Raw genomic sequence first — 42,048 nt, forward strand, 5'->3', positions numbered from 1 at the left:
AGCATTCTGGCTATATGGGATAGTTGAACCGGAAACAGGCTGGCACTTTACCCAAGAGTACGAAAAGCTTAACAGTAGAAACTTTCAAGCCTTTATTGATGCAATCTCTGAACAACTCGGTGATACCATTGCGGTGATTCAACTAGATGGCGCATCCGCCCATAGAGCTAAAGCCTTGGAATGGCCTGAGAATTTAATTCCAGTGTTTCAACCGCCTCACAGTCCCGAACTCAATCCGATTGAGAGGCTATGGGAATTCCTCAAGAGCCTCTGGAAAGGGGAGAACTTTGCCTCGCTCCAGGAGTTACGCGAGCGTGTGACTAAAGAACTAGAAATGCTCACCCCAGAACAAGTCCAATCTTTAACATCTTACAACTTTATCCTCGATACGTTATTAGCTACTAAGTTTGAGCCGACTGAGTTTCATCTTGTGCAGGCTTAAATTTAATTGGTATAACTTATAAGTATTATAATGAAAAAGCTGATAAAAGACGTAGCCGAAAGTTTTCAAAATTTCTAAATCCATAGCCTTGTGCCGTGGCTCTTCGACGACACTAAAATTGCAGCCGGGGGACCTATAAATAAGTGATTTTCTCAAAACAAGGAAGGTCTCGTACTACGATTGGACGATTTTGATTGATTTCGGTGGTATAACTTTGACATACAGGACAGTATGTTCCTAAGTTGGTCAATTTAATCTTTATGCAAATCCCATCTTCTAGCATTGTAAATTCTCTAACGGTCACTTCAGGTAAGCCCAGTATTAAATTGAGATGATTTTCCATAAACCGAAGCTCAAAAATTTTTAGGGTGAAATGGGGAGTTCCACAAAACAGCTAAATTTTATCAGTTTAGGGCTTCACTTTAAGTCAGGTAACTAAATTTAATGATTTTTTCAAGATTTGGCCGAGTTATAAGACTTTTTTTTTAGCATGAGGAGCTATAAGGCTTCATTTATATAGGTTTTAGCTTCTAATTTTATGCGCCGACTCATAGTTGATTAGATAAATTTATCAACACAAGTCCTGAAGAGCCGACCCCAGTTATCTCAAATCCGCTTATCAGCTAGGGAAAAAACCCCTTTTAATTGGCGCAAGTGATGACAATACGCCCAACCGGGCGATCGCCCATCAAACAAAGACAGTTCAGCAGGGAGTTTAATAGTTCCAGTTCACCCAGTATAAGCATTTCATCCCCTTATGACTCGCAACCCGCTAAGTAGCGCTAAAAGTAAATTTCTCCACTATCTAGCTTATCCTGAAGTTTATTTTTAACGTTGTTGGTTGAACCCAACCCCTGCAATAAATCATCTAAGTTTTTATATAAAAATTTAGGGCGGCGCTGGCTAATCTTTTCAATTGTATTTTTCCTCATACCACTACCCTTAAATGCTTGTATCAGGTCATCCAAACTGGCCGTATTAATATTAATTCCAGACTTTTTGATAAGGGTTTCTGGGATTTTGGGGGTAGATTCTACCTCGGTCGGGGTCACATCTACCGAGTTGATTTCTTTTGCAGTTTCTGGATCGGTTGCTATAACCTGGGGATGGGAAGGCACTAATACCACCGATTCTATGTGAGTTAAATTGTTAGTAATACCGGGTTCTAGCGGTTTTAAAACTTTCGATTTATCTCCTGAATTTTGTGATTGCATTTCTGGTTCCTTCGGTAAGGGATAAAACACAATCTCAGTATTTTTAATTTTCAGTTCAAGAAGATTGGGGCAGCCCGGAGCAAATAAGTAAGCTAAATCAGGGGGAGATTTTTTTCCATAAAACCGAACGTCAGCTAACCAGGCCTTAAATGTTGTAAAGTGGCTGGTTAAAAGCTCATAGTTTTTAGCTTCACCAAAGGCTTTGGCAATTACATCGCCATTATGCCTTAATTCGGCGTAACCATCAAAATTGTGACCCTCTAAATTCGTTGTAGTTTGTGCTATGATAAGCTTATAGCCTTGTTTACCAGAGAACCGCTTCCATTGTTGATGCCCCTGGTAATTGAAGGGACCACTAATCGGACTTGGTGCGTTCCCTAATTGTTGACTCCATTTTTGAATACAGAGTTCTTCTAGTTTAATTCGTGACTGAAATTCAAATTGGTTAAAGGATTTATCGTGATGTTTGAAATATTTTTGATGAATTTGTAAAACTTCACTTCCATATCGCTGACAAAATTCCCTCAAACTATTAAAATCTGTTCCAGCTTTTAAGTCAATACTCTGAACCTCTTTTTTAAATTCCGGAAAATCTTTATAGCCTTGATAGGCACTATAAAGCCGGTTATCAATTTTAGCGCGAATTTCCTCACACTCTTGGTTTCTAAATCTAACTAATCGGATTTCTCCAGGATAAACTCGACTTTTTAAAGCTGGATTCTCCTTGATGAATTTTTGGACATCATCGGATAAACCCGAAATATACAAGCCTAATGGTAACTTTCCTTGATAGTCATCTTCAATTTGGTTAATTAAATGCCGAAAGGTATTAACGGCATCTTTGGACCTCTCACTCTGATAAAGTGAATCTAGCTCATCAATCAAGAAAAATAAGTAAAATCCTTGATTTTTAAAGTGTTGGACTATTTCTAGAAACGTTTCAAGGAGGTCACAACCTGATTCAATTAATAATTTATCAAGTTTTGTTTTAACAGCGCCACTTTTTTTGGAAGTTACAATGAGATTAACCAAGTTTAGTTCTTCAGGAAATAATTCTTCCAAGGAACGGGCCGCTGATTGCTTAAAACGAGGTTCCAGAGTTTCAATTAATGCAATCTTAAAGACTTCACTAATCAAATGCAAATAAAATTGACGGCTAAATCCCTGTGAGCTAAAACTGGTTAATAAGTTGTTTAAATTAGTATAAATTGGGATAATGATTCTACCTGTATCGGAATGATTGGCCTCCAGTCTTTGCTGAATATAATTCAAAATAGCGGTTTTTCCACTTCCCGCGTCTGCTGCAATCATTCTAAAGATAAAGTTTTGGTGCTGAAAACAAAAGTTCAAGTCATCTTCAATTAGCTCAGTAATCGTGCTAATGGGATAACCCGATAGACTCTCAGCTTGGTTACATAGAGGCCCTTCTGAACCGGGCCGCTTTACTTCACGGTCAATCCAGATTTCCTCAACAAGCTTTAAACCCTTTTTAACTTGAAGAAGGAAATCGGTGATAGCTTGTTTTTGTCCTGCATTTTCTGGCATAATTGCTCATCCAAAACTACTCAATCCACTGAAGATTTTTATCTTCTCGTCCTTGAACTGCTGAAATTAAGTTTTCTTCCTGTAGACGCTTGTAGTATCGCTGAACCAAGTCTTCTGAGAGGTTATACTCCTGAGAAAATTTCTGGAGAATCTCTTTTTCCCGCATCACATAAGTTCCGGCCAAAGACTGACGTTTCAATTCTTCAAAAAAGAATTTCTTGAATTGTTCCAGAAATTCTTCAAAACCTAAATCTGTCTCGTGACTGATTTTTCCCATTCTACCGAAAGAAGCCGCAAGTTTTAGGCAAGCCATGAGAGCATTCACAACTCGGCTTCCTTTGACCGTCGTGAACTCATAGTCTGTAGTTTGAAGATTTGTAACTAATGCCTCTTTTCCCGAGAGGGAAACGGTCACACGCCGCAATTTGGGTGAGTCTAAAAATTTTTGTTCAAGTAACGACTCGCAGATAGTCCCGGCTTCAGTACGATAAGACTTAGGGAGATATCTTTTCACCGTACCCTGGGTGACAGACTTCTGTTCTTCTTCGGTATAAGCAAAAGCATACAGAAGATAGAGCAACTCTCCCGTGGATAAGTTTGCCATGAAACTAGACTCCGATGTGTATTTTAGGCTGAGACAAGCCACAACAATTGGGATTATAACAGATCAGCCAGCTTATGAGTTCCTAATCTAGCAATCCTACATGATTTGTAACAAAGCCAGCGAGCAAGATGCGATCGCACTCTGATTTAAAACTAAAACCCCGGTTGTTTAAACAACCGGGGTTTTCCATAACTCACTTATGTCGTACTCGCCCTTAAACCAGAGCGGGTTGAGGGACTGAAATTGCTTCGCCGGATAAACTGAAGGCTCGGGATTCGGTAATCTTAACTTGGACTAACTGTCCCTTTAACTGATTGATATCCCCAGTGAAGAAGGTGAGGCGGTTGCCTCTTGTTCTTCCCATCACTTGCGTGGGGTCTTTGGCATTCTGTTCCTCGACTAGGACCTCTTCAATTCTTCCTAGATACCGCTCCGATCGCTCGGCGGCTTTGATAGATACTAAGTGATTCAACCGTTGCAGGCGATCGCTTTTCACCTCTTCACTCAACTGATTCTCCCACACTGCCGCTGGTGTCCCGGGACGGGGGGAATAAGCCGCAGTATTGAGCATATCAAAGCTAATTTCTTCTAACAGTTTCAGGGTGTTTTCAAACTGTGCCTCGGTTTCCCCAGGGAAGCCGACGATCGCATCGGCACTGATAGAAGCATCGGGCATATAGTGGCGAATCATATCGATAATTCGGCGATATTTTTCATGGGTATAACCCCGCGCCATTGCCTTTAAGACTTCATTATCCCCCGATTGAAACGGGATATGAAAATGTTCGCAAACCTTCGGCAATTCCTGACAAGCTCGAATTAATCTCTCGGTGAAATAGCGGGGGTGAGAAGTGGCAAAGCGAATCCGTTCAATTCCCGGGACATCATGGACGAAATAGAGCAAATCCGTGAGGGTATGTAAATTCCGTCCCTCCGGTGTAGTTCCCGGTAAATCTCTGCCGTAGGCGTCGATATTTTGACCGAGTAAGGTGACTTCTTTGTATCCCTGGCGTCCGAGTTCTTCCATTTCGGTGCGGATCGCTTCTGGGGTGCGGGATTGTTCGATACCACGCACCGAGGGTACAATGCAATAGGTGCAGCGTTCGTTACAGCCGTAAATTACGTTCACCCAGGCGGTAACTTGGCTTTCCCGGCGCGGTTTGGTGATATCCTCCATGATATGCACCGCCTCGGTCGCTACCACTTGGTTCCCGGCGAACACCTGTTCGAGCAAATCCTCTAGGCGGTTGGCGTGTTGGGGACCCATGACCATATCTAATTCGGGGACCCGTCGCAGTAGCGCTTCTCCTTCCTGTTGTGCCACGCAACCGGCAACGATGAGGGTGAGGTTGGGTTGTTGGAGTTTGCGTTTCGCTTGCCTGCCTAGGTAGGAATAAACTTTGTGCTCGGCATTATCCCGAATTGAGCAGGTATTGTAGAGGATGAGGTCGGCTTGGTTGGGGTCTTCGGAAAACTGGAACCCCATATTTTCCAGGATACCTGCCATGCGTTCGGAGTCAGCTTTGTTCATCTGACAGCCGAAGGTGGTAATGTGGTAACGACGAGGAATAGAGGACATAATGTGCTATTTTTCGCAAATGAACGGGCCTTTGGGGTCTATGTCAGTCTGGCCCTCGACCGGCTATGGGCAGCGCGGGGAAAGCCATGACTCGGATGCAAACATAAACTATTATTATAAAGCTTGCTGTCAATTTTACCCACTAGGAATGGAAATCAAAATCCTATGATTCAGGAGCGATCGCAATATAAGGAAACTTGGAACAACCTCGCCGCGAATATGGATGAGGCTAAACTCTATGTAGCCGGACATACGGATGAGGCCGAATTAGACCGTACAGGACTAAATACGGTGAATCGAATTGAGAATTTTATCGGCATCCAACCGGAAGATATTTGTTTAGAAATTGGTTGTGGGGTGGGTCGAGTTGGCAAGTTTTTAAGTCCGAAATGTCAAAAATGGATTGGCACCGATATTTCGGCAAATATGCTCCAATATGCCGCGCAACGTCTGGAAGGATTGGATAATATTGAATTAATTGAATTGAGTGGGGTAGGATTACAAGAAATTGCGGCTCATTCCATTGATTTGGTTTACTGTACGGTGGTGTTTATGCACCTGTATGAGTGGGACCGTTATCAGTATTTAAAAGAAGCATTTCGCGTGTTAAAGTCCGGGGGACGCTGCTTTTTTGATAATGTAGATTTGACCTCCAATCATGGATGGGAGGTGTTTATGACGGGGTATTCTTATCCCCTTGACCAACGTCCAGCCTATTTGAGTATGTGTTCGACGGGGGAGGAATTAGAAACTTACGCGAAGCGATCGGGCTTTGTCGAGATTAAAATCCATCGTTGGGGAGATGCGCGCGTCGGGGTTACAGGGATAAAACCGTGAGGGAATCAATAGATAGAGCAGTTTCTGTACCGTATAAGTCCAGAAACTCCGATATCTCAGGATTATTCCCTAATTTCCATCGAAGGGGTGGGGTTAAACCTACGCCTTCGAGAGTCCCCGGTATTAAACCCTGTGACGTTTTTGCACTTTTAAATCAGTCCTTAATATGAATCCCCTTTTTAAACAAATCCAAGCAACTCTGATTAACTTAATTGCTCAAGGAGTGGCACTGATACCAGCCATTTTAATTGCTTTGCTGGTGTTAGGTCTAACTTGGTATGCTGCCAATATGGTGCGTCGCGTGACGATGGCGGCAGGACGGCGAATATTAAAGAATAAATCCCTCCGAATGTTAATGGTTCAAACGGCTTATGTCGCGGCATGGTCCGTGGGAATTATTGTAGCCTGTGTTCTGGCTTTTCCAGGTTTGGCCTTGGGCGATATTATTGGGTTACTGGGGTTAAGTTCCGTTGCGATTGGGTTTGCCTTCCAAGATATTTTTAAAAATTTCCTAGCTGGAATTTTACTGTTATTACAGGAACCCTTTAAACTGGGGGATCAAATTGTTGTGGAAGGATATGAGGGAACGGTGGAGGAAATTGCGATTCGTTCGACGCAAATTCGCACCTATCAAGGGGAACGAGTTGTCATTCCGAATGCGGTGGTTTTTACGAATGTGGTGCAAGTTAAAACCGCGTTTTCTCATCGGCGCACGGATTTAGAAATAGGGGTGGATTATAATACACCCTTACCGCAGGCAGTCGATACGCTTTTAAAGACGGTATCCCAAGTTCCGGGGGTGTTATCGAAACCAGAACCAGAAGTCGATATTGTGGGGTTTGGAGAGAGTTCAATTGATATGATGGTGCGATATTGGACGGAACCGGAACGACCCTCAGTAAGACGGATTCAAACTAAAGTGGCGATCGCCTTAAAAGAGGCTTGCGATCGCGCCAATATCAATATTCCCTATCCTGTCCGCACCCTGTATTATTATGACCAAGAAAAGTTTGGCGATAATAGTCCCGTTTCCGGAAATGGCGATCGCACCTAAGTCCATAAAGGGGGGATTTCTAGTTTCCGCGTAGCATTCGTCCTTGGATGACTTTCCAGGTAGCTGGGGTGACTTCCGAGGCCGCATCATAGCAGCGAACAATCAACCCATTGGCATAAAAATAATCCCCTAATGCCTGATTTTCTTCGGGGGATAATTTCAAGCGATCGCTGGACAAATTGAGGGCGGTTAGCCAACTGTGACGAATGCGATCGCGAAACTCATAATGCACTTGATAGGCCGCATTGGTATCAGGAATCTCCGTTTGCAGAGCTTGTAAAGTGGCGATCGCCTCCTGACAATCTTTAAAAATTCCCACCTCTTCTACCAATCGAGTTAGAATACTAACAAAGGCCAAATCTCGGGCGCGATCCAAAGCGAAATTGCTGGGAGCATCGAGTAAACAATCGAGGTCCAGAACCAGTTGACGAGCGCGATCGCGGGCCAATTTTCGGGCCAGTTCCCGCGTCAATTCTCCAGCGGATTTTTCCACATCTAAGGGGCGATCGCAAATAAACGCCAAATTTTTGGTAAAATCCTCTGCTAACCGGCCTGCACGAGTAATCAGTTCAGATAAATTGAACCCCAAAATTTCGCAGAGATTCAACGCCACATTTTCAGGAGATTCTACTTCCCCCCGCTGCTTCAATTGGCGAGCAAGGCTATCCGTAGAATAGGGACTTTCCGCCGATAAATCCGGTTCTAAGGTGGCATTTAAGGCCCGCACTAGAAACAGCGCTGCCGTCCTTTTCGCCGCCAGGGAAAGCGTCCCCCTATCGTCCTCCGTGGATTCAGAAGCCCATCGCAAGAGCGATCGCAATTTACTGGTTTTCAGGTACTTTTGAGCCGATGATTCCATTAAAATCAGTAATTTATCCGCTGTGGGGTAGCGAATCCCTGACACAAATAAAAAGATTTCTTGCCAATGGCGCAAGGTCATATTTTTCGCGGAAATTTGAGCGGCTAAATAATAGGTATCGATATAAATAGCCGTAAAATATTCTTGCCAAGTTACTTGAGTAAAGGCAAAGCGGTCCGGCCCAATTTGCAGCAGTAAACCGGACCGCAACGCGATTTTTTCCAGCATTTTCTCAACCCGATAGCGGTTCTCCGCAATGGTAGGAGTTAAAGATACTGCTGGATTTTTATTCGAGGGATGATTGGCTTTTTCATTTGGATTCGTGGGAACTATTGTCAAGGAGTTTTTACGCGCTGAGGTTAACGTAGTCGAATTTTTATTGGTATTGTCCGTGGCATTAGAATTAACATTAGTGGGTACAGAAAAGGGAAAATACTCATCTTTATGTAAATCCAACAAATGCACAGGAATCCGACTGCTTAAATCGGCCCCAGAAAACACCGAACGTTCAGCGATCGCACTTCGGAAGGCTAATTGAGCCAGCCACAATTTTGCCAATTCCCGATTCATTTCCAGACTCGGCGACACTTCCGGAGTCGTGGCAATATTTCCCGCAGCTTCTAGTAAAATGTGAGAAGTTCGTAGATAAAGCGTTGCCCGATTTTCCGGTAGAGCGTGAGTCCGGTCATACACCAAGCAGAGCAAGGTAAGTGAGAGGGGGAATTCAGCCAAAGAGCGGGCGTGAGCATTTTCGGGGCGTTCTAAATCCGCCCGGAGTAAGTCACCACTGGGGGTTGTAGCAGACGGAGTGTTATACCATTGTCGGATCAAACTCGCCTGTTGTCCCTCGTCTAACGGCGCGATCGCCACCGGATGAAAACTGCGCCAGTGATGGTTAACAACCCCGGGTCGGGAACAAGCTATATATCTATTTTTGGGATAAGTTTGTATAAACCCTTCCAGACGAGCGATCGCCTCAGCCATCACAAACGAGGGAATGGTATGCAAATCATCCAGTAAAATTAAGCATCGCCCTTGAGCCAGTGCCTCTCGAACCAGTCGATCCGCAGCGGGAAAACTACAGCGCCGAAACTCATCCGCGATCGCCGTTTCAATTTCCCCTTCCCCACCACTCAAGGTTTTAACTGGAATAAACACCGGAATATACCCGCGCCGAACCACCCCCCCGAACCGAGTTCCCCGTAGGGCTTCTAGGCCGATTTTCCTCAGTAAGACAGACTTTCCCGAACCCGGGGAACCCCAGATCATCACCCCATCCCGTTCATTGATCACCGCGATCGCAGATTTAGGAGTAGACTCCACTGGGGAAGCATTCGGGTTCGTCATTCCTGGCTCATCCATCTCCCTCACCTGCATATCCACATAGAGAGATTCTAACGGCACGGGATCGCGAGTTCCTAACAAATCAATCGTCGCATACCGTTGGAGATAGAGGTTGACATAAGTCTCCGAAGCAGCAGCGATCGCCTCCTTCGTTTTTTTATCCGGAGTTCGGGGAAAAATACCCAATAATTTGCTCTTATCTTCCAACAGCGTATCTGTTGCAATTTGAGCAATATTGGTAGCGGCATCTGCAACAATCGTTTTTCGTGGAATCATCATATTAAAAATTTGGGTCTAATCTAGGATTAGCCCTATTATGAGCTTAATGTTTGATAGTCTTATTCTCGCAAAAGTTAGAAAATTCGACAAGAGACCCCAACTCGCTTTTCAGATAGGGTTCTAACCGATAACCAGTGAAACCCACAAATAAACGGTTCCACTGGTTAAACCCCACTTCCGAACGACCCCAAGTCTTAAACCACTGCCACCGCTTTACTGGCAAAAATTTTCTCGATCGCCTCTTCAACCACCTTATCTGGCGTTGAAGCACCGGATGTCACCCCAATCACCAGGGGTCCGGGCGGTAGCCAATTTTCGGCAATTTCTAACTCTTGATGCAAAGGTTTATGTTCGATGCGATTTCCCGGGAGAATCCGACTCGCACTATCAATATGATAAGACGGAATTCCTCGATCAATCGCAATTTGTTGTAACTGCGTCGTATTCGAGGAATTATACCCGCCAATCACCACGATCGCATCCACTTGATCCTCGACCAAATCCAACATGGCATCTTGACGTTCTTGGGTGGCATCGCAGATCGTATTAAAGGCCAAAAAATGCTGATTTAAGTCTGCGGGACCATATTTTTTCATCATCGTCCGTTCAAACAACTTGCCCATTGCTTCCGTCTCACTTTTGAGCATCGTGGTTTGATTCGCAATGCCAACTTGTGCTAAATCTCGGTCCGGGTCAAATCCGGGCGAAACGGCTTTACTGAATTTTGCCATGAACTCAGCTTTATCCCCACCATTGAGAATATAATTAGCAACATATTCCGCTTCGGCCATATTCAATACAATTAAATAAGTTCCGGCAAAAGAACTGGTTGCCAGGGTTTCTTCATGCTTATATTTGCCATGAATAATGGAAGTGTAATTGCCTTTTTTATGTTTTTCTACACTATTCCAAACTTTAGAAACCCAAGGACAAGTAGTGTCTACAATTGTGCAGCCTTTTTCATTGAGTAACTGCATTTCTTGAACCGTGGCACCAAAGGCCGGTAAAATCACCACATCCCCCGGTTGAACCACTTCAAAATCTTTTTTCCCTTCATCAACGGGGATGAATTCAACATTCATCTCTTGGATATGTTGATTAACGCTGGGATTGTGGATGATTTCATTGGTAATCCAGATGCGTTCCGTGGGAAAATGCTGACGAGTTTCGTAGGCGATCGCCACGGCGCGTTCGACCCCCCAGCAAAATCCAAATGCTTGGGCGAGACGGATAGTAACCTCGCCACGAGTCAAAGTGTAATTATTGTCTCGGATTTGCTGAATCAGGGGACTTTGATAAACGGAGTTCATCACCCCAGTTACTTCTTCTTGGTGACCAAATCCCTTGCGATGATAGTTATCAGACTTTTGCAGTGCGCGTTTGAAAGCTTTAGTGTCCATGCCGTGAAATCCTAGCTTCTTTTCTCTTGATTGTAGAAGACTTAGGTTACCGGGAGTGGGGAGATGGGGAGGATGGGGTAGATGGGGGAGATTGGGGAGATGGGGGAGATGGGGGAGATGGGGGAGATGGGGAAGATAGGGGAGATATGGGAGATGAGGTGGAAACGACAGCAAGTCGTTAATACAAAATTCTTAATCCTCCCCATCCTCCCCATCCTCCCCATCCTCCCCATCCTCCCCATCCTCCCCATCCTCCCCATCCTCCCCATCCATCCTCAACTGGGATCAAACACCATCAAGGCGGTTCGCCAGACTAAGTAACCTTGCTCGTTGAGATGTAAACCGTCGGTGGTGAGATCGAGGCGGAGGTTGCCTTGAGAGTCGGAGAAGATGGGGTAGAGGTCCAGGAACTCAACCCCTTCCTCGGAGGCGATCGCGGCGAGTTGGCGATTGATGTCGCGGATCTGTTCGTTGGGGATACTCAGGAGGCGATCGCGACCTTCCCAAGTCGAACCGGCCCCACTGTGGGGTAAAATGGATTGGACGACTATTCGAGCATTGGGATGAACCCAGATGAGATCGCGAACGATCGCCCGTTGATTTTCCACAACCTCTGACGGTGAAATGCCGCGAATCAGGTCATTAATCCCAATCATCACAAAAATCACCTCGGGATCGCTGTTGTCAAATAACGATAATCGTTTCAACAACCCCGAAGAGACTTCTCCAGAAATTCCTTGATTGAGCCAAGTGCGTTGGGGAGGCAGCAGTTCCGGTGGGAACCAGAGACTAATCGAATCTCCAGCGAGAACCCCGAGACGTTCCGGGGGATTAGCGGCGATCGCCTCCGCTTCCCGTTGTAACTGAGCCAACCATTGCTGATAATTCCACTGGTGACGGGGACCTAACTCAGGCTCCATGCCTGGGGTTTGTGAACCCGAGGCATTCTGCGCACTCGAACCATTCCCCTGTAATGCCGACAAATTTTGGAGATCCGAGGACGAACTTTGAGCGCGGACGATCAGTAAAATGACCGTGAGCATCAAAATCCCATTCGTAGCCAGGGATAACAAAGCCCAGGGGGGTATCTTTGACCAGAACATGACCGCGAATTTAGACAGAACCGGGTTTGAACGCAAATTTAAACGCAATGCCGTCGATCGCTACGCAACAATAAATTCCCGACCTACTCTGCACCTTCAAGCGGACCTTGCCCGGAAGCTTATCCCTACTCGTCGCACCTGCGGGCAAAAAAAATGCGGTCAGGAGATACTTCCAGTGTATTAAAAATCCTCCTAAGACCGCAAATATAGCAAATAATCAAAAGTTGAGAGTGCAGACTGCACCCCTAGGCTAGGGACCTCCCCCTGCCATCCCGCGATTATCCTTGAGGAAGCCGCTGTAAGCTTCCATGCCATGTTCGGCAATATCTAAGCCTTTCAATTCTTCGTCTTCCGTGACTCGGATCCCTAGGAAATATTTGAGAACAACCCAGAAAATCGTGCTTAGAAGAACAGTCATCCCCCCAACGGAGGCCACCCCGAGGAATTGGATACCCAGTTGGGCCAGACTCCCCGTATAGAATAAACCGCTATCTACATTAAACAGACCCACGGCTAAAGTTCCCCAGACTCCATTGACGAGGTGAACTGAGGTCGCCCCTACGGGGTCATCAATTTGGATATTGTCAAAGAAAGTGACTGCGAACACCACTAAAATGCCGCCGATGGTCCCGATAATGGCAGCACCAAATACGCTGAAGCCATTACAACCGGCAGTAACTGCCACCAGTCCAGCGAGGATGCCGTTAATAATCATGGAAAGGTCAGGTTTGCCCAGATATATCCAAGCAACCAGGGTTGCAGCAATAGCACCCATAGCAGCGCCAATGTTAGTGACTACAGCAATGTGAGCGATGGTGTGGTCAGCCGCCATCGTTGAACCCGGGTTAAAGCCAAACCAGCAGACCCACAAAATCAAGCATCCCAAGGTAGCGATACTCATGTTATGTCCCGGTAATGCCACGGGACGTCCATCTTGATATTTACCGAGACGTGGCCCTACGAAAGCAGCTCCCATCAGGGCAGCCCAGCCGCCCACGGAGTGCACTGCGGTGCAGCCTGCAAAGTCCAGAAAGCCTAACTGTGCAAGCCAGCCTCCACCCCAGACCCAATGTCCGGTGATGGGGTAGGCAATTCCGACGAGTAAAAGACTGAAGATTAAGAAGTCAACAAACTTAATCCGTTCAGCGACGGCACCGGAAACAATGGTAGCGGCAGTACCGGCAAAAGCAACTTGGAATAAAAACTTCGCCGCTAGAGGGACTCCGGCCCAGTTTAGAGAATCGAAGACCCCAACGTAAGCGTCCCCGGTTGCGGGACTGTTGTCGGGTCCGGCGAGGAAAAAGCCGCTAAAGCCGATGAAAGGATTACCATCCCCGAACATCAAGCCAAATCCGATCGCCCAGAATGCCACCGTCGCTAAGGCGAATACAATCAGGTTTTTGGAGAGGATGTTGACAGCATTTTTTTGACGGCAAAAGCCAGTTTCCAACATTGCGAACCCGGCGTTCATAAAGATGACCAAGATGGAGGCAATCACCACCCACATGGTATCCAAACCGATCCGGAGTTGTTCTGTGTCCGTTAAGGTTTCCGGTAGATCACCGGGGGGAGCTTGGGCCACCGCAGAATAGGCCGATACCAACAAAATGATGCTGGCTAAAGGAATACAGGCTTTCCACGAGGGGGAGAGTCTCCCAATAGCGGAGAATAATTTTTGAAAAATCGAGTTTTCCAGGCGTTGGGGGGCATTCCGAATGGAAGACCGCCGCCTACGATATCTGGGTTTTGATTTCTGGCTGAAGTTTAGTTTAAAGGTCATTGTCGGACTTTGCGGTGAATGGGTCAAGCACATTGAATTGCCGGAGCAAGTGGGTGCTTTAGAAGTGGAAAGCTAGGGCGATCGCCTACGTCGGATTGGTCGTAGGTTGTCCCCCATTTGCACCTTCCAGACTTCAGAGCTGGCGATTTTCTAAAATGACTTAGGCTAGGGAACCTCGGATGAGCGCCGGAACCTGATGCAACCGCCTCTGTTTTCGGAAAAAGCCGACGGATCTCCATGCTCCGAGTCACAATGATTGCACCAATTCTGGGAAATTCATTCTGTATCAGAGTTTACATTTTTTGAGGCGCTTGTTTCCCTTGCCCGAGAGAAAAATCTCTGACTGTTTCCCCCATTGGCTGGTTTTGATGGCCCAAACCTCTCAATGGGCAAGGGTCGGTTTTCCTGGTTCCCTCTGGAAGTTAGGGCATTTGAGTTAAGTATTCTTGATAACCCAGTTCCTCTAACCTCCCTTGCTTTTCCATCACCGAGTTTTTGAGGCTTTGGCGGTACTCTTGCACGAGATCCAGCAATTGCGGCTGATGGGTGGCTAAAATTTGCACCGCTAACAATCCGGCGTTTTTGGCATTCCCGATCGCTACCGTTGCCACGGGAATTCCTCCCGGCATTTGTACAATAGAGTAAAGAGAGTCCAGACCCTGAAGGTGCCGAGTGGATACGGGAACCCCAATCACAGGTAAGGGGGTCAGTGCTGCCACCATTCCCGGGAGATGGGCGGCCCCTCCTGCACCGGCAATAATCACTTTCAGTCCTCGCTGATGCGCCTGGGAAGCATACTGCACCATCCGTTCCGGGGTACGATGAGCGGAGACGATCGCCACTTCTACGGGAACCTGAAATTCCTCACAGACGGCGATCGCCTCTTTCATCGTCGGCAGATCTGAATCGCTGCCCATAATAATGCCGATTTGGGGTTGACTCATGGGATGTTTTGAGATTTTAAATGGGAGATTTTAAATTTTATCGGCAAACTGTTAAATTTTAAGGGTTAAATTTTAGAATTTAACGTTAAAAATCAGGGTAAAGTAGGAGATTTCCGATGAAACGCCTTCTTAAAAAGGCTAATTCTCCGAAATCTCGCCTCAAGTGGCGAGGTTCAATCAACCCAAATTCATCCCTAAAAAATCCTCTTCCAAATCCCTCAGCTAACCTCTCTTAAGCTCTGACCTAGCTCAAAAAAAAGAAAGGAGAAAATCTTGACCTCCTTGAAGTGCGCCTATCTGGCTCGCTAAAATTATTCCGTTTAAATACATCTCTTACACTTAATCTGTTTTAGATTCCCACTCACCTTTTTGTTTGACAACAACCTCGATGACTCCACTATCACGCCTCCGTACTCTTCTGCCCATCTCGGGTTGCACCAACTTGGATATTATCAATGCTCAACTTCCCGGTTATGAAGATTTGCACTGGCTGCGAATTGATCAACAAGGTGCGATCGCAGTGATTCAACCCATGAAAACCGAGAAGCCTCCCATTCCCTCTGTGGAAAATTTACAGGACATGGCCTTACTCGATGTAGAAGGGGACTGGGTTTCTTTGGGCGGGGTCGATCTCCAAATTAATGGCGCGTTAGGACTCGCCTTTCCCGATCTAGAATTGGCTGACTTTGACAAACTCAAAGATATTTGTCAATTTCTCTGGCATGAAGGCGTAGATGTTTTTCTACCCACCCTCGTCACCACTTCAGTAGAAAATATTCAGCGATCGCTCGCTACTTTGTCCTCCTTTATCAACAACCCCGAATATTCCGGTCCCAACAATCAACGCACGGCTAAAATTGGCGGCGTCCACTTAGAAGGACCCTTCCTCAATCCGGACAAACGCGGCGCACATCCTGGGGAATATCTCCTCCCCCTCACCCTGGAAAATGTCAAGCGGGTTTTAGGTGACTATGCCCCACTGGTCAAAATTATCACCCTGGCCCCGGAATTAGATCCTAGTGGTGAAACCCTAGACTATCTGCACTCCCTGGGAATTACCATTAGTTTGGGTCACTCCCTCGCCACCGCCGAACAAGCGACAGCCGCCTTTAATCGGGGTGCCAGGATGGTGACTCATGCGTTTAATGCCATGCCACCGATTCATCACCGACAACCGGGGTTATTAGGGGCGGCGATCGTCCATCCGGAGGTGAAATGTGGGTTAATTGCCGATGGTGAGCACATTTCTCCCATTACCATTGAGTTGCTGCTGCGTGCCAGTCACTATTACAAAGGGATTTTTCTCGTGAGTGATGCGCTTTCTCCCTTGGGACTCCCCGACGGGAAATATCCCTGGGATAGTCGTCAAATCGAAGTGATTAATGGGACCGCCCGCCTCGAAGATGGCACCCTCGCCGGTACCACCTTGCCGCTGCTGACTGGAGTGCAGAATTTAGTCAAATGGGGACTCTGTGAAGTGGGAGATGCGATCGCCTTGGCAACGAAATCCCCACGCTGGGCGATCGGCTTACCCCAGTTAAACATTGGTCAACCCGCTTCTTTACTCCGCTGGCATCTCGATGAATCGGAAAATTTGTTAACCTGGGAGCGACTTGGACCCCTGGACTAACGGCATAGAGCCTCTCCGGGGCCACTTCAAAGCGCCCACTGGATTTAATCTCATGTCCTCAATCATTGCCTTAATCGCCCACGATCGCAAAAAAGATGAAATGGTCGCCTTTGCTCAAAAGCATTCGGCGATCCTGTCCCACTATCATCTGATTGCTACCGGAACCACCGGGGCCCGAATTAATCAAGCGACGGGACTCGAAGTCCAACTCATGCAATCAGGACCAATGGGGGGAGATTCTCAAATTGCCGCCCAAGTCGTCGCCGGGGGGGTGAAAGCGGTGATTTTCCTCATTGATCCCCTGTTTGCTCAACCCCACGAACCGGATATTCAAGCACTCTTGCGAATTTGCAACCTACAGCAAACCCCCCTGGCAACCAATCTTGCCACCGCAGAAGCAATCATGCCCAGTTTGTCCCCAGCTTGATCCCCTGAACCGGCAACGGGAAAAGGTCGGGGACTGGCTACTTTTTCATTGGAAAGAATGTGGTAAGTTAAGAGGCTGGACACAACAGAGCAACAGGCATTCCAATGAACGCAGTAGATGATAAAACCGTAGTCAGGGAGTATTTTAATGCCACCGGGTTCGATCGCTGGCGCAGAATTTACGGCACGGAAGAGGTCAATAAAGTTCAGCTTGATATCCGCAAGGGACATCAGCAAACGGTCGATCGCGTCTTGGCGTGGCTACAAGCCGACGGCAATTTGCAGGGATTATCAATTTGTGATGCAGGTTGCGGCGTCGGTAGTCTGAGTATTCCCCTCGGACAAGCCGGTGCAATGGTCTATGGCAGCGATATTTCTGAAAAAATGGTGGAGGAAGCATACCAACGGGCAAAAACCCTGTTCGGTCCCACCCATACGATTTCTTTTGCAGCCCAGGATTTAGAATCGTTAAGTGGGCGCTATCATACGGTGATTTGTCTGGATGTGCTGATTCACTATCCCCAGGATAAGGCGGCAGAGATGATCGGCCATCTGTGTTCTTTGGCACAGGAACGGTTAATTCTGAGTTTTGCCCCGAAAACTGTCGCCCTGAGTGCTTTGAAGAAGGTGGGGGAATTATTCCCCGGTCCGAGTAAAACCACTCGGGCGTATCAACATCGAGAAGCGGATATTATCGCGATTTTGGCTAAAAATGGCTTTGCGATCGCTCGCCAAGAAATGACTAGCACGCGGTTTTATTATTCTCGCCTCCTGGAAGCAATTCGGCACTAACTGATAAAAAATCCGTCCCAGCCACCAGGTGACAAGCGTCAAGAAAGTAGGCTAGAATTTCGGGAAATTTTACAAAGTCCGGTGGAGTTTATGAAACCGATTAAAACGGTGGCGGCGGGTTTGTTACTGGCTTTTGGATTTTTTTGTCTAATGGTGGCTGTCTCGGGGTTAGTGGAAACTGATCCTGAGAAGCAACCCGAGGGCAGAGAGATAGCCCTCACGGGATTCGGGGTAGGGATTCCAGCAGTGGGGGTGGGTGGATGGTTAGCTTGGGGTCTCTATCGCGAGGGCAAAAATAAAAAGTTGGCCTTGGATAAAGAAGAAAGCGATCGCCTACAGGGCATCTTTTTCCAAATGATCCGAGAACGTAATGGTCAAATTACGGCCCTGCACTTTGCGATGGAAAGTCAGCTCTCTGCTCATCAAGCCAAGCAATATTTAGAAGAGCAAGCTAAAGAGTTTAATGCAGATTTTGAGGTGAGCGATCGCGGAGATGTGATCTATCGATTTAAAGTCTAAAGAGATTCTCTCAATCCGGTAGTTTTTCCGGGTTTAAAGTAGAGAAGAAGGAAGGAGGGGGACAAGCCAAGTTTATCAAAAATACCGACCTATAAAACCGATTAGATTGAACTTATGAAAGGGTTGAAAAAATCAGCATCAGCACTATTTATGCTCCTAGGACTCTCCGTTTTAGGAGTAGCGACGGAAAAGTTAAACAATCCAGATACCCCCGCCCAAGATAGAGAGGAACTGAAAGCTTGTATTCTTTTATTGGGCCTCCCTTTTAGCCTCCAAGGAGGAGCAATGGCTTGGGGATTGTATCGAGATAACAAGGAGGGTTATCATTTACAGGTTAAACAGGAACGCGATCGCATTCAGTCGATTTTTTATCAGGTCATTCAGGCCCATGATGGCAAAATTACGGTGATGCGGTTAGCACTGGAAGCCGGATTATCGGTGAAAAAAGCCCGAAAGTTTTTAGATGAAAAAGCCGTAGAATTTGACGCTGATTTTGAAGTCAGCGATCGCGGGGAAATTTACTACTCGTTTAATTTTGGATAACCCCCCACCTAGTGGGGTAAAAAAACCCACAATTCAGGAGTGAATCGATGGCGCAACTTTTTATGGTGACTGCCTCCATTTTGGCAGGACTCTCCGTCGCTGCCGGGGCTTTTGCCTCTCACGCCTTGAAACCCCAACTCAGTGAGAGGTCGATGGAAATTTTTGAGACGGGCGCAAGGTATCAAATGTATCACGCCTTGGCCCTGTTGTTTGTGGGATGGGTTGTTAGTCAGGCTGAAATCCGTTGGCGGATATGGCTGCGAGTGGCTGGATTTGCCTTCATCACTGGAGTCTTGCTCTTTTCCGGAAGTTTATATACCCTCAGTTTATCCGGAATCAAGGGATTAGGTGCGATTACACCCTTTGGGGGTGCAGCTTTTTTACTCGGTTGGGGCTGTTTAGCGGTGGCAACCTGGAAAATGTAGGGAAGTGCTTGCACCCGTTACGAAAACCGGCAGAAGATCCCCACCTCTGCCGGTTTTGCCGTTTCTACAGGCAACGGTTTGTAATCGATTCTGATTGTGCCTTGACGTTTTGAATTTTCGTGGATTCAATAGGGAAAGAGAGAGGGTTTCGTTGCCCATGATCACCCTAGGGAATGGAACAGTCCCCGGCGTTGAGGCATCGGGTCCCTAAACTCAATTGGTTCCCCTCTATCCCTCTGACTTCCGGAGTTCAGTATGAAAGTCTGGCTGCACGGTTTGTTTTCTGTCATTTTCTGGCTATGGAATCTCACATTTTTAGGAACGGTTTACCTGGGTATCTTACCTTGGATAGCCATCCCCTTAATTCAGGCAACCGTTGAGGGAATCATCCCCCTAGAATTTACCCTGGCAGTCACTGGGGCGATCGCCATTCCCACAGTTTGTACGGGAATTGGGATGAAGTTACGCAAACATCCCTTACAACTAATTCGCCTCTTTTATGGCGTTGAAGCACCCTTATTTACCCTCTGCCTCGTGCGGTTATTCATGCTGCGAGAAATGACCGCCGCAAGTAACCTGATTGTCGGCACTGCCCTGGTGGCAATGGCTGCTTTTGCCCTAGAATTATTTTATGGCTATGCCAAGGGCGATCGCAAGTTAGCTTGGCTACAACTGGCTACTCACAGTTTAATGTTATTAATGGGCCTCTATCTAGGCGCATTATTACTCTTCTATGTTGTTCCCTTCACCGGGTTTTTTACCGCCTACCTAATCAGCTTCAATTGGATACAGTCAATTATTAATATATTCCGGTATAACCACTGGAATGTCATCTGGTGGATACCCTTTTCCTTTTTCTTATGGGGATTCAGTGCCACCTTATTTATTGCAATGCCATCGGCCCTAGCAACCTTTCACATCTACTCCGGCTACAAAATAATCCAGCAATTTGCCGCCCAATACGGACGAAAATGGGCAATGTTTGGATCGGGATTCGTAGTGACAGCCTGGATGGTGCTATTTTTAGCCTTTCAACAACAACCGCAAATTCAAGCCTTTAAAAGCTTAGAAAATCCAGCCTCAACAGATCGAGAACGGCAAGAATTGTTAGCCAAATCTGACTCCATTCGCCAAGGACTACTCAACGCTTATTTACTCTCCTATCGCTATCTCAGTACCCACGAAGATAATAATCATATCCGGGCTATGTATCAAGACATCCTCGGAGTGGAGGAACCTGCTGCGCAAGTTTTGCAAAATTGGTATAATGGGTTAATGTCACCCTTTTTGTACCAAGGGTCGCGAGAAGATAGCGAAAAAGCCGCCACCCTTTATGCGGAATTTTTTGATACCCCTATCCAAAAGGGAGAAGCCAAAACTATTTTACACGCAGTTCAATCAACCTTTAATCAAGAAGAAGCGAAAGCGGGTTTACTGAATATTAATGAACAACGAGTTTTGCTGAAGCAACAGGAGATTACTGTCACGGAACGAGGAGATTGGGCCGATGTAGAATTGTATGAGGTGTATGAAAACCAAACCCCGCAAGATGAAGAAGTTTTCTATTATTTTTCCTTGCCGGAAAGTGCGGTATTAACGGGAGTTTGGTTAAATGAAACCGCCGATCGCAGCGATCGCTACGTCTTCCAAATTTCCCCCCGGGGTGCCGCCCAACAGGTGTATAATGACCAAGTACGCCGCAATATTGATCCAGCCCTCTTGGAACAAGTTGGACCAAGACAATATCGCCTCCGAGTGTTTCCCGTTCCCGCCCGCCTCACTTCCTTTGACAATACGAACCGTCAAGAACAGCCGAAACAGCATCTCTGGTTAACCTATAAAGTCATGCAAAGCGCCCAAGGTTGGGCCATGCCACAACTGGCAGAAAAGCGTAACGTTTTTTGGAACCGCAAAACCCAGCGCCAGTATAACGGAGAAACGGTCAAACGCCTCGGTGATGCTTGGATGCCAGAGTTTCTCCCCGCAACTAATTCCCCCTCGGGAACCACACATCAGGTAACGTTCCCGGGAGATTACCAGATTTCGGCACAACCTCTAACAGAAACGGATTATATCTTACCCCAAGGGAAACGGATTGCTGTCATCGTTGATCGCTCTTATAGTATGCGATCGCACGGCAAAGAAGTCACAGAAACCGTAAATTGGCTAAAACAAACCGGATTTGCCGATAACCGTTTTGATAACAACGATGCGGATATTTATTTAACCGCCTCACCCGGTGCGATTCCCCTGCGTCTGGACAATCTCAATGAGTTAAATCCCGCCAAAATCACCTACTATGGCAGTCTCAACTATCGGGAAATGTTGCAGCAGTTCCAGGAATTACAAGGGGAGACAACTTATGATGCCGTTGCCTTGATTAGCGATCGCGGTAGTTATGAATTAGCCAAAGATAGTTCTGATTTACTCACCCTCTCCAGTCCCTTATGGATGGTCCATTTAGGGGGATTACCCCGGGCGTATGATGACGGAACCTTACAAGCGATTCAAGGCACTGGCGGGGGCGTTTCTACAGACCTAGAGACAGTATTACAGCGCATCGCCACGACGGCCAAATTAGGCCCTTCTACGGTGAGTGTGGTAGATGGATATCGCTGGGTTGTAGAGAAACCGGCGAAAGCGGATCTTGCCACTTTACCGAAAACTCTAGCCACGGCAACGGTTCCAGACAAAGCAGGATTAGAATCGTTAGCAGCAAGGCAACTGATTCTGGGGTTATCTAAACAGATGGATGCAGCAAGTATAGCTGATTTAGATGCGATTCATGCGATCGCTAAACGCTATGAAATTGTCTCCCCTTATTCCTCAGCGATCGTGCTGGTTAACGAGGAACAAAAGCAGCAGTTAAAAGAGGCGGAATCCCGCAGCGATCGCTTTAATCGGGAAATCGAAGATGGCAAAGAAGAGTTGCAACAACCGGACGATATGATGAGTGTGCCGGTCCCCGAACCCCATCAATGGGTAGGGATGATTGGGGCAACTGGATTGCTGATTTTTGCCAAGCGTAAATGGGGTAAAAAATCAGTGGAATAATTGCCTAGATACCGTTAGAATCAAGCTGGGAAGTTGACAGAAATTAGCCCGCCTGTGCGGGCTAAAATGGATCAACAACATAAAAATTAGTCTTTACCCCGCTTCCAGTGATGAGGCGGGGGTTTAATCCCACACCCTACCCCACACTAAAACTTACCGCAATCTGCCCGATCGCAAGATACTAATGATCAACCACAACCCAATCAAACTCGCTGCTGCAAACAGAATATCACTTAAATAGTAGACATTACTCACCGCTGCTTGTGAGGAAACGACTGCTGCCCCCATAATCAGAGACCCTACCAATATACTAAAAGAAAGCCTATTGGCGGAGGAATCTACGGTGCGACGGAGGGCCTCTACGTCTTTCATCGCGACGTTCCAAATTAAACTTTCTGAGGTTACTCGGTCGAGTAATACCTCAAATTGTCTTGGGGACTGCAAGGAGAGATTTTTGATATCAAGGGCGGTTCTGAGTAATCCCTGTAATGGCGCTTCCCCGATGAGTTGCCGTCCGAATAAATCGGTCATTAAGGGTTTGATTTGGTCGGCAAAGTTGTACTCGGGGTCGAGATTACGGGCGATTCCTTCTAGGTTGGCGATCGCCTTGGCACAAAGTCCCATATTTGCAGGCATCCGTAAGCGATTGTTGCGGGAAACCTCTAGCACTTCGTAGAACATTTGGCTAAAACTGAGTTCAGACAGGCTGAGGTTATAATAGCGCCGCAAGAGGCGATCGTAATCACTTTCCAGATTCGCCACATTCACGGTCTTACTCGTGGAACCCGCCATTGCGATCGCCAATTGACTGCATCGCTGGGCGTCTAAATTCACCATCGCCAACAGCATTTCAATCAATAACTGTTGGGTTCGCGGGTCCATCCGTCCCACCATCCCACAATCAATCAACGCCACTCTTCCATCCTTGAGATAAAACAAATTCCCCGGATGTGGATCAGCATGGAAAAATCCATCTAAACAAATTTGTTGGAAAAATACCCGGGTCAATAAATTGGCGATCGCCTTCCGTTGGTCAACTCTATCAACCCCGGGCATTCCGTCATATTTTGCGAGCAAAATTGGGTCGCCATCCACCCACTCCATGACCAGCAATTTTTCTGTTGTTAAATTCCAATAAATTTCAGGAATCGCAATTTTTTTGGGGTCAAACCAGCGACTCTGGGCTAAATTACGCCGCAGTTTATCTCCATTTGCTCCTTCTTCTGTAAAATTTAATTCCCCTCGCAAAGCCGTCCCAAATTCCTCGGCCAAGGCGACTAAATCGTAAGAGTCTCCAAACTCGGCGATCGAGACTAATTCGGCTAATCCCGTTAACAACGTAATATCTTGTTCAATAATCTTTTCCAATCCGGGACGTTGCACCTTAACCGCAACTTCCTGACCATTTTTTAGGGTGGCCCGATGGGTTTGGGCGATCGAACCCGCCGCGACAGGTTCAGTATTTAGGGTGGCAAAAACATCCTCAATCGGTTGTCGCAATTGTTGGCGGATAGTGACTTCGACATCTTCCCAGGGGACTGGAGGTACTTCCGCTTGTAATGCGGTCAGTTCATCAATATATTCCTCGGGTAAAAGGTCGGGACGGGTACTCAACAGTTGACCGACTTTTACATAGACGGGGCCAAGATCTACGAATATATTCCGGAGGACTGCTGGGGGTGGCAATTTCGGTTCATCGGTTTTGCCCCCCGTTAACAACCGTCTCATGTAGTCCCAACCATTACGCAGGACGACTTCAAAAATCTCCCGTTGACGGGCGCTAGATTGAGTAAGGTTTGACCACATTTGAACTCTCAACAGTTAGAGGTATATTGGAAGAATTCAGAACGGGGAAAAATCAAGAATTCCACACAATTAAACGGCGGATCTCCCTCATTTCAAGGTTCCGGAACCCTTCCCTACCCCCCCCCAAAACCCAGGGAGGGGATTAGAGACCTTTTAAAATAGTCCCTTTTGGACGGATAATCCGGAGATTCTTCCCGTTCTCTTCTTACTTTGTCTCGATCTTTTCTCGTTTACCCTTCTTTGTCATCTTCTTCGAGACGGATTATATCTTCATCCCCTAGAAATTCTCCATTTTGTACTTCAATTAAAACGAGGGGAATCACCCCTGGGTTTTCGAGGCGATGGGGGGTACAAACGGGAACGTAGCTAGATTGGTTTTGAATGAGTAGGGATTCACTGTCACCACAGATGATTTTGGCAGTCCCAGAGACAACGATCCAATGTTCACTCCGGTGATAATGAATTTGGGTTTTCATCCGATGTCCGGGTTTAACTTCGACTCGGGAGATGCGATACCGTTCTCCGGTTTCTAAGACGGTGACGGTTCCCCAAAATCTCTGTTCGGTATGAAGTTCGTTATCGGAGACTTTCACGGAATCTAATTGGGTGGGGTTTTTAGTTTCGGTCATGGATTTGTAATTCCTTGAGATTCAAGTGGATTGAGAGGGGCGAAATTTGCGATCGCCCTCGGCAAATATCAGGATTACTCCAGTGATGGGCTCCCGTTCCCGGAATTCGGGAGTGCGAGTCAAATACTCGCTCATCTCCCCCTGATCCAAATGATCCAAACGGGAACAAGATACTCACACTCCTGGGGTCATCTGTACCGCCCAAGTCCTCTGGGCGCTCTATTATAATTCCGGACTAAATCGGGGGTCATTTTCCAACTGTTTCAGGACTTGTTTAATATCCTGAGTGCGGTCTTTTTTGACAATCAAGGTGACGTTGCGATCGCGCACAATGACAATATCCTCTAACCCAATGGTAACGATGCGCTCATCATCGCTACTGGAATAGAGGATTGCACCTTGGGTATCGAGTCCGATATGGTTCGCCAGTTCCACATTGGTTTGATCGCCCTTGAGGAGTCGTTCCAATGCGTTCCAGTCGCCTAAATCATCCCACCCAAAGGCGGCAGGAATCACATAAGCTAACTGAGTTTTTTCCATTAACGCATAATCAATACTTTTTTTCGGCAGATCCCCATAAGCCGCTACCCCTTTTTGGGCTAGGGGTTCAAAAATCTCAGGAGCATGGGTTTTTAGCTCCTCAATGACCACTCCAGCGCGAAAAATAAACATTCCACTATTCCAGGTATAGCGGCCTGTGGCGATAAATTCCTCAGCTTTGGCGCGATCGGGCTTTTCCGTAAAGCGGCTGACGCGGTAGGCGTTTAATCCCTGATAAGGGGCGACTAACTCCCCTTGTTCGATATAACCGTAGCCTGTGGAGGGTTCGGTGGGTTCAATTCCCAGGGTGACGATCGCCGGTTTTTCCGTTGCCAGTTGACTCGCTGCAGCTAGGGTTTTTCCGTAGGCGTCTTCATCTGCAATCCAGTGATCCGCTGGGAAAAATCCGACGACTGCCTCGGGACCCTCCCGACGCTCAATCTCGATCGCCGCCCATGCAACTGCCGGTGCCGTATCCCGTCCCTGGGGTTCAATCAGAATATTTTGTTCCGGGAGTTGGGGTAACTGTTCCTTGATGCCATCGGCAATCTGGGCATTTGTGACGACCCACAATCCGTCCCAACCTCCGGCGACTGCCAGCAAGCGATTGGCGGTGGCTTGGAGTAGACTGATGCCACTGCCATCTAAACTTAAAAACTGCTTCGGTCGCGATCGGCGACTCAGGGGCCAAAAGCGTTCCCCTTTCCCCCCAGCCAGAATTACGGGTATCATGGACAATTTTTCTTAACGGTTATTAGGGTTTGCCTTATTATAACCGCTCAGGTTGGGGGCTTCGCGAAGGGACCGCTCAGGTTGTCAAAAGTACCGGATTAGCACCCTGGGGAATCGGTTACCTGTTTAAAGAATAAAGAGTAGAAAATTAATTATGAACCTCTGGGAGTACAACCCTCTTGCTCGCTCAAATCATCCAATTTAGAGCCTGAACAGCTTAATAGTTCTTCTAACATCAGTTCCTCTAACACCGAGTTCCCAATTTGTAACTGAGACTTAGCCACTTCACTTAACTGTAAGCGCCTGCGGGATTCCTGGTGAAAATCTGGCCCTTCCTCAAATCCACAGGCTTTTAATTTTTGCACCGCCCAGGTACAAGCTTCTGCCCTTAAATCGAGTTCCGGCATCAAGAGTAAGGAATTTTGAACTAACCAACGACAAGACTCGGGATCAACTTCCGCTAGTTCATAGGTGGCTTCTTTCAAAACTTCCTCGATCGCTTGAGGGGTCGGTAACACCTTTAAAAAGTTTTTCACGGCAATCACTAAAGCAGGATTCCTCGCCTTGAAAACATCGAGGGCTACTTCTGTATGTAGCCGTTCCTTCCGAGCACTGTTGAGACTTTTTAAAGGGGACATTAATACCGTCCTTTCCTTTGCCCCACAGGGGTTAAGGGTTTGTAACATGACTAAATTGGTGAGTTTTTTATAAACGATCGGGTTCATCGGAGTCAATCCCACCCTGAGATAGAGCGAGGCGGCAAGGGAGTTTTCACCCTTGGGGTCTTAATCCCCCAAACCCGTTTGAACTCCCGGAATGGCCGAACTCTTGATAATTATGGGCTACAGTGGCATTAAATAGGAGTTGACCTGTCCTGAAACCCTACAAAAACAAAGTGAAGTATTTGTGAAGGTTACCGAAACAGCTCAATCTGTCAAGGGATGGGAGATTTATTGCGTTTTGTTAAAACTCCCTAACAATTCACCAGTAATTCACAATCTCTGCTTAGGGTGTAGGTCAATGACTGAATCAGCTCATTCCCCGGAACACCCCTGATGGCCTCAAGTTTACAGGAATTTTTCTCCGGACGGGTCAGATTTAGCTTAATCGGTAGTTCGGCTCTCTTAAAAGCATGAATTGGGTGTAATATTATGAGTTCTTGTCCTTGTTGCTCTTATCCCCTCTTACGCCATATCCGCCATAGCCAGGTTGATTGGTTTTGTCAGCACTGTTGGCAATTCATGCCTGATTTTTCTGCTCCCCTCACTTCCTCCCAGACCCTGAGTCACTTCCATAATGAAGTAGACGTCATTACGACTCAACCCCGATGGAATCGCGAACCAAATCGGCATCCGCAATTAGTTAATTTATCGGATTCGATGCAATTTAAGAATGCCAAGCCCAATGCCGAAAAAACTCACCCTTTACCCTCCGCAAAACCTCAACTGTTAAACTCGGAAAAAACTCAACGGTTAAACGCGCAGAAAGCTCGACTCTTGGTAGGAACTCGGGAAATTTTATAAAAAACTGCCTTTACGGATCCTTAAACAGTGCCGATCGCGGATCTTGGGTGGAGATCCATCCCGGGTTTTCGCCAAGGTGCAGGCGCATTCCATTGATATTGCCTTTTACCTAATTTGTTGATAAAAAGCCGATAGTCATTCAGTCCATTGCAAAATTTTTCGCACATCATGGGCTAAATTTTCGGCCTTAAAGGGCTTGAGAATGGCCCCAGCCCCTCCTAATTCAATGAGTTCTTTTTGTTCCCGAATTTGAGCCTTAGCTGTTAACCAAATCGTCGGAATTTGCTCGGTAGAGGCATGGCTTTTTAAGGCCCGAAATGTGCTCGGTCCATCCATTTCAGGCATCATTACATCGAGTAAAATGGCATCGGGTTGTTCCGCTTGAGCTAACGCAATGCCTTCCCGTCCGGAACTGGCGGTAAACACCTCCCATCCAGCCACTACTTCCAAGGAAAATTGAATAATCTCCCTTAAGCCATCTTCATCGTCAATGACTAAAATTCGTTTGTTCATGGTTGGTCTCATCTGGAGAAGTTTCCGGGGTAATGTCAGGTACGGTAAAATAAAAGGTACTGCCTTCATTGAGAACGCTTTCTACCCAAATTCTACCGCCATGTTGCTGGATGATACTGCGACAAATCGCTAATCCTAATCCTGTGCCGCCTTTTTTACGGGAATCGGAGGCGTCAACTTGATGGAATCGTTCAAAGATACTTTCCATCTTATTTTCGGGAATACCCCGACCTTGATCTTGAACCGCAAATAAAATCAGGGATGGGGGGGAGTCTGCATCCAATTTCCCCAGGGGGTGATGAGCCAGGTTTCGCCCTTGTACGGAAATCGAAACCGTAGAAGCTGGGGGGGAAAATTTGATGGCATTGCTTAAGAGATTGGTTAGCACTTGAATGATGCGATCGCCATCAATAAATAACTCGAAATTGGAGTCGCATTCCACCTGAAAATTGATCTCCGCTCGATTTGCCATAACTTGCATGGTTTCGATCGCCTTTTCAATCAAGTCCCGGGCGAAGTACCGTTCCTTGACCAGGGCAATTTTGCCGGAAGTTAATCGTTCCAGATCTAGAATATCATTGACCAAGCGCACGAGGCGATCGGCACTTTCTGCCGCGATCGCCATCACCCGTTGCCCCTTCTCTCCCGTGGGGTCAATTAATCCGCTGGAAATCAAATTCAAGGCCCCGTGAATCGAAGCTAAGGGGGTGCGCAGTTCATGACTCACCACGGAAATAAACTCATCTTTCATCCGTTCGATCGCATCTCGTTCCGTAATATCCTCCCCAATACTCAGAGTCCCTATTTCCACCCCTCGCAAATCGTGCAACACCGTATTATTCCAAGCAATAATTTTCTCCTGTCCCGAACGAGTAACAATAATACTCTGGGGGTGAGAATAAAAATCAGGGGTGCGCAACTCCTCCAACACTTCCGAGTGCCTCCGCTGCTGATGGGTGGGAATAAACAACTCAAACCAATCCTTACCCTGAATTTCGGAAAGTGCATACCCCACCAACTCCAGGAAAAACGGATTGGCATATTCGATCGCACCCCGGCGATCGAGTCCCACAACGGCTAACTGCACCGTTTCCAACAACCTGCGCCACCGTCGTTCCGATTCTCGGACTGTCGCTTCGATTTCCTTTTGTTTCGTAATATCCCGGGCAATACTAGAGAACATCGTCACCGCCCCATCGGGAGATTTATGGGCGATAATCAACTCCGAAAGGGTAATTTCCACCCCCTCGGGAGTCACCAGGGCCGTTTCGCCAATCCAAGTCCCCTGGGCGATCGCTGTGGGAATTCCCTCATTTTGAATCATGTCATTGGCGGACCCGGTATGAGACCGGAAAATCTGAAACGTTTCTAAGGGGCGGTCCACTGGGACCCCAAGAACGGTACGCGCCGCCTTGTTTAAATAGAAAACCGTCCCATCCACACTCGCCGAGAGGATAAAATCCGGAGTCGCCTCCAGAATTTCAATTAACTTCGCCCGTTCCGCTTCTGCCCGTTTGCGATCGGTAATATCCCGCAAACACAAGGTAAACACCTGTTCCCCGGCAATTTCCACTTCTGAAATGGAAACTTCTGCGGGAAACTGTGCCCCATCTTGGCGCAACCCAATAATTTCCCCAGACTGGTCCATCATTTGGGCTAGATGATCGGAGCATCCTTCTCCACTCACCACACATTCCCCGGTGCTATCTAAGCACAAGGGCAGTAATTTTTCCAGGGGTTGTCCCAGTAATTGAGCAGCACTATACCCAAAAATCCGCTCTGCTGCTTGATTAAATAAAGTAATTTGTTGATTGCTATCAATGGAGATAATCGCATCCCCCGCTAATTCCAGAATCGCGGCGATCCGGGCCCGGGAAGAATGCAGTTCTTCCCTCGCTCGTTTCCGGGCGGTGATATCTTGAATTTGGGCAATTAAATAGAGCGGGCGTTCTCGGGAATCCCGGACCAAGGATGCACTTAATTGAACCCAAACTACCTGCCCTTGTTTGTGGCAGTAGCGCTTCTCCGTCTGGTAAGAGGGAATCTCTCCGGCGAGTAAGCTTTGGAGGAACTCTAGATCGGTCTCTCGATCCTCGGGATGGGTAACATCGTGAAATGTTTTTTCCAGCAATTCCCCTTCGTCATAGCCGAGAATCTCGCATAAAGCGCGATTGACTTTTAACCAATGACCGTTGGGGGCCACCAGTGCCATGCCAATGGTGGCATAGTCAAAGGCATTACGGAACCGCGCTTCACTGGAATGTAAGGCAGATAGGGCTTCGGTGCGATCGCTGACATCCAGGACTAGGGACAAAACGGAAATTAACTCCCCCGTTGGGGCGAACAAGGCGGAATAATACCATTCACAATCAATCACCCGTCCGTCTTTGGTGTAATTGCGATTACAGCAGACGGTTCGCGGTTGTTGTCCGGAAATCAGCAGATTTCGCCGCTGGGTAACGGCTTCCAGGTCCGCTTCGTAAATCAAGGCATAGTCCATATCAGATTTGCCAAAGACTTCCTCCGCTTGCCAACCAAAGATTTTTTCCGCTTGGGCGGACCAATTTAAAATCCTCCATTCCCGGTTCCATTCGATGACCGCGAGGGGGGTATTTTCGACATGGAACTGCAAGCGCTGATAAGCGCGTTGTAAGACTTGTTCCACGCGCTGGCGGTGTTGGAGTTCGTTTTCTAGGCGTTCGTTGGCGTTGCGTAATTGTTCTGTCCTTGCTCGAACCTGGCTTTCTAGGTCCTGTTTGGCTTGTTGTAAGGCTTGTTGTGAGCGTTTGCGTTCCGTGGTGTCTCGGAAAAAAATTGAGAGTCCCTCTTTGGCGGGATAGATATAGTTTTCAAACCAGCAATCGTAAGGGGGATAATATTCTTCAAGGTAAATGGAGGTTTGTTCCTCTAGGGCTTGCTTGCAGGCTTGATAAAATTGCAGTCGGGTCACTTCGGGAATTTCGGTAAAGATTTTTTGGCCGATCAGGTCTTCCCGAGGTTTTTGTAGGAGTTGGGCAGCTTTTTGGTTGATATAGGTGTATTGTCCCTGGGTATCTAGGGCGATAAAGCCATCGGTAATGCTTTCGAGGATGTTGGAGAGTTGCTCTCCGGCGAGTTGGGCGGCGGTATGGGCGACTCGTTCTGTGGCGAGGAGTTGTTGAATTTGGAGTTCAGCCCGTTTGCGATGGGTGATATCCATGACGATACCGAGGGTTCCCAAGGGTTGGCCGCTGGGGTCCCAAAAAGCGTTCCCCTGGGCTTTGAGCCAGTGAAGGGTCCGATCGCCCCAAATGACACGATATTCGACCTCGAAAGCTTGCCCGGTGGCGATCGCTTCTTCTACGGTTTCATGGACGAGGATGCGGTCCTGGGGATGAATGCAGGCTTCAAAGGCGGTGTAGCTGTTGTCAAAGGTTTCAGGGTCGATGCCGAACAGGTGCAGGCATTCTAGGGAACAGGTCACCCGGAGGCGATCGCCCCCGGTGCGATCGTGGCAAATTTCCCATTGCCACGTTCCCATGTTGGACGCTTGCAAGGCAAGGCGCAATTTTTCTTCACTTCCCCGCAGGGCGGATTCAGCAGCGGCGTGATCCTGCTGACGCCGCAAGGCGATGATGCCATAGGCGAGGTCATGGGTGAGTTCAATGAGTAACTGCACTTCGTCGGGGTCGAAGGCATCGGGTTGGGTAGCCCGGAGATTCAGGGTGCCAAATAGCTGGTCTTCATTGAGTAGGGGTAGGGCGATCGTGGAAGTATAATTCCCCTCCCAAGCGGGGAGTCGTCTGGTGGCACTCTCGGTCTCTGGATACCAATATTGACCTCGGAGGGATCCCCCAGTCCGCATTAAGGGGATTAGGGCTGCTAATCCCGAGTCTGACTCGATGATTTGGCCGGACTGAAGTAATTCTTCTAGGTTTTCTCCCGCTTGGGCCACGGGGATGATCCGTTTGGGGTCATCTTCGGCTATATATCCTACCCAGGCCGATTGATAACCCCCGATGGCGGTGATCATTTCGCAGATTTGCTGCAAAATGTCGAGTTCTTGTTTACCGTGAATAATGATGTGATTGCCTGCGCTCAGGGCGCTCAGGGCGCGTTTTTGCTGACGCAATTGGGTTTCCACGCTCACCCGTTGGTCAATATTGAGCAGGGTTCCCACGGCCCGAATGGGTTCGTGGCGATCGCTGTAGAAAAATTTACCTTGGCTTTCGATCCAATGGGTACTGCGATCGGGCCAAATAACACGAAATTTCAGGTGATAATTCCCACAGCCTTGGTATCCTTGATCGAGGATTTCGGTAATTGCACCTCGGTCATCGGGATGAATGCAGGCCAGAAACTCTGCAAAACTACCGTTAAAGCTGCCGGAATCGCGACCCCATAACAGTTCATAGCCTGGGGTTCCGGTGATGCGATCGCCCAGAATATCCCATTCACAAATTGCCATTTGTGCCACATCCAACGCCAGCCGTAGCCACTCCTCTGGGTTCCGCAACCCCTCGGTTCCCTCCTCGGAAAATGCGTTATCTGGACTCCTGGGGAATGCCTTTTGGCTTCTCTGATGGGATTTTGGACTGTGAATCTCCTGCAATCGCAGTTTTGCCCGGTTCAGTTTTTGGCCCCGTTCTTCAATTTCGCGGATTAACTCTTGCCTCGATTGGTTAGCCCAATTTGTATTACTCATCTTTACAATCCCTATGATCAGCAACCGACGACTTCCCCCGAATGGGTTCCTCTCTCACTCCGTCTCTTGTGAGGCAGGCCCTATAGATTTTTCGTTCCGTTCTCCTGCGCTGTCGGGTGTCCCCAGCACTCAGGGTCTTTCCTCAAGAGCATCGAGTTCAGTTTTTTCTCGATAGTCGGGTGGGTTTTTGGGTCGAACATAGGGAGAGGTTCTCCTCGGTCATTACATCCATTATTAGCCAATTTCGCCTCCTCCTGAAGAAGTGCGAACCCTTTCTACCCAAAGTTGCTCTGGTGTTCGGCATCTACAATTAGCCCGTTATTCACCCACAAGTTCTAGGGGTGCGAGCTTTCCACTACCCTCGGGTAACCCCATTAAATGCTCCACTGTTTATCCGCTGTGCTTGCTCTCGGCAAGCCATGTGGGCGGGTGACCTTGTGCTAAATCCAGGTTATTGGCTTGGTCCAACCTCCGTCCCTGTCCATTTCCCCGCCCCATCAAGCTATAATTTAGGTTGGTTTTTGTAACAGGTGAATGGGATGAGGGGCGGCAAATAATTTTAAAATTTAACCTAGGAATTTGACCCTTTGATTAGCTTGAAACCTGATAAAATCATTTTTTCTATCAAATTATTAATCCGAAATTGGGCAAAATTGGTGATAAAATAGTAGTTTTTTAAAATCGGTCATAACTACGGAATTTTTGGGGTAACATTCAAGGATTGATGGGGCATAGGCTTTGATTGAAAACTCCCAAAGTGGCCCAACTTAATCCCGTTAAATTTACTCTTTTATGGGTTCTTCAATTATACCATTCCTCCCTCCCTTAAAAGATAATTAACAAAAATTTACATCTTTGGAGAGAGAATGCCCTATTCCCAGGGAAGATTCCTGAAGCTTGCTGCGGTCCCGACCGAGGATCATCTCTATATCCCCTCGCCAAATCCCAGGTGAGAATTCCAGGGTCTTCTTTAGGGATTCACCTTTGGAAAATTGACGAATTTTCCCGATTCAGCCCCTTAAAACGCGCTCTATAATAAAGTTAAAGCCTTGCGCCTGTAAAAACCCCCTTAAAACCCTGTGTTAGAAATCATAGAACTCTATAAAAATTTACCTATTCCTCCGCAAAAGCCGAAAAAAAAATCACCGCCACCCAAACGCAATCGTTTCAATCGCACCTCAAATATTTCGATTCCTCCGCTACCCTTAACCCTACGACTGACGAGGTTACTATTGGGTAGCTTTACGCTGCTGTTAATGGCGACTTTTTCTCTAACCCTCGGGGCGATCGTAGCGGTGTTTGATGGCAAAGTCACGAATACAGTCCCTTCAGGGAGACTGCCGTTGGTACAAACAGATTCCTCTTTGCCTTCCCTACGATTATCTCGAACACTTAACCTTTTGGTTCTGGGAATTGAGGAGGGTGTCACTCCCACAACAGGCAGTCAATCTAATGAATCAAATCCGGTTGAAACCCTCTGGTTAATGCGGTTTGACCCGGTTGAAAACGCTGTGAGTGTGTTATTGATTCCTCCTCAAACTCGCGTGCAAATCCCCGATCGCGGACGCAATCCTATCGCCAGTGCACACAGCATGGGTGGGGTTACCCTCACCTCCCGAGTCCTCAGTCAAACCCTCAATGCTATCCCGATTGACCGTTATATTCGCGCTGATGCTGCAACTTTTCGCAGCTTCATCGACTTACTAAATGGGGTAGAATTATTCGTGCCTGAGTCCCTCTCTTATCAGGATTCCACCCAGGCGATCGCCGTCAATTTAGAACCGGGGTGGCAAACTCTCAAAGGGGAAGAAACCCTTGGTTTTGCTCGCTTCACGGAAAATCAAGCGGATCTTAGTGGCATCCACCGCCAGCAAATGATTCTCCAATCTGTCGGCGATCGCCTTGCCAGTCCCACCCTTTCCCCCCAATTGCCGCGAATCGTGCAACTGATGGACGAATACATTGAGACCAATCTGACCCTCGAAGAACTATTGGGGTTAGTGACTCTTGTCCAACAGCGATCGCCCCACGGGTTGAAAATGGTCTTACTCCCCGGAGAATTTTCTACCGCGCGATCGGTCCCGATTCCCTATTGGAATATCGATACCACCGGACGCGATCGGGTCATGTACCATTATTTTGACCAGGAACTCAACCCCGGAACCCAAGGCGATCGCACTACCAACCCTAAATCCCCCCAAACCCTAAAAATTGCCGTGCAAAATGCTTCCGGTAATCCCTTAATTTTGGGTCAAATTGTTGCGGAATTAAAATCTCGGGGATATCGAAATGTTTACCCAACTTCTGACTGGCCCGACCCCCAACGGCATACCCAAATTATCACACAAACCGGAGATATACCGGCGGCAACTACGCTACAAATCCTCTTACCCACTGCCCAGATTCAATTTAATTCTTTAGGCGACCTAGAGTCAGACATCACCCTGAGAATTGGAGAAGATGCCCTGAATATGAAGGATTTATTTGGGGTAAAATAAAGCTAGTTTTATGAAATCATAAAAGTCAAGAAGTGATGTTAAAACGTTTTTTTATCGTGACCATCGCCTTACTCCTAGCTGCCCTCTGGATTCTTCTTACTGCCAAAGAAGCGATCGGTCTACCCGATTTAATTATCACTCTCGGAATTTTTTAACTTATGGATAACGACTTGAGTTGGTTTCGGATACGGAAGCGGGTTGCAAAAAGTCAGTTTTCTCTCTTAGCCCGCGCTGGAGAGGCTCCTTCCCTATAACCCCACCCTTGAGAGTGCGGGTTTTTATCGACCTTTAAAAACCGGATTTCGTATGATAATTAGGTTCATAAATTGCTACTGTTTATTAAGTTTAAAGTTAACCCAAAACAAAGGCGAGAGTCTCAACCCCCGCCCGTTGTTGGTAGTACAATCTTTCTCGGAAGACGACCCCTAACCCGATCGCCCATCGTAATACCCAACTAAATTTACAGACAATTTTACTTAAAACAAACTGGAACAAAATAGGCTGTTGGAACCGCCTAGACTTGAGAACTCGCCTTTTATCCTGAATATTTTTAGGCGGTATGTCTCCAACTTTCTGAAACGGAAGTAAACCCGGTGAAAACATCCCAGTTTTGAATATCTTGCAATAAAGATTGATAACCTGTTACATTGGGATGGAGACCATCATCGCATAAATGCGCTTGCCTCCAGGCTTCACCGCGATCGCGCCATAACTCAAATAAGTCTAAATAGGGAATTTGTCTCTGTTCGCACCCTTGTCTAGTTACTTCCTTGTAGCGATATTGGTCCGCATGGTTAAAATACAGGCAATCCGAAAAAGGCATCTGAGTCTCATTAACCGGGACCATGCCGACGAAAAAGACGGGACAGAGTGCTTGGGCGCAATCCAGAAGTTGGGCAATCTCTGCGGTAAAGGTGTTAAAGTCAGTGAAATTGCGTCCGTTGGGACGTCCTAGGCGGGCGGAATCATTCACTCCAACGGAGAGAATGATCGCATCGGGTAGGCGATTTTTCAGTTCTCCCCGATAGCGAAACTCGTTTTCAAGTCGTTCCAGGACTTGGCAAACGCGATCGCCTCGGACGCCAAGATTGTACAGTACATGACCCGCGCTTGAGGGCATCATCCACTCCCGTCTCAGTCGTTCGACCCAACCCCCCCCGACGGGATCGCCAAATCCATAAACGAGACTGTCTCCAAGGGCTACTATTTTCCGAGGATTTACGGTTGCGCGATAGGAACGGTTAGAAGATGCTGCTAAAACTTGCATAGGCGATGGGACCTCGTACTTATAAAATCTTTACACATCGATACCAATCTACATCATTGGCTAAAATTAACATAATTACCTAAAGGTACAGAATCATGAATAGTGGATCGGGCAATCCAGAAAAAAGTAAGCGTTCTAGCTTCAGTACAGACAAAATCGAAAGTTTTTCCAGGAGAGCATTGTTTGCCCCCCACAAACGGGCGACGACTATTGATACAGAACATTTGATGCGCCGCGCTGAGGATCTAGTAAATGCGGCTTCCAATCGCTATCGGATTACTGTCCAAGTGGCTAATCGTGCCAAGCGTCGTCGCTATGAAGATTTCGACAGCATGGAAGAACCGACAATGAAACCCGTGATTCGGGCGATCGTCGAAATGTCGGATGAACTGGCGCAACCGGAAATCATCGGCGATTAATTAACGGTTTGGAGGGGAAATTGGGTTTGGTGGCAGGAAGACAAACGATGATGCAAAAGCAGCGCAAAAGGCAAGCGATCGCCTGGATCGGAGTCGGGTTAATACTCGGTCTATCTTTAGGAATACCTCCTCAGATAGATTCCCCCGAAATTTTGCCCAGGGCCGTCGCCCAAGAGGTTTCACCGCCTCAACGCCGACAACGGGTAGACCCCCGGCAACTGTGGCGGCAAGTCTATGAACGCCTGCCCGATTTCCCCTTAGAAAATAACTACATCAGCACAGAGACTGGAGAGGTGGACCCGAATAACACCCTCGCGAGTCGGTTGATTTCCTATCACCTCTATGTCAAAAATCGTCTGCCCATATTTCGTCTGGATTGGAAGTTGACCCTAGCAGACTATCTGGGCGTTCTTGATCAACTAGACGAGACTGCTTATCCCGGAAATGGGGTTTTGCAAGAAAATCCAATGGTAGGCGATCGCGAAATCCTCTCCCAACTCAACCGCCAGCAACGGGAGGAGTTAATCGAGGTTCTCGTCACTCTGTTTAATCCCAACTACCACAACATACAAGGGCCAACCCCAGAGGCAACCCCAGGACCAACTCCAGGGGAAACTTCCTCTCCTCCCAGAACTCCGGCAGGACCACCCCCCTTGCCAGAAGCAGGGGATGCGGATTTATTGAGATTGTAGAGGGGGCGTGGGTTGATGTCTCCTCAAACCGTTCCTAACGCAGAACGACGGATTAGAAGTGGTGCCGGATGGCGCATCGGGTGGGACCCCCAAGGAGAACTCTATCAGGGGTTAGTCGGGGGAGATGACTGGGCGATCGAACTCACCCCGGGCGAGCTCCATGACTTTTGCCGATTATTGGCGCAATTAGCAACAACCATGACTCAAATGGCATCGGAGTTGATGGATTCGGAACGGATCGCCTGTGAAGCAGAAAGCGACGTCCTGTGGATGGAGGTAGAAGGCTATTCCGATGCTTATCTTCTTCATGTTATCCTCAGTACAGGACGGCGCTGCGAGTTTAGTTGGCCTGCCTCCGCAGTCCCCGGACTGGTCGAGGCGGCAAGGGTGTTAAAAATTTTTTAATTTCCCTCTTGCGTCCATAAAAAGTTAATGCTAAGATAGTAAAGCGTCGTCGGGGCGTAGCGCAGCTTGGTAGCGCACTACCTTGGGGTGGTAGGGGTCGTGGGTTCGAATCCCGCCGCTCCGACTTGAAAACGCTAAAACCGAGTTCCGGTTTTAGAAAATCAACAGAATGAAAGAACGTCGAGTCTTCTACAAAGTAGGGGTTCGGCGTTCTTTCATTTGGTGGCGATCGCCCCCCTCAAAAGACTCAAGTTGAGGGCTGTTGCAGATGCTGCCAGAATTTGCCCAATAGAAAGGCTGACATCTCATCGGGGTCCGTGATTCCCAAACCTCGCAAAGATTGAGTCAGTGGATTCACCCGCCACAATTCCCAGTTATTGCGAATCCACATTGCCAAGTTTAAATGTTGTGAATCCAGAAACTCGGCTTGGGGTATGGTGCGGACTTTTTCTATGAACTCTGGGTGCAACATCTTGTCTAGTTCGGCTACTGCCTCCTCGATGCTGGATGGAATAAACAACCCTGTCTCCTGCGAGTAGGTGGGGTTAATCTGCTGCTTAGGGTCTGTGGGCTCTGGGGTAACTTCAATCGGTAGGTCCATGTTCATGCGGTAAGCGGAGCTATGCCGTAGGCGATCGCCTCGACTGTTACTAAGTTTAAATAAAATGCAGCGTAGTTAGAGAGAGGCAAGCATCCGGTTCATGGCTAGATGAGTGCCGATAATAAGCGAGGGTCGTCATAAATATCTAATGAGGCGGCTAGATTGTAGCAAAATTATCAAGGGAAAAAATGTGGATGCCCGTTTATTGAAAATAGCTTGAAAAATATAATGTTTATCAAGGGATTGAACTCCCCTTCTCCGGGCAAAGTTCTCCTTTTCAAGGGGGATTTAGAGGAATTGTTCGGACTTCCGGGGAGCAAAACCCGCTATAATTAGGAACCCCAAATCAGGGGAAGAATTAGGGAAATATTTACCCCTGTTTATCAGTAATGTGCCGTTTTCTATACCAAGCGTTGACAAGCAGATAACTGGGTTGCCTCGCAAACTAGATATAAAATCTGTGAATAAAAACGAACCTTATTGAAGAGCTTAGGAATACTTAAAACAGCAAATGCCCAGGTAGGTTATAAAACTTCATGATTTTCTAAACAATTAGATAATCCTACTGGGGTCTTAAATTTTATTCATGATTATAACGAATCATTACCTATTTAGGGCTACCCATAGGCGTTTGATTTCCTGGGAACTTTCAAATCTGGAGAGTTCTCCTTTCATTTCTAATTCTCGTATGACCGAGACTTTTTGACCAAACTCTTGTAAATTAGCCTGATCGACCATCAGTTCTGGAAGAAAGTTAGGGTTACAAACTGGGTGGCTGAATTCAAACCGGGGCAATTTTTCTCGCTGTTCAGGAGTTCTACTCATAACGTCCATAAAGGGTCAAAGGAGGGAGTAAATCCGAGTTTGAAATAGATCAGCTTTCCAATTCATTCAGTCTGGGCAGTTGAGGCGATCGCGTTGCTTGAGGAACGCAACAGTGTCTTGGCAAGCGTGGAGATTCCACCGTGGATAATGAACTAGAACCCGGGGTATCTAAGACAGTTAATTGTTTTAGGTAAAAACAGGTAGAAGAATTTTTCATGATTCATCAAAAAGAAAAAATTAATAAGGAGGAAGGATTGTAACGACCCGCAAAAACTCCAAGAATTTAGCTGAAAAAAGCCGAATTTAGCCTGTCTTGTAGTAGTCTTCAAGGGATTGGATCACGGATCCCCGATGGAAACGTTGTCCGTGGGAGCCTCTGGCTCCCTAAGTTAGGTTACAAATCATTTAGGATTGCTACAGAGGAAATTATGGGTTGGCTGTTGATTTTCATCTCTCTAAACTATCCTGTTTTAGGGTAATCCTTCTTCTACCGAAAGGATGGTCCTGATTGTAAAGTTGCATTGTAAGAACTACTACAATTAGCCTTGGATTGCTCCCACTGCAAGACTTGACTAAGGGAACCGCACAGGGTGCAACCTAGGAGAAAAATACTCAACCCGTTATCGAACAAGAGGAAAATAGGGGGAGATTTTGATCCCTGTAGGATTGGGGGACCATCGGGGATGGAGAGATCAAAACGACCGGAATACCAGGCCCTTTAAGATCCGGAAGCCTCTGAGCACAATAAAATAGGAAAGAGAAATACAACGGGAGGTTAGCGCGAAGATGGTCAGGGAAATTTGGCAAAGCCTGAGAGGGTTATTGAGAGAAGAACCCACCAGTCCAGAACTCCAAGAACCCGCCGGATCGGCTTCGTCACTGCCGCCGCTGGAAGATGAGGATTATGAATTGCTCTTTACCCAGATTGTGGAAGGGTTGCGCCTGGGTTGGGACCGCGATCGCGTCCAAGAATTTTTAGGGGCCCTCAGTTGGCGTGGGGATCTTCAGTTGTGGGCGGATTGGTTGCGACGCTTTGGCGATCGCCTCCAAGGGCAAGAAAATCCGAACCCAGAATGGGGGGTGCGTCTAGTCCAGTTGGGGCGCTTGGGCTGTGGAGAATTCAGTCAAGTGGCCCTGAACATCGGGACCGGGTTAATTCAGCGCCAAATGCCTGCCCCTGTGCCACCCCCAGCGGCCCCAACTCCGCCCCAAGATGCCCAAACTTGGTTTGGGGAAGGAAATACCAAACTAAATGCGGGCGATTGGACTGGGGCGATCGCCGCCTATCGCGAAGCGGTGAAACTCAAACCCGATTATTTGGAGGGCTGGAGTAATTTGGGGGCCGTTCTGTTTTATTCTCAACAGTATCCAGAAGCTTTGGAAGTGTTTGATCGCGCCTTGGCCCTCCAAAGTGAAAATGCGAGTTTATGGTTTAATCGCGGCTTTACTCTGTCTTTATTAAATCGTCCCGCTGAGGCGATTGATGCTTATGAAAAAGCCCTACAACTTCAGCCGGATTTGGTGGTAGCATGGCAAAACCGGGGGGTTGATTTGATGCATTTGGAACAGCATCAAGAGGCGGTTCGCTGTTTTGAGCAAGCGATTCAGCTTAAGCCGGATTTTGGAGAAGCTTGGAATAGTCGAGGGAATGCGTTATTCAAATTAACGAGGTATGAAGATGCGGTTACCAGTTACGATCGCGCTATTGAATTGCAAAGCGATCGGGCTGAAGCTTGGTTTAATCGGGGATTAGCCTTAGCAGCCAATAGCCAACCGTCCGAGGCGATCGCTTCGTTTGATCGGGTGATTTCTCTGCAACCGAATAACTTTGAAGCTTGGGTAAATCGAGGGTTAACCTTGATGAGCAGCCAACGATTTTTAGAGGCGATCGCTTCTTTTGATCGGGCGATTGAAATTAATCCCAGCGACTCCCCAGCGATCGCCTATCGACAACAAGCCCAGGACCTACTCGAACAAAGTGCTTCTTAAGCGCAGGTTAAAGGAGGCGATCGGCTGATTTTTTCCCCGCCTCCCCTGATGCTTCTTCTTCCACCATCATCCAGAGACGACTCGGGATCATAATTTTTCTCAATTACCCCAAATTTTTGGACCTTCATAATGGCAAGCATGGATAAAACCTATCCTACTTTCTTGCCTTGTCAGTCCATTTGGCGGTAAGAATAAGACATCAATCTCATCCAGAAAAAAAGGATTTTATCATGACTATTTGGGTAAACGAACAAATCGATCCATCAGGACTGGTTTATGCTTGCATTGCCTGCTGTGATGAAACCCAAGCACAATCCTGTCACGACTCCTTTCTAAAAAATCTCTCCGATGAACAAAAAACCAGGGGTTGGAGTGTCAAAATGCGAACAGTAGACTCCTGGGAGGAAGTACCCGTAAGTGCCTTGAAATTGGCATAAGGGAGATGGGGGATGGGGGAGATAGGGGGGATGGGGAGGATGGGGGAGATGGGGGAGATAGGGGAGATGGGGGAGATAGGGGAGATGGGGGAGATGTTCAAAGTCATGACTTCAG

Annotated in this window: 37 protein-coding genes and 1 tRNA gene; 19 read left to right on the plus strand and 19 right to left on the minus strand. The window is 47.3% G+C overall.

From position 1 onward, the window contains the following. The coding region (locus NG796_RS23270; protein WP_261209557.1) for a transposase at window positions 1-442 on the plus strand (442 nt) is incomplete at its 5' end. A 133-nt stretch (window positions 443-575) separates the two neighbouring features. On the opposite strand, the gene NG796_RS23275 is transcribed toward NG796_RS23270, so the two are convergent. From NG796_RS23275 to miaB, 4 genes are all read right to left on the minus strand, one after another. Further along, window positions 576-785, minus strand: a complete 210-nt coding sequence (locus tag NG796_RS23275; RefSeq protein ID WP_317619346.1) for a transposase family protein — start codon at window positions 783-785, stop codon at window positions 576-578. 439 nt (window positions 786-1,224) lie between these two features. Continuing rightward, complete coding sequence (locus NG796_RS23280) at window positions 1,225-3,201, minus strand: P-loop NTPase fold protein (RefSeq protein ID WP_261209558.1); 1,977 nt, start codon at window positions 3,199-3,201, stop codon at window positions 1,225-1,227. A 16-nt stretch (window positions 3,202-3,217) separates the two neighbouring features. Continuing rightward, window positions 3,218-3,805 carry a hypothetical protein gene (locus tag NG796_RS23285; RefSeq protein ID WP_261209559.1) on the minus strand — a complete coding sequence of 196 codons (588 nt, stop codon included), beginning with the start codon at window positions 3,803-3,805 and terminating at the stop codon, window positions 3,218-3,220. A gap of 214 nt (window positions 3,806-4,019) precedes the next feature. Then, entirely contained in the window at window positions 4,020-5,384 is a 1,365-nt protein-coding gene (gene miaB / locus NG796_RS23290) for a tRNA (N6-isopentenyl adenosine(37)-C2)-methylthiotransferase MiaB (RefSeq protein ID WP_261209560.1), read from the minus strand. Window positions 5,385-5,549: 165 nt separating this feature from the next. Here miaB and NG796_RS23295 point away from each other — a divergent pair, with 165 nt between their 5' ends. After that, window positions 5,550-6,221 carry a class I SAM-dependent methyltransferase gene (locus NG796_RS23295; protein ID WP_261209561.1) on the plus strand — a complete coding sequence of 224 codons (672 nt, stop codon included), beginning with the start codon at window positions 5,550-5,552 and terminating at the stop codon, window positions 6,219-6,221. Between the two features lie 166 nt (window positions 6,222-6,387). Further along, on the plus strand, window positions 6,388-7,275 hold the full coding sequence (locus tag NG796_RS23300) for a mechanosensitive ion channel family protein (RefSeq protein ID WP_261209562.1): 888 nt from the start codon (window positions 6,388-6,390) through the stop codon (window positions 7,273-7,275). A gap of 19 nt (window positions 7,276-7,294) precedes the next feature. Here NG796_RS23300 and NG796_RS23305 read toward each other — a convergent pair whose 3' ends face one another. Next, window positions 7,295-9,757, minus strand: coding sequence for an NACHT domain-containing protein (locus NG796_RS23305; protein WP_261209563.1), 2,463 nt, complete (start codon window positions 9,755-9,757; stop codon window positions 7,295-7,297). Between the two features lie 194 nt (window positions 9,758-9,951). After that, window positions 9,952-11,157, minus strand: coding sequence for a 4-hydroxy-3-methylbut-2-enyl diphosphate reductase (locus tag NG796_RS23310; RefSeq protein WP_261209564.1), 1,206 nt, complete (start codon window positions 11,155-11,157; stop codon window positions 9,952-9,954). 26 nt (window positions 11,158-11,183) lie between these two features. Here NG796_RS23310 and NG796_RS23315 point away from each other — a divergent pair, with 26 nt between their 5' ends. Next, a complete protein-coding gene (locus NG796_RS23315) occupies window positions 11,184-11,339 on the plus strand; it encodes a hypothetical protein (RefSeq protein ID WP_261209565.1) in 156 nt (51 codons plus the stop codon). A 93-nt stretch (window positions 11,340-11,432) separates the two neighbouring features. Here the strand turns inward: NG796_RS23315 and NG796_RS23320 are convergent, their stop codons facing one another. The 3 genes from NG796_RS23320 to purE all read right to left on the minus strand — a co-directional run bounded on the left by NG796_RS23320 (window position 11,433) and on the right by purE (window position 14,984). Next, a complete protein-coding gene (locus tag NG796_RS23320; RefSeq protein WP_261209566.1) occupies window positions 11,433-12,200 on the minus strand; it encodes an SGNH/GDSL hydrolase family protein in 768 nt (255 codons plus the stop codon). A 310-nt stretch (window positions 12,201-12,510) separates the two neighbouring features. Further along, entirely contained in the window at window positions 12,511-14,040 is a 1,530-nt protein-coding gene (locus NG796_RS23325; protein ID WP_261209567.1) for an ammonium transporter, read from the minus strand. Between the two features lie 422 nt (window positions 14,041-14,462). Further along, complete coding sequence (gene purE, locus NG796_RS23330) at window positions 14,463-14,984, minus strand: 5-(carboxyamino)imidazole ribonucleotide mutase (protein ID WP_261209568.1); 522 nt, start codon at window positions 14,982-14,984, stop codon at window positions 14,463-14,465. Between the two features lie 388 nt (window positions 14,985-15,372). Between purE and nagA the strand changes: the two genes are divergently transcribed. From nagA to NG796_RS23365, 7 genes are all read left to right on the plus strand, one after another. Beyond that, complete coding sequence (gene nagA / locus NG796_RS23335) at window positions 15,373-16,614, plus strand: N-acetylglucosamine-6-phosphate deacetylase (RefSeq protein WP_261209569.1); 1,242 nt, start codon at window positions 15,373-15,375, stop codon at window positions 16,612-16,614. A gap of 52 nt (window positions 16,615-16,666) precedes the next feature. Next, window positions 16,667-17,041 (plus strand): methylglyoxal synthase, encoded by a 375-nt coding sequence (mgsA, locus tag NG796_RS23340; protein ID WP_261209571.1) that lies wholly within the window; start codon window positions 16,667-16,669, stop codon window positions 17,039-17,041. Between the two features lie 104 nt (window positions 17,042-17,145). Then, a complete protein-coding gene (gene bchM, locus NG796_RS23345; protein WP_261209572.1) occupies window positions 17,146-17,832 on the plus strand; it encodes a magnesium protoporphyrin IX methyltransferase in 687 nt (228 codons plus the stop codon). Window positions 17,833-17,922: 90 nt separating this feature from the next. Then, window positions 17,923-18,351, plus strand: coding sequence for a hypothetical protein (locus NG796_RS23350; RefSeq protein ID WP_261209573.1), 429 nt, complete (start codon window positions 17,923-17,925; stop codon window positions 18,349-18,351). A 114-nt stretch (window positions 18,352-18,465) separates the two neighbouring features. Further along, window positions 18,466-18,894: a hypothetical protein gene (locus NG796_RS23355; protein WP_261209574.1), complete on the plus strand. Its 429-nt coding sequence runs from the start codon at window positions 18,466-18,468 to the stop codon at window positions 18,892-18,894. A 47-nt stretch (window positions 18,895-18,941) separates the two neighbouring features. After that, window positions 18,942-19,319 carry a DUF423 domain-containing protein gene (locus tag NG796_RS23360; RefSeq protein WP_261209575.1) on the plus strand — a complete coding sequence of 126 codons (378 nt, stop codon included), beginning with the start codon at window positions 18,942-18,944 and terminating at the stop codon, window positions 19,317-19,319. A 255-nt stretch (window positions 19,320-19,574) separates the two neighbouring features. Continuing rightward, window positions 19,575-22,373 carry a TIGR02921 family PEP-CTERM protein gene (locus NG796_RS23365; RefSeq protein WP_261209576.1) on the plus strand — a complete coding sequence of 933 codons (2,799 nt, stop codon included), beginning with the start codon at window positions 19,575-19,577 and terminating at the stop codon, window positions 22,371-22,373. Window positions 22,374-22,526: 153 nt separating this feature from the next. Here NG796_RS23365 and NG796_RS23370 read toward each other — a convergent pair whose 3' ends face one another. The 4 genes from NG796_RS23370 to NG796_RS23385 form a co-directional block, all read right to left on the minus strand. After that, window positions 22,527-24,179 carry an ABC1 kinase family protein gene (locus NG796_RS23370; protein ID WP_261209577.1) on the minus strand — a complete coding sequence of 551 codons (1,653 nt, stop codon included), beginning with the start codon at window positions 24,177-24,179 and terminating at the stop codon, window positions 22,527-22,529. A gap of 230 nt (window positions 24,180-24,409) precedes the next feature. After that, entirely contained in the window at window positions 24,410-24,808 is a 399-nt protein-coding gene (locus NG796_RS23375; protein ID WP_261209579.1) for a cupin domain-containing protein, read from the minus strand. Between the two features lie 222 nt (window positions 24,809-25,030). After that, on the minus strand, window positions 25,031-26,080 hold the full coding sequence (locus NG796_RS23380; protein WP_261209580.1) for a mannose-1-phosphate guanylyltransferase: 1,050 nt from the start codon (window positions 26,078-26,080) through the stop codon (window positions 25,031-25,033). Between the two features lie 152 nt (window positions 26,081-26,232). Further along, complete coding sequence (locus NG796_RS23385) at window positions 26,233-26,805, minus strand: hypothetical protein (protein ID WP_261209581.1); 573 nt, start codon at window positions 26,803-26,805, stop codon at window positions 26,233-26,235. A 426-nt stretch (window positions 26,806-27,231) separates the two neighbouring features. Here NG796_RS23385 and NG796_RS23390 point away from each other — a divergent pair, with 426 nt between their 5' ends. Continuing rightward, entirely contained in the window at window positions 27,232-27,603 is a 372-nt protein-coding gene (locus NG796_RS23390; RefSeq protein ID WP_261209582.1) for a hypothetical protein, read from the plus strand. A gap of 135 nt (window positions 27,604-27,738) precedes the next feature. On the opposite strand, the gene NG796_RS23395 is transcribed toward NG796_RS23390, so the two are convergent. Both NG796_RS23395 and NG796_RS23400 read right to left on the minus strand, forming a co-directional pair. Further along, window positions 27,739-28,116: a response regulator gene (locus tag NG796_RS23395; protein WP_261209583.1), complete on the minus strand. Its 378-nt coding sequence runs from the start codon at window positions 28,114-28,116 to the stop codon at window positions 27,739-27,741. Then, the gene (locus tag NG796_RS23400; protein ID WP_261209584.1) at window positions 28,091-32,800 is read right to left on the minus strand and encodes a PAS domain S-box protein; all 4,710 of its coding nucleotides are present in this window, start codon (window positions 32,798-32,800) and stop codon (window positions 28,091-28,093) included. The genes NG796_RS23395 and NG796_RS23400 overlap by 26 nt, the downstream gene beginning before the upstream one ends. Before the next feature lie 1,079 nt (window positions 32,801-33,879). Here NG796_RS23400 and NG796_RS23405 point away from each other — a divergent pair. Next, entirely contained in the window at window positions 33,880-35,298 is a 1,419-nt protein-coding gene (locus NG796_RS23405; RefSeq protein ID WP_261209585.1) for an LCP family protein, read from the plus strand. 351 nt (window positions 35,299-35,649) lie between these two features. On the opposite strand, the gene NG796_RS23410 is transcribed toward NG796_RS23405, so the two are convergent. Together NG796_RS23410 and NG796_RS23415 are read right to left on the minus strand one after the other, a co-directional pair. Continuing rightward, window positions 35,650-35,793: a hypothetical protein gene (locus NG796_RS23410; RefSeq protein ID WP_261209586.1), complete on the minus strand. Its 144-nt coding sequence runs from the start codon at window positions 35,791-35,793 to the stop codon at window positions 35,650-35,652. 55 nt (window positions 35,794-35,848) lie between these two features. Then, window positions 35,849-36,565, minus strand: a complete 717-nt coding sequence (locus tag NG796_RS23415) for a GDSL-type esterase/lipase family protein (RefSeq protein WP_261209587.1) — start codon at window positions 36,563-36,565, stop codon at window positions 35,849-35,851. A gap of 209 nt (window positions 36,566-36,774) precedes the next feature. Between NG796_RS23415 and NG796_RS23420 the strand changes: the two genes are divergently transcribed. From NG796_RS23420 to NG796_RS23435, 4 genes are all read left to right on the plus strand, one after another. After that, complete coding sequence (locus NG796_RS23420; RefSeq protein ID WP_261209596.1) at window positions 36,775-36,984, plus strand: DNA-directed RNA polymerase subunit omega; 210 nt, start codon at window positions 36,775-36,777, stop codon at window positions 36,982-36,984. Between the two features lie 29 nt (window positions 36,985-37,013). Then, a complete protein-coding gene (locus NG796_RS23425; RefSeq protein WP_261209588.1) occupies window positions 37,014-37,676 on the plus strand; it encodes a hypothetical protein in 663 nt (220 codons plus the stop codon). Between the two features lie 15 nt (window positions 37,677-37,691). Then, complete coding sequence (locus NG796_RS23430; protein ID WP_261209589.1) at window positions 37,692-38,081, plus strand: DUF1818 family protein; 390 nt, start codon at window positions 37,692-37,694, stop codon at window positions 38,079-38,081. 50 nt (window positions 38,082-38,131) lie between these two features. Next, window positions 38,132-38,205: transfer RNA gene (locus NG796_RS23435), tRNA-Pro, on the plus strand. A 123-nt stretch (window positions 38,206-38,328) separates the two neighbouring features. On the opposite strand, the gene NG796_RS23440 is transcribed toward NG796_RS23435, so the two are convergent. Continuing rightward, window positions 38,329-38,601 (minus strand): DUF6794 domain-containing protein, encoded by a 273-nt coding sequence (locus NG796_RS23440; protein WP_261209590.1) that lies wholly within the window; start codon window positions 38,599-38,601, stop codon window positions 38,329-38,331. A 955-nt stretch (window positions 38,602-39,556) separates the two neighbouring features. Next, window positions 39,557-39,724 (minus strand): hypothetical protein, encoded by a 168-nt coding sequence (locus NG796_RS23445; protein ID WP_261209591.1) that lies wholly within the window; start codon window positions 39,722-39,724, stop codon window positions 39,557-39,559. Between the two features lie 569 nt (window positions 39,725-40,293). On the opposite strand from NG796_RS23445, the gene NG796_RS23450 reads away from it, so the two are divergent. Together NG796_RS23450 and NG796_RS23455 are read left to right on the plus strand one after the other, a co-directional pair. Then, a complete protein-coding gene (locus NG796_RS23450) occupies window positions 40,294-41,496 on the plus strand; it encodes a tetratricopeptide repeat protein (RefSeq protein WP_261209593.1) in 1,203 nt (400 codons plus the stop codon). Between the two features lie 230 nt (window positions 41,497-41,726). Next, on the plus strand, window positions 41,727-41,933 hold the full coding sequence (locus tag NG796_RS23455; protein WP_261209594.1) for a glycogen debranching protein: 207 nt from the start codon (window positions 41,727-41,729) through the stop codon (window positions 41,931-41,933). Window positions 41,934-42,048 lie beyond the last annotated feature (115 nt).

Origin of the sequence: Laspinema sp. D2d, from assembly GCF_025370755.1 — a bacterium.
Classification (GTDB): Bacteria; Cyanobacteriota; Cyanobacteriia; order Cyanobacteriales; family Laspinemataceae; genus Laspinema.

What these genes read in the sequence shown, in the direction of transcription:
- NG796_RS23360 (WP_261209575.1), top strand. Translation starts at nt 18,942, where the DNA reads ATGGCGCAACTTTTTATGGTGACTGCCTCCATTTTGGCAGGACTCTCC.
- NG796_RS23380 (WP_261209580.1), bottom strand. Translation starts at nt 26,080, where the DNA reads ATGATACCCGTAATTCTGGCTGGGGGGAAAGGGGAACGCTTTTGGCCC.
- NG796_RS23390 (WP_261209582.1), top strand. Translation starts at nt 27,232, where the DNA reads ATGAGTTCTTGTCCTTGTTGCTCTTATCCCCTCTTACGCCATATCCGC.
- NG796_RS23430 (WP_261209589.1), top strand. Translation starts at nt 37,692, where the DNA reads ATGTCTCCTCAAACCGTTCCTAACGCAGAACGACGGATTAGAAGTGGT.
- NG796_RS23275 (WP_317619346.1), bottom strand. Translation starts at nt 785, where the DNA reads ATGGAAAATCATCTCAATTTAATACTGGGCTTACCTGAAGTGACCGTT.
- nagA (WP_261209569.1), top strand. Translation starts at nt 15,373, where the DNA reads ATGACTCCACTATCACGCCTCCGTACTCTTCTGCCCATCTCGGGTTGC.
- NG796_RS23375 (WP_261209579.1), bottom strand. Translation starts at nt 24,808, where the DNA reads ATGACCGAAACTAAAAACCCCACCCAATTAGATTCCGTGAAAGTCTCC.
- NG796_RS23305 (WP_261209563.1), bottom strand. Translation starts at nt 9,757, where the DNA reads ATGATGATTCCACGAAAAACGATTGTTGCAGATGCCGCTACCAATATT.
- NG796_RS23320 (WP_261209566.1), bottom strand. Translation starts at nt 12,200, where the DNA reads ATGCTCACGGTCATTTTACTGATCGTCCGCGCTCAAAGTTCGTCCTCG.
- NG796_RS23310 (WP_261209564.1), bottom strand. Translation starts at nt 11,157, where the DNA reads ATGGACACTAAAGCTTTCAAACGCGCACTGCAAAAGTCTGATAACTAT.
- NG796_RS23355 (WP_261209574.1), top strand. Translation starts at nt 18,466, where the DNA reads ATGAAAGGGTTGAAAAAATCAGCATCAGCACTATTTATGCTCCTAGGA.
- purE (WP_261209568.1), bottom strand. Translation starts at nt 14,984, where the DNA reads ATGAGTCAACCCCAAATCGGCATTATTATGGGCAGCGATTCAGATCTG.
- NG796_RS23455 (WP_261209594.1), top strand. Translation starts at nt 41,727, where the DNA reads ATGACTATTTGGGTAAACGAACAAATCGATCCATCAGGACTGGTTTAT.
- NG796_RS23400 (WP_261209584.1), bottom strand. Translation starts at nt 32,800, where the DNA reads ATGAGTAATACAAATTGGGCTAACCAATCGAGGCAAGAGTTAATCCGC.
- NG796_RS23385 (WP_261209581.1), bottom strand. Translation starts at nt 26,805, where the DNA reads ATGAACCCGATCGTTTATAAAAAACTCACCAATTTAGTCATGTTACAA.
- NG796_RS23350 (WP_261209573.1), top strand. Translation starts at nt 17,923, where the DNA reads ATGAAACCGATTAAAACGGTGGCGGCGGGTTTGTTACTGGCTTTTGGA.
- NG796_RS23395 (WP_261209583.1), bottom strand. Translation starts at nt 28,116, where the DNA reads ATGAACAAACGAATTTTAGTCATTGACGATGAAGATGGCTTAAGGGAG.
- NG796_RS23295 (WP_261209561.1), top strand. Translation starts at nt 5,550, where the DNA reads ATGATTCAGGAGCGATCGCAATATAAGGAAACTTGGAACAACCTCGCC.
- NG796_RS23415 (WP_261209587.1), bottom strand. Translation starts at nt 36,565, where the DNA reads ATGCAAGTTTTAGCAGCATCTTCTAACCGTTCCTATCGCGCAACCGTA.
- NG796_RS23285 (WP_261209559.1), bottom strand. Translation starts at nt 3,805, where the DNA reads ATGGCAAACTTATCCACGGGAGAGTTGCTCTATCTTCTGTATGCTTTT.
- bchM (WP_261209572.1), top strand. Translation starts at nt 17,146, where the DNA reads ATGAACGCAGTAGATGATAAAACCGTAGTCAGGGAGTATTTTAATGCC.
- NG796_RS23325 (WP_261209567.1), bottom strand. Translation starts at nt 14,040, where the DNA reads ATGACCTTTAAACTAAACTTCAGCCAGAAATCAAAACCCAGATATCGT.
- NG796_RS23370 (WP_261209577.1), bottom strand. Translation starts at nt 24,179, where the DNA reads ATGTGGTCAAACCTTACTCAATCTAGCGCCCGTCAACGGGAGATTTTT.
- NG796_RS23365 (WP_261209576.1), top strand. Translation starts at nt 19,575, where the DNA reads ATGAAAGTCTGGCTGCACGGTTTGTTTTCTGTCATTTTCTGGCTATGG.
- mgsA (WP_261209571.1), top strand. Translation starts at nt 16,667, where the DNA reads ATGTCCTCAATCATTGCCTTAATCGCCCACGATCGCAAAAAAGATGAA.
- NG796_RS23445 (WP_261209591.1), bottom strand. Translation starts at nt 39,724, where the DNA reads ATGAAAAATTCTTCTACCTGTTTTTACCTAAAACAATTAACTGTCTTA.
- NG796_RS23450 (WP_261209593.1), top strand. Translation starts at nt 40,294, where the DNA reads ATGGTCAGGGAAATTTGGCAAAGCCTGAGAGGGTTATTGAGAGAAGAA.
- miaB (WP_261209560.1), bottom strand. Translation starts at nt 5,384, where the DNA reads ATGTCCTCTATTCCTCGTCGTTACCACATTACCACCTTCGGCTGTCAG.
- NG796_RS23280 (WP_261209558.1), bottom strand. Translation starts at nt 3,201, where the DNA reads ATGCCAGAAAATGCAGGACAAAAACAAGCTATCACCGATTTCCTTCTT.
- NG796_RS23300 (WP_261209562.1), top strand. Translation starts at nt 6,388, where the DNA reads ATGAATCCCCTTTTTAAACAAATCCAAGCAACTCTGATTAACTTAATT.